Genomic DNA, 56016 nt, shown 5'->3' with positions numbered 1-56016 from the left:
CCGCTTCGAGGTCTCGGCGCAGACCATCCGCAAGGATCTCAACGACCTCTGCGAGCGGAGATCGCTGACCCGCATCCACGGCGGCGCCATCATCGCCTCCGGCGTCGAAAACCTCGCCTATGAGGCGAGGCGCTTCGTCGCCGCCGACGAGAAGAAGGCGATCGGAGCTGCGGCCGCCTCGCTGATCCCCAACGGCTGCTCGCTGTTCATCAACATCGGCACCACGACCGAGGAGGTCGCGAGCGCGCTGACCTCGCATGAGGATCTCCTTGTCATCACCAACAACCTCAACGTCGCGATGCTGCTCTACCGCCATCCCCGTATCGAAGTCGTCGTCGCCGGTGGCACGGTACGGCGCGCCGATGGCGCCGTGGTCGGTTCCACCGCGACGCAGCTGATCGGCCAGTTCAAGGTCGACTACGCCATCATCGGCGCGTCTGCGATCGACGAGGAGGGCGCGCTGCTCGATTTCGATTATCGCGAGGTGCAGGTCGCGCAAGCCATCATCGCCAACGCCCGCACCGTCATGCTGGTCGCGGATTCCACCAAGCTCCGCCGCAGCGCGCCGGTCCGCATCGCCCACATCACCCAGATCCAGACCTTCGTCACCGACCAGGAGCTGCCTGAGCGCCTCGCCACGATCTGCCACAGCAAAGGCATCGAGGTGATGGCCGCGATGCCGAAGGGGGCAGACATCGATGATGCACCGGCCGAGGCGCAGGATGCGGCGCCGGAAGCCGCGCCGGTGGTCCGGCTGCGATAGCGGTCCGAAACGTTTTCCATCCATCTGTGGAACACCGCAGGCATCGGCGGATCATTCGCAAACCCGGCCGGCCAGCGCCATGCGAAGTCGGCCGTGTTCCTGCAACACGACGCCGGCGAGGTTCTTCGGCTGACCGCCAGCTCCGGTTGCCCATTTCTGCATCGCATTGCCCTGCAGAAAGTTCTGCTTTCACTTCCTTCCTCCTCTCTTTCGTCTTGCTTTCGTTTTACGGTGTGATCTAATCATAAACGAAAGTAACCGCCCGACGGAACGGGCGGTCGCCGGGGGATGCGTCTGTTGGATCGGATTTTCGACCTCGCCATCATTGGAGGCGGTGTTAATGGCTGCGGCATCGCGCGCGACGCGGTGGGCCGCGGCAACACGGTTTTCCTGTGCGAAATGAACGATTTGGCGAGCGGGACGTCGTCCTGGTCGACCAAGCTGGTCCATGGCGGCCTGCGCTATCTCGAATATTACGAGTTCCGCCTGGTTCGCGAGGCGCTGATCGAGCGCGAAATCCTCTGGGGGATCGGGCCCCACATCATCCGCCCCTTGCGTTTCGTATTGCCGCATCACGCCGGCCTGCGCCCGGCCTGGCTGCTGCGTCTCGGCCTGTTCCTCTATGACCACATCGGCGGCCGTCATTTGCTGCCCGCGACCCGCTCGGTCGATCTCCGGCGTGACGAGGTCGGCAAGCCGCTGATCCCGAACCGCTACTCCCGCGCCTTCGAATATTCCGACTGCTTCGTCGACGACGCCCGCCTCGTCGTGCTCAACGCGCGCGATGCCGCCGACAAGGGTGCCGAGATCCGCACCCGGACCCGCGCAACGGATATCAAGCAGTCCGACGGTCTCTGGACCGTGAGCATGGTCAACACGCTGACCGGTGAGCGCTCGCAGATCCAGGCAAAGGCTCTGGTCAATGCCGGCGGCCCGTGGGTCGAGGACGTGCTCGGCCGCGGCGCCGGCGTCAATGCGAAAGCCAAGGTGCGCCTGGTGCAGGGCTCGCACATCGTGGTCAGGAAGCTCTACGACCACGACCGCGCTTACATGTTCCAGAATGCCGACGGCCGCATCATCTTCGTGATCCCGTACCAGGACGATTTCACCCTGATCGGCACCACCGACCGCGATTATGACGGCGATCCCGCCAAGGTGAAGGCGACGCCGGAGGAGATCCAGTATCTCTGCACCGCGGCGAGCGAATATCTGGCGAAGCCCGTGACTCCGGACGACGTGGTCTGGACCTATTCCGGTGTGCGGCCGCTCTACGACGACGGCGCCAGCGAAGCCAAGGCCGCGACGCGGGACTACGTGTTCGAGCTCGATACGCCCGGCGGCGTGCCGCTGCTGTCGATCTATGGCGGCAAGATCACCACCTATCGCCGCCTCGCCGAGGAGGCGCTGGAGCGGCTCGCGCCCTATCTTCGCAGCGCAAAAGCGCGAGAGGGCTGGACCGGGAAATCGCCGCTGCCCGGCGGCGACATGAATGTCTCCGACGTCGACGGCCTGATCGCCGAGCTGCAGCGCGGCTATCCGTTCCTCAGCCACGAGCACGCCCGGCGGCTCGCGCGTGCCTATGGCACCAAGGCCATCAAGCTGCTCGGCGACGCCAAATCATCGGCCGATCTCGGCCAGGCCTTTGGTGCGACCTTGACCGAGCGCGAGGTCCGCTACCTCATGGCCAATGAATGGGCCATGACCGCCGAAGACGTCGTCTGGCGCCGTTCCAAGCTCGGCCTGCGACTATCTGCCGACGAGATTGCTGCGCTTGACGACTGGATTGCAACCCACGCTGTGCCGCAAAGTCCCCTGCTGGAAGCGGGAGGACACTCATGACCGTGACACTCGATCACGTGACCCGGGCCGTCGACGGTGTCGAGCACATCCGCGACGTCTCGCTGACGCTCGAGAGCGGTACCCTGAACGTGCTGCTCGGGCCGACGCTGTCCGGCAAGACCTCGATCATGCGGCTGCTCGCCGGGCTCGACAAGCCGACATCGGGCAAGGTGCTGGTCAACGGCAAGGACGTCACCGGCGTCGACGTGCGCAAGCGTTCGGTCGCGATGGTCTATCAGCAGTTCATCAATTATCCCTCGTTGACGGTGTACGAGAACATCGCCTCGCCGCTGCGCGTGCAGGGCAAGCCGCGTGACGAGATCGAGACGCGCGTGGCGGAGGCCGCAAGGCTGCTCCGGCTCGAGCCGTTCCTCAAGAGGACGCCGCTTCAGCTCTCCGGCGGCCAGCAGCAGCGCACCGCGATGGCGCGCGCGCTGGTGAAGGGCGCCGATCTCGTGCTGCTCGACGAGCCGCTCGCCAATCTCGACTACAAGCTTCGCGAGGAGCTGCGTGCCGAGCTGCCGCGCATCTTCGAGGCCTCGGGCGCGATCTTCGTCTATGCCACCACCGAGCCCACCGAGGCATTGCTGCTCGGAGGCAACACGGTGTGCATGTGGGAAGGCCGGGCGCTCCAGATCGGCGAGACGCCGAGCGTCTACCGCCGGCCGCAGACGCTGCGCGTCGCGCAGGTGTTCTCGGACCCGCCGCTCAACCTCGTCGGCATCGAGAAGAAGAACGGCTCGGTGCAATATGCGGGAGGTATCGCTGCGCCGGCCTCGGGTCTCTATTCGTCGCTGGCCGATGGTGCCTATCGCGTCGGCTTCCGGGCGCATCAGCTTGCGCTGGCCAATGGCGAGGCCGACCGGCACGCCTTCCATGCCACGGTCACGGTGACCGAGATCACCGGTTCGGAGAGTTTCGTGCATCTGACCCGCGACGGATCGAACTGGGTGGCGGTGCTGCACGGCGTGCACGAATTCGAGCCCGGCCAGACGCTCGATGCCGTGCTCGATCCCAATGATGTCTTTGTGTTTGATGCCGCTGACCGATTGGTCGCGGCACCAAGCTCGTGAGGGAGATGCGCCATGGCCCGCATTGACCTCGTCGATCTCGCCCACTCCTACGGAGGCAACGACGCGCCGCAGGAGAGCTTTGCGCTGAAGCCGGTGACCATGACCTGGCGCCAGGGCGGCGCCTATGCGCTGCTGGGGCCATCCGGCTGCGGCAAGACCACGCTCTTGAACGTCATCTCCGGCATCATCACGCCGTCGCGGGGAAAAATCCTGTTCGACGGCGAGGACATCACACCGCTGTCAACCCAGAAGCGCAACATCGCCCAGGTGTTCCAATTCCCGGTGATTTACGACACCATGACGGTGGGGCAGAACCTGGCGTTTCCGCTGAAGAACCGCGGCGTGCCGAAGGCGGAGATCGACAAGCGCGTCGCCGAGATCGGCCGCCTGCTCGACCTCGAACCCTATTTGAATCGCAAGGCGACGCGGCTTACGGCCGATGCCAAGCAGAAGATTTCGCTCGGCCGTGGTCTCGTCCGCTCCGACGTCGCCGCCGTGCTGTTCGACGAGCCGCTGACCGTGATCGATCCCGAGTTGAAATGGCAGCTGCGCTCCAAGCTGAAGGCCCTGCATCGCGAGCTCGACCTCACGATGATCTACGTCACCCACGACCAGACCGAGGCGCTGACCTTCGCCGATACCGTCGTCGTCATGCATGATGGCCGCGTGGTGCAGAGCGGCACACCGGCCGAGCTGTTCGACAAGCCGGCGCACACATTTGTGGGCTATTTCATCGGCTCGCCAGGCATGAACATCATTCCGGCCGAGGTGAGAGGCCGAGAGGCCAAGGTCGACGGCCACGTCATCGCGCTCGGCCGCAGCTATGACCAACTGCCGGCGGGGGCGAAGATCGAGATCGGCGTGCGGCCGGAATTCGTTGACGTGGTCGCGCCGACGCCCGGTCTGCTCACCGCAAAAATCGAGCGGATCGACGATCTCGGCCGCATTCGCTTCGCGCGCACGCGCCTTGGAGACGCCAAGCTCGCGGCCCGCGCGCCGGCGGGCTTCACCAGCTCCGACGGCACCGCCGGGCTGAGATTCGACCCGTCGCATATCCACGTCTATGCCGACAGCCTTCTGGTGGAGGGGGCCGCCTGATGGACAAGACCGTCAACCAAAAAGCCTGGTTCCTGGTGCTGCCAGTGTTCCTGGTCGTCGCCTTCTCGGCGGTGCTGCCGCTGATGACGGTGGTGAACTATTCGATGCAGGACACGTTCGGCAACAACCAGTTCTTCTGGAACGGCGTCGGATGGTTCAAGGAGCTGCTCGATCCCTCGACCGACCTCGGTGGCCGCTTCCTCGCCTCGCTCGGCCGCAATCTGTTCTTCTCTATGGTGATCCTCGCCATCGAGGTGCCGCTCGGCATCGTCGTCGCGCTGTCGATGCCGCGTCAGGGCTGGACCGTCGCCGCTTGCCTCGTGATCCTCGCACTGCCGCTGCTGATTCCGTGGAACGTGGTCGGCACGATCTGGCAGATCTTCGGCCGCCCCGATATCGGTCTGATGGGCTACGTGCTGAACGCCGCGGGTATCGACTACAATTACGTCTCCAATGACATCGACGCCTGGGTCACCGTCATCGTGATGGACGTCTGGCACTGGACCAGCCTCGTTGCGCTGCTCTGCTATGCCGGCCTGAAGTCGATTCCCGAGGCCTATTACCAGGCCGCGCAGATCGATGGTGCGTCGCGCTGGGCCGTGTTCAAGGCGATCCAGCTGCCCAAGATGAACCGCGTGCTGCTGATCGCGGTGCTGCTGCGCTTCATGGACAGCTTCATGATCTACACCGAGCCGTTCGTCGTCACCGGCGGCGGTCCCGGAAACTCCACGACTTTCGTGTCGATCGAGCTGGTCAAGATCGCGCTCGGTCAGTTCGACCTCGGCAAGGCCGCGGCGCTGTCGCTGGTCTACAATCTCATCATTCTGATCGTCTGCTGGATCTTCTACACCGTCATGACCAATGCCGGCGCCGAGCGGAAGCACCAGGAAGGAGCCGCGTGATGCATTCGATTCCCGGCCGTCGCCTCATCATGGGGCTGTTCCTGATCTTCCTGCTTCTGCCGATCTACTGGCTCGTCAACATGAGCTTCAAGACCAATGCCGAGATCGTCTCGACGATGACGCTTTGGCCGCATGCGCCGACGCTGCAGCATTACAAGCGCATCTTCACCGACGAGAGCTGGTATTCCGGCTACATCAACTCGCTGGAATACGTCGTCCTCAACACCATCATCTCGATCTCGGTAGCGCTACCGGCGGCCTACGCCTTCTCGCGCTACCGCTTCCTCGGCGACAAGCACCTGTTCTTCTGGCTGCTGTCGAACCGCATGGCGCCGGCGGCGGTCTATGCGCTGCCGTTCTTCAACCTCTATTCGGCGATCGGTCTGTTCGATACGCCCTGGGCGGTGGCGCTCGCGCACTGCATCTTCAACGTTCCCTTGGCGGTGTGGATCCTCGAAGGCTTCGTCTCCGGCGTGCCGCGCGAGATCGACGAGACGGCCTTCCTCGACGGCTATTCCTTCCCGCGCTTCTTCATCAAGATTCTGGTGCCGCTGATCGCGAGCGGCATCGGCGTCGCCGCCTTCTTCTGCTTCATGTTCTCGTGGGTCGAGCTCCTGCTCGCGCGCACGCTGACTTCGGTATCGGCCAAGCCGATCGCCGCGATCATGACGCGCACGGTGTCGGCGGCCGGCATGGACTGGGGCCTGTTGGCTGCCGCCGGCGTGCTCACCATCATTCCGGGCGCGCTCGTGATCTGGTTCGTCCGCAATTACATCGCGAGCGGTTTCGCGCTCGGTCGCGTCTGAAAGGGAGGCTCTCATGGAATCGATCGCATGGATGGCCTGGACGCTGCCGACGGCGATCTTCTTCGCCGCGCTCGCCTGCACGCTCGCGGCCATGACTTACCTCGCCGCGGTCTATCCCGAAGCCGAGCGCGTCGGTGTGCTGCGCATCCCCACCACGCGCGGCGACCGCCTGTTCATTTCGCTGATCACAGCGGCCGTGATTCATCTGCTCTGGATCGGACTCGTCGGCACCGATGCGATCGCGACGCTGCCGATGGGAGAGGAAGGTTTTGAGATTTCGAGCCTGTGGCTCGCATCAGGAATTTCGCTGGCCACGGCCGTGCTCATTTTCCGCACGGTCTGAAGCTCGCGAAGGAACGGCCAGATCCGGGGGCAATCCGGGTCTGTATAAAAGTTTGTCGCTGCAACGGAGGAACAACATGCGACAGTTTAGGAGAAGGGAACGTCCATTGACCAAGAATAACTTGCTGACCATGTCCAGCGCCGCCGCGCTCATTGCGGTGTCGCTCGCCGTCTCGGCGCCGGTCCGCGCCGCCGACGACGCCGCGATCCAGAAGTGGATTGCGGAATTCCAGCCCTCGACGCTGTCGAAGGAAGACCAGAAGAAGGAACTTGAGTGGTTCGCCAAGGCTGCCGAACCGTTCAAGGGCATGGAGATCAACGTCGTCTCCGAGACGATCACGACCCACGAATACGAGGCGCAGACGCTGGCGAAAGCGTTCTCCGAACTCACCGGGATCAAGCTCAAGCACGACCTCATCCAGGAAGGTGACGTCGTCGAGAAGCTGCAGACCCAGATGCAGTCGGGCAAGAACGTCTATGACGGCTGGATCAACGATAGCGACCTGATCGGCACGCACTTCCGCTACGGCCAGACCGTCGCGCTGTCGGACTACATGACCGGCGAGGGCAAGGACGTTACCGACCCCATGCTGGACGTCAACGACTTCATCGGCAAGTCGTTCGGCACCGCGCCGGACGGCAAGCTGTATCAGTTGCCGGACCAGCAGTTCGCGAACCTGTATTGGTTCCGCTACGACTGGTTCACCAACCCCGACTACAAGGCCAAGTTCAAGGCCAAGTATGGCTACGAGCTGGGCGTGCCCGTGAACTGGTCGGCCTATGAGGACATCGCCGAGTTCTTCACCAACGACATCAAGGAGATCAACGGCGTCAAGGTCTACGGCCATATGGACTATGGCAAGAAGGACCCCTCGCTCGGATGGCGCTTCACCGACGCCTGGCTGTCGATGGCCGGCAACGGCGACAAGGGCATTCCGAACGGTCTGCCGGTCGACGAGTGGGGCATCCGCATGGAAGGTTGCCGTCCGGTCGGCTCCTCGGTCGAGCGTGGTGGCGACACCAACGGTCCGGCCGCGGTCTACTCGATCACCAAGTACCTCGAGTGGATGAAGAAGTATGCTCCGCCGCAGGCCCAGGGCATGACCTTCTCCGAGTCGGGTCCGGTGCCGGCGCAGGGCAATATCGCCCAGCAGATGTTCTGGTACACCGCCTTCACTGCCGACATGGTGAAGCCGGGCATCGCCGTGATGAACGCGGACGGTACGCCGAAGTGGCGTATGGCTCCGTCGCCGCACGGCGCGTACTGGAAGGAAGGCATGAAGCTCGGTTACCAGGACGCCGGCTCGCTCACGCTGTTGAAGTCGACCCCGGCGGACCGCCGCAAGGCGGCTTGGCTCTATCTCCAGTTCATCGTTTCCAAGACGGTGTCGCTGAAGAAGAGCCATGTCGGTCTCACCTTCATCCGTGAATCCGACATCTGGGACAAGTCGTTCACCGAGCGTGCGCCGAAGCTCGGCGGCCTGATCGAGTTCTACCGCTCGCCCGCGCGCGTGCAGTGGACCCCGACCGGCAACAACGTGCCCGACTATCCGAAGCTCGCGCAGCTGTGGTGGCAGAACATCGGCGATGCGTCGTCCGGTGCGAAGACGCCGCAGGCCGCGATGGACTCGCTCGCCGCCGCTCAGGACTCGGTCATGGAGCGTCTGGAGAAGTCCAACGTGCAGGGCGCCTGTGGCCCGAAGCTGCACAAGAAGGAGTCGGCCGAGTACTGGTACGCCAAGGCCCAGAAGGACGGCACCATCGCCCCGCAGCGCAAGCTCGCCAACGAAAAGCCGAAGGGCGAGACGGTCGACTACGACACCCTGATCAAGTCGTGGCCGGCCCAGCCCCCGAAGCGGGCGGAAGCAAAGTAGACGGCGCTTAACGCCATAAATTGCGAAAGGCCGGGAGCGATCCCGGCCTTTTTTGCATGCATGTCGCGGCGACTTTTGGCGCGCCCGTCCGCATACTGTCATCGCCCGCGAAAGCGGCAGTCCAGTATTCCGAGACGATTGCGATTGAACCGATAGGCCGCGGCGTACTGGATGCTCCGCGAGCATGACAGTTGCGCGTGTGGTTCACTCCGCCGGCTGGGCCGCCAGCGTCGGGTAATCCGTGTAACCCTTGGCCCCGCCGCCGTAGAACGTGTTCTTGTCCCAGTCGTTCAGCGGCGCACCCGCCTTCAGCCGTTCGACCAGATCGGGATTGGAGATGAACGGCTTGCCGAAGGCGATGAGGTCGGCCGCATTGGCGTCGAGCACCTTGGTGGCGAGATCGAAATCATAGCCGTTGTTGGCGATGTAGGCGCCGGCGAAGCGCTTGCGCAAGCTCGCGTAGTCGAACGGCGCGATGTCGCGCGGCCCGCCCGTGGCGCCCTCGACGACGTGGAGATAGACCAGCTTGAGCGCGGCCAGGCCATCGACGATGTGGTCGTAAAGCGCCTGCGGGTTGGAATCCGAGATGTCGTTCGCCGGCGTCACCGGCGAGATGCGGATGCCGGTGCGGTCGGCGCCGGCCTCGGCCGCGACGGCCTTGGAGACCTCCAGCATCAGCTTCGCGCGGTTCTCGATGGATCCGCCATAGGCGTCGGTGCGCTTGTTGGCGCCGTCCTTGGCGAACTGCTCAAGCAGATAGCCGTTGGCGCCATGGATCTCGACGCCGTCGAAGCCGGCCTCCAGCGCGTTCTTCGTGGCGCGCCTGAAATCGTCGATGATCCCGGGAATTTCGGAGAGCTCGAGCGCCCGGGGCTCGGAGACGTCGGCGAAGCCGCCGTTCACGAAAGTCTTGCCCTTGGCGCGGATCGCGCTGGGCGCCACGGGAGCTGCCCCATTGGCCTGCAGGTCGACATGCGAGATACGGCCGACATGCCAGAGCTGGATGTAGATCTTGCCGCCGCGCTCATGGACGCGGTCGGTGACCTTGCGCCAGCCGGCGACCTGGTCCTTGGAATAGATGCCGGGGGTGTCTTGGTAGCCCTGGCCCTGTTGGGAAACCTGGCTTGCTTCGGTGATCAGGAGGCCTGCGGAGGCGCGCTGGCCGTAATAGTCGGCCGCAAGCGCGCCGGGCACGAACGTGCCGGGCACGGCGCGGTTGCGCGTCAGCGGAGCCATTACGAGGCGATTGGCCAGCGTGATCGGGCCGAGCTTGTAGGTCTCAAACAATTTGGTCGGACGGCTCATGGGAAATGCTTCCAGGCGGTGAGAGGTCACGAACACTTGTGCATCGCGGCATCCAGCGCAAGAGATGAGCCATACGGAAAGTGCAGGCGAGCTGCGCGGCAGGGACCACGTAGCATAATTGATGTGCAATTCCGGTCGCGGCAGCTGATTCCGGCTGCCGCGACCGTGCGATTTTCCAAAATCAGTTTGCGCCCAGGAAATCGCGCTTGCCGATCTCGACGCCGTTGTGGCGCAAAATGCCGTGGGCGGTCGCGGCATGGAAATAGAAGTTCGGCAGCGAGAACGCGCTCAGGAATTGCTGGCCCTTCATCGTGGTGGTTTTGTCGGGGCCCGACGGGAAGGTGACGTCCTTGGTCTCGGCACCCTCGAACTGCTCGGGTTTGAACGACTTCACATAGTCGATGGTCTTCGCCAGCCGCTGCTTCAATTCCGCAAAGCTGGTCTCGGTGTCGGGCGTCGACAGCACGTCGCTGTGGGTCAATCGCGCGCAGCCCTTGGTGGCGAAATCGCTGACGAGTTGGACCTGGCGCGACAGCGGCAGCATGTCCGGAAACAGGCGGGAGTTGAGCAGGACGCTGGGGTCGATCTTCTTGGCCGCGCAATGCGCCTCGGCTTTGGTGAGCAGGCCGGTCAGGCTGTTCAGCATTTGCAAATAGGCAGGGACGACGGCGTCGTAGAAGGACATGTGATGCTCGCTCTCGTGTGGGAAATCTCAGGAGAAAACCTGAGCCACTCACATGGGAGCCTCATGGAAAAATACAATCGCGACAGCGGCTTGTGCGGTGCGAAAATTCTACGATGCTGTCATCGCGGCCACACCCTCGCTGTCGCAGCCACGCTCTCCGCTGTCATCGTCCGGCTTGACCGGGGCAGCACTCCGCGACGACTGTGATCGAACCGAAACGCCGCGGCGTCTGGATTCCCCACCTTCGCGAGCAATGACGACGGTTTCACGGTTCACCGCACCGACGCCGCCGGCTGCGCCTGTGCGGTGCCGCCACGCATCCGCGCCAAAAGCTCGGCGGTCGGCCAGGAATCCGCAGGCAGGCCATACTTGATCTGCATCGCCTTCACCGCCGCCCGGCTCTGCTGGCCCAGCACGCCGTCGACCTTGCCGACGTTGAAGCCGGCGCGCACCAGGAGCTGCTGCAATTCCTTAAGCTCGTGGAACGGCAGTTGCGCAACCGGTTGGGCCGGCTTGCGCATGGGGGCGGCGCCCGCGATGCGCGAGGCGAGATAGCCCGCCGTGGTCGAATAGATCAGCGAGTTATTCCACTCGGTGTAAGCGGCGAAATTCGCATAGGCCATGAAGGCCGGCCCAAAGCGCCCCATCGGCAGCAGCACGGAGGCCGCGAGATTGTCGCTCGGCAAGGGACGGCCGTCGGGATAGGTCACGCCTAACTGCGCCCATGTCGAGCGCGGCTCTCGCACCGTGAGATCGGTCCTCTCCCACGGCAGATTTTGCGGCACCTTGATCTCTTCCAGCCACGGCTCGCCGCGCCGCCACTTCAGGCCGTTGGCGATGTAGTTCGCGGTCGAGCCGATCACGTCGGCCGGCGAGCGTAACAGGTCGCGCCGTCCGTCGCCGTCGTAGTCGACGGCGTAGTTGACGTAATGCACGGGCAGGAACTGGGTCTGGCCGAGCTCGCCGGCCCAGGAGCCGATCATCTCGTCGGGATGCAGATCGCCGCGGTCGATGATCTTCAGCGCAGCGATGGTCTCGCCCACGAACATCTCCGAGCGGCGGCAGTCATAGGCGAGCGACACCAGCGATTTCAGCGTCGGCAGATTGCCCATGTTGGCGCCGAAGTCGCTCTCCAGACCCCAGAACGCGGCGATCACCGCCGGCGGCACGCCATATTCCTTTTCCGCGCGCGCGAAAGCGGCCGCGTGTTGCTTGATGTGCTGCTGCCCATTCTGCATGCGATAGGGCGCCGCCATGCGGCCGGCGAATTCGGTGAAGAGCTGGCCGAACACGCGCTGGCCGCGGTCGCGGTTGACGATGCCCTGGTCGTAGACGAGATAGGGCGAAGCTTCCGCAATCGTCCGCTGCGACACGCCGGCGGCCACAGCCTGCTGCTTCACGTCGGCCAGGAAGCGATCGAAGCTCGCGCCATTGTGGCATGAGGCGGCGCGGGGGGAGGGCGCGGTTGCCTTCGGCGTCACGGGCCTTGCGGGTGGCGGCTGGAGCTGGGCGGAGGCAGGTAAGCAGAACGCAGCGAAAGCAACGGCCGCGATCGCGAGTCGGGTCTGGAGCATGGAGTTTCCGGCGGGGAGGGACGCTTGGATTCTGGAGAAAGCTTAATGGAAGTGCGGTACGCAAACCAGTGCCGCGGCTCCGCGACGCACCCGGAAACCTTGCACTCCGGCCGGTGTCATCCCTACCTCATGCGTGCCGGCCTCGGACGCCTCTAGCGGCCCGCGGCCGCCCCAGGAGACGGCCATGAACTATCTTCGTACCGCAATGCTGCTCGCAGGCCTCACCGCCCTGTTCATGGGCGTCGGCTATCTGATCGGTGGCGCCTCCGGTGCCATGATCGCACTCGTCATTGCCGCGGCAACCAATCTCTTCACCTACTGGAACTCCGATCGCATGGTGCTCTCGATGTACGGCGCCCATGAGGTCGATCGTTCGACCGCGCCGGAGCTGGTCGGGCTGGTCGCAGAACTTGCGGGCCGGGCAGGCCTGCCGATGCCGCGGGTGTTCCTGATGGACGAGGCACAGCCGAACGCGTTCGCGACCGGACGAAACCCGCAAAATGCCGCGGTGGCCGTCACCACCGGCCTGATGCGCCAGCTCAGCCGCGAGGAGCTCGCCGGCGTCATCGCGCACGAGCTCGCCCACATCAAGAACCACGACACGCTGCTGATGACGATCACTGCGACCATCGCCGGCGCGATCTCGATGCTGGCGCAGTTCGGCATGTTCTTTGGCGGCAATCGCGAGAACAACAATGGTCTCGGCATCGTCGGCTCGATCCTGATGATGATCCTCGCTCCGCTCGGCGCGATGCTGGTGCAGATGGCGATCAGCCGCACCCGCGAATATGCGGCGGACAATCTCGGTGCGCGCATTGCAGGGCAGCCGATGTGGCTGGCTTCCGCGCTGGTCAAGATCGAGGGGGCCGCGCATCAGGTGACGAATATCGAGGCCGAGCGAAACCCAGCGACCGCGCACATGTTCATCATCAATCCGCTGTCGGGCCATGGCGTCGACAATCTGTTCGCCACCCATCCCTCGACGCAGAACCGCATCGCGGCGCTTCAGCAGCTCGCGGCGGAGCTCGGTGGGCGGGCGGCGCCGTCACTCGGCGCCAACGAGAACTATCCGCCGCGCAGCCCCTGGGGACGCTCGTCCTCGCGTGGTCCTTCACGCGGCCCCTGGGGCTGATACGGAGCCCGGCAATTTGCGGCTGGTTTTGTGACCTGGCGCACACAGGATGGTCGGAGCCGGTGCTAACACCCGGGCGAAACACTTCCTTCGAAAGGGGATGCGTGACCGGCCCGCTGCCGGTCACCGTCGAAGATGACCAGAGCTGCCGTACCATTGCTGATCGTCCTGTGCGTGCTTGTCGGCCTGTCCACCCACATGGTCGTCAACTGCGGCGACGAGGACGATTCCGACATCTGCTCGGCCGTGATCGGCTTCTCGCCGCTGCGCGGTTCGTTGATCGCCTTTGCCTATGAGGGGCGTGGACGGATCGCGCTGCGCCATGGCGACTTCAGGCGGGCGGCCGCCGATTTCGACGAGGCCATTCACCTCAATCCCAACCGCGCCTCGCTCTATCGCGACCGCGCGCTCGCGCGCCGGCTGAACGGCGACCTCGAGCTCGCCATTGCCGACTATGACGAGGCGATCGCGCATGATCCCAAGCTCGCGGCGCCCTATCACCAGCGAGGTCTCGCGCTCGCCGCCACCGGCGACCTCGATCGCGCCATCCTGAGCTACAACACGGCGATCCGCCTCGACCCCTCGGATGCGCAGGCCCGGCTCGACCGTGGCATGGCGTTCCTCGCCCGTGGCCAGGCCGACGACGCGCGCGCCGATTTCGAGGCGGCGCTGGCGCTGCCAACGGGCAAGGACGGCCACGCGCGCGAAGCCGCGCGCGCCAAGCTCGCCGAACTGGCGAGCGCCGAGCCGGCCCGGTAACGATCGGCAAAGCCACGTTCGCCGCCTTCTCCCGCACGGGGCGGAAGAGCACCTCGCGCTACTTGGCCTTCTTCGCTTTCGCCGTCTTCGCCTTGGCTTTCTTTTCAGGCTTGGCCTTGGCCTGCTTCTCGACCTTCACCGCAATCGGGGCGCTGGCGGCGAGCCGCATTGATCGTGCGTAGCTGTCGGCGACGTTGTCGGCGGACATCTGCAGGCGCTTGGCGGCGGCGGTGGCCTGCTCCATTGTGGCCTTGGCCATCATCTTGAAGCGCTCGCCGGTCTCTTTGCCCTTGGCCTTGGCCGCCAGGCCGTTGAAGCGATCCCGCCGCTCCTTGGCGCGGGTCATCAGGCCCGTATGCAGCTGTCTGGCCAGTTGCCGGATCACGACATCCAGGTCGGCGTCCGCCATGTTCTTCTATCCCCTTGAAAACAGTATCGATGCGCGCGGGACTATGCAGATCGGGCCGCCGCTTGGCAATTCCCGGCCGGGCGTCATCCGCAGCTTCCGGTCATCAAAACAAAAAAGCCGCGCATTTCGCGCGGCTCTTTGGTTGATCTCGCCGAGGCAGCTCTACGCTTGCCTCACTTCAAAGAGGCGACGGGGCCGCTTGCCGCCGCCGGCTCCGGGTCGAAGCCGAACACGCCGACCAGATATTTGTAGTAGTCCGGCATCTTCTCCTTGAGCGTCTCGCGCGATTTCGGATCGTGGAATTCGCTTTTCCCGGCCAGGAAGATGCTGGCGGTCACGGCAAAGAATTCCATGGGATTCTTCAGCGCGTAGGATTCCTTGGGTAGCAGATCCTTGGACTTGGCGAGGGCGAAGTAGGCGATCACGCCCTTGTTCGCGTAGCCATCAGGCAACAGGCGCGCATGATAGGCGTGCAGCAATTCATGCAGCAGCACGGCTTCCTTTTCGTAGCGCATCATGTCCGGCCGCAGCATGATCACGCCGAGGCCGGAATCGACCGCGAGGTCGACGGCATTCGGATTGCTCCAGCGCTGCTTGCTGGGGTCCCAGACCGTCAGCGTCCGGGGGGCGTTGCGCTGGATGTCGGGCGTGACCCGGCCGTAACAGGCGGTCGCGGCGCCTTCGTCGAGACAGGCGAGCTCGCTGGCAACGATCGGGACGGTATGGAAGAAGCGCAGCACGCGCGGCGAGAGGCCGACACCTTCGACGACGTCGATCTGGCTCTTCAGATTCGCGGTGAGCTTGTCGACGTCCTTCCGGTCGGAGTTCTCCGTCAGGTCGAACATGTAGCCGCGGTAGCTCTGGAAGCCGGGCGGCAATGGCTGGGCCGCGCCGGCGGTCTCGGGAGAGCCGGCTCGGGATGGACTGGCGAAAAGCGCGCCGACGATGGTTGCGGTCAGCAGCAACGCAATGCGCATGATGAACCCCCTGATCTCACTTCGCCCGGCAGGATAGGCCACCGTTGTTTGCGAAAAGTGAGTGGGGCGAGACTATGGCACCGATGTTGAGGCGTGCTTAATCGGTGGTTGCAGATCGCGGCAGGGAATTAGGGCGGGATTAACCACAGTGCCGGTGTCGGCCCGCCCCGGCTGCGCCCTCGCACAAAGCCGCAGGTGGCGCAGCTTCGTTTGCGAAGGTCTGCTCAGTAATCATAGCCGGGACGGCCGGGATAGTATTGCCGATTGCAGGTCCTGCGACCGCGGTCATAGGCAGCAGCATCGCCCCGGGAGAGCGCGCTGACATATTTAAGACAGCGCACGTAATTGTCATTGCCGAGCCAATCGAGGCTGCCGGCAGCCGCAGAGGTCAGTTGGGCGGAGCCACCGAGCGTCACGATAGCGACGAGGGCGGAGCAGATCGAAAACGTGGCGGTCTTCATGTTCGTAATCCCTCTCGGCTGCCCGATGCGGGCGGCATGGTTGCAAGCATGCACCAGCCTGCGCTGAACAACTGTGCTGGCGGTCACTCAGGGCCGCCGCATCACCGGCGCGCTCTGAGATGACTTCCCCCTCACAGCTCCCTTGCATTCGAGAACGCGAACGAACTCACCCGCCGTGTCGTCTCGTCCAAAATCAGCGTGCGCGTGATCGGCGGTTCGGCGCGCTGGGCGCAGTTCTCGCGCTCGCAGAGGCGGCAGTTGACGCCGATCGGGGTGCCCTCGGTCTTCTCGACGTCCATGCCGGCGGCGTAAACGAGGCGTGAGGCATGGCGGATTTCGCAGCCGAGGCCGATGGCGAAGCGCGGTTGCGGCAGCGGGTGCGGTGCGACCGGGCGGCGCACCATCTGCGCGATCGAGAAATAGCGCGTGCCGTCGGAGAGCTCGATCACCTGTTTCAGCAGGCGATCGGGCGTGTCGAAGGTCGAGTGCACGTTCCACAGCGGGCAGGTGCCGCCGAACTTCGAGAACGGGAAGGTGCCCGAGGAAAAGCGCTTCGAGACGTTGCCGGCATTGTCGACACGGAGCAGGAAGAACGGAATGCCGCGCGCGTTGGGTCGCTGCAGGGTGGTGAGGCGGTGGCAGACCTGCTCGAAGCCGGAATTGAACCGCTGCGCCAGCACGTGGATGTCATAGTTCAGCGCTTCGGCCGCGGCGAGGAAAGCGGGGTAGGGCATCATCACGGCGGCTGCAAAGTAGTTGCCGAGGGTGATGCGGAACAACCGTCGCGGGGTATCGTCGAGCGGTCCGGCGCGGCCGATGATGGCCTCCAGCTGCTGGGCGCATTCGCCCAGACCGAGCTGGAAGGCCAGCTGGAACGCGCGGCCGGGTGGATCGACCAGCTCGGAGATCAGGAGCTGGCGGCGATGGCGATCGAAACGCCGCAGCGTCTCGCGCATCACGTCGACAGGCATGATGCGGGTCTGGACCGAATGCTTTTCGCGCAGGCGCGCGGCCAGCGCCGCGTAGAGCCCTTCGGCCGGCACGTTCAGTTCGTCGCGCAAGGCTTCCGCGGCCTGCTCCAGCTCCGGAAAATAGTTGCGGTTGGCCTCGATCAGCTCGCGCACGCGCTCGACCGGATTGGCCTCGTAGCGCGTGCCGACGTCGCGGTCGGCCATCTGGGCCGCCGCCATCGTCTCGCCCTGGCGCGCCTCGGTATAGGCGGCGTAGAGCCGCTGCAGGGCATGGGTGACGCCGGGGCATAGCTCGGCGAGGTCACGCAGCTCCTGTTTCGGCACGTCGATCTGGCGGAACAGCGGATCGGAGAAGATCTCGTTGAGCTCGGCGAAGAATCGGTCCTCGTCGGCGGTGGCGAGGTCGCGCAGGTCGAGGTCGTAGGTCTCGGCCAGCCGCAGCAGGATCTGGGCGGTCACCGGGCGCTGGTTGCGCTCGATCAGGTTGATATAGCTCGGCGAGATCCCGAGCCCTTCGGCGATCTGGGTCTGTGACAGCCCCAACTGCTGCCGGATCCTCCGGAAGCGCGGGCCGACAAACAGTTTCTTCCCTGACACGGCGGGCATTTTCAGCTCTCCAGACCCATTAAGGACAGTCTTTCTGCCCTATATTTTTTACAAAAATTACAAAATAACATCTAATACATGTTCTGATGTTACATGACATCACCAATAAGAAACAAGCCATCTGTACGAAGTTTCCGTTTTGGCGTTTAGCTCCTGACACGCATCTCGCAATGCACTGTCAAGAATGTCGATGGCTAGCCATCGCCATCGTCAGCAAAAGGATCAGGCAGATGAACTACCAGCCCCGCGGCCTCAGCACCCTCCAGGGCCCGTCCTCCTATCTGGATGAGGTCAAGGCGGCCCAGGCGCTCCTCGACACCCAGCCGACCTGGAACGGGGTGACGGCCGAGCATGTCGCGCGCATGCGCCTGCAGAACCGTTTCAAGACCGGCCTCGACGTCGCCCGCTACACCGCGGCGCTGATGCGGGCCGACATGGCGGCCTATGACAAGGATCCGACCAAGTACACCCAATCGCTGGGCTGCTGGCACGGCTTCATCGCCCAGCAGAAGCTGATCTCGGTCAAGAAGCACTTCGGCGGCAAGACCGATCGCACCTACCTGTATCTCTCGGGCTGGATGATCGCGGCGCTGCGCTCCGAGTTCGGACCGCTGCCCGACCAGTCCATGCACGAGAAGACTTCGGTGCCGGCGCTGATCGAGGAGCTCTACACCTTCCTGCGTCAGGCGGATTCCCGTGAGCTCAACGACATCTTCCGCCTGCTCGACAAGGCCCGCAAGGAAGGCGACAAGACCCGCGAGCAGGAGCTGATCGCCAAGATCGACAACTTCCAGACCCATGTCGTCCCCGTCATCGCCGACATCGACGCCGGCTTCGGCAACGCGGAAGCGACCTATCTGCTCGCCAAGAAGATGATCGAGGCGGGTGCCTGCGCGCTGCAGATCGAGAACCAGGTTTCGGACGAGAAGCAGTGCGGTCACCAGGACGGCAAGGTCACCGTGCCGCATGAAGTCTTCATCGCGAAGATCCGCGCCTGCCGCCACGCCTTCCTCGAGCTCGGCGTTGAAGACGGCGTCATCGTGACCCGCACCGACTCGCTCGGCGCCGGCCTGACCCAGCAGATCGCGGTCAGCCACAAGCCCGGTGACATCGGCGACCAGTACAACAGCTTCCTCGATTGCGAGGAAATCACCGCGGAGAACGCCCGCAACGGCGACGTCATCATCAACCGCAACGGCAAGATGATGCGTCCGAAGCGGCTGCCCTCGAACCTCTACCAGTTCCGTCCCGGCACCGGCGAAGACCGCTGCGTGCTCGACAGCATCACCTCGCTGCAGAACGGCGCAGACCTGCTCTGGATCGAGACCGAGAAGCCGCATATCGAGCAGATCGCCAAGATGGTCGATCGCATCCGCAAGGTCGTCCCGAACGCCAAGCTCGCCTACAACAATTCGCCGTCGTTCAACTGGACCCTCAACTTCCGTTGGCAGGTCTACGACGCGATGAAGGAAGCCGGCCAGGACGTCAGCAAGTACAACCGTGCGGAGCTGATGAAGGCGGAGTACGACGACACGCCGCTGGCGAAGGAAGCCGACGAGCGCATCCGCACCTTCCAGGCGGATTCGGCCAAGCGCGCCGGCATCTTCCACCACCTGATCACGTTGCCGACCTATCACACGGCGGCGCTCTCGACCGACAACCTGGCTCGCGAATATTTCGGCGAGCAGGGCATGCTGGGCTACGTCAAGAACGTCCAGCGCGCCGAAATCCGTCAGGGCATCGCCTGCGTGAAGCATCAGAACATGGCCGGCTCCGACATCGGTGACGACCACAAGGAATACTTCGCCGGCGAGGCTGCCCTCAAGGCGGGCGGCGCCCACAACACGATGAACCAGTTCGGCTAACGCAGCACGCTATTGGACAGGAGACTGACAATGACCAAAGGCAGCAATTTCTGGGTGATCGGCGGCGAGTTCGGTTCGATGAACTTCCACAAGCTCGTGGAAGGCTCGGCCCAGGTGCAGGGTCCGTTCAAGACCCGCAAGGAGGCCGAGGATGCCTGGCGCACGGTCTCGGAAGAGAACCGCCACAAGGCCGGCGTCCGCTTCTCCATCGTGGAAGAGCCGTCGCGCGTCTCGGCCTGAGGGGCCTGACTGGCGACCTGAACCAAGAAGACGTCCAAGGACGGATGGTCCCATCCAGGCTCTGCCTGGGTGGGATCGTCTGTTTTTGGCACAGGTCAATCGCCTGTGGGTGCCGTAAGCCTCTGGAATTGCGGACCCTTTGCGGAGGGTGTGGTTGCTGATAGGTTAATGGGGAAAGTCGAGGACGAGGCCGACAATGTCTGAGCCCGAAACCAGCGGGATCCACCCCGGCCAGCCGCGCCCGGTGCGGCTGCGCGACGCGCTGCTGCGTGCGCGGATCGAGGCCGCCGACCGGACCGGCGTCGTCGTCGATCTCAGGGACGCGGAAGTGGCGCGGCTCGAGATCCTCAACGACGCGCTCGATCCCCTGTTCGCGCAGGTGCCCGACAGGATCGACCTGTTCGATCGTGGCATCAGCCAGGGCGATACGCCGAGGCTCTGGATCGACGTCGTCGCCCACATCGTGATGGGCCGCGACAAGCGGATGTACCGCTTCGTCCAGGACACCCGGTTCGGCCGCATCGTGCTCGCCGAATCGCATGACACTGCCGTCATCGTCGAAGCCGTCACCGAGTATGTCGCGCGCCGCATGGTCGAGCGCGAGCATGCGATGGTGGTTCCGCCCGAACCGAAGCCCGAGCTCGCGCCGCCGCCGCGCCGCTCGCGCCTGTGGCCCTTCGTGTTCGGCTTCGTGCTCGGTGCCGCCGCCTTGTTCGGCCTTGCCGTGGTCGCGGCCCTCCGCAGCTGGTGATCGTTTGCTCTGTCATTACGGAGCAGGCGAAGCCTGAGCCCCGGATTCATCGGGCGGCAGCGGTTCGCGATGAATGGATTCCGGGCGCGCCCCTGTCGGAGCGCAGCGGAATGATGACGACCTAAATCAGCCTCACATGCTTGATCTGCCCGATCTGAAATCCCTTCCCGAGGCTCCGCACCGTCTGCTCGCAGCGCCAGCCGGCATTGTCCTTCTCGATTCTGAGCAGGTTATACGCCGCGGCCGGGTAATGGCCGTGCGCGAGCGCGGAGGCCGAGGGCACGCCGAGCACGGGAATCTTGCCGTTGGGGCCTTCGACCCAAATGGTCGAATGAACGTGGTCGTGCCCGTGCAGGACCAGCTCGACGCCGTGGCGCTTCAACAGCGCCAGCAATTGCGGCGCGTCCGTCATCCGCTTCTGGCGTGCGTCGGACCTCAGCGGATGATGCACCAGCAGCACGCGGAAGACGTCCTCGGCCGCGAGCCGTTCGAGCACTGTTGCGAGGGCAGCGAGCTGTTTTGGTCCGAGCGTACCCGTCGCCATCAGCGGCAGGGTCGGCACCGCCGTGGACAGGCTGATCAGCGCGAGCGGCCCGCGCCGGCGCACGGACGGGAAGCCGATGCCGCCGTCGTCGCCGGTGACATAGGGCGCAAACGTCTCACTGAAGCGATGCGAGGTGGCGCGGACATAGGCGTCGTGATTGCCGGGAATCGTGGTGACGCGGTCGGGCGGGCCGACGCCCTCGAGCCAGGCGCGGGCAGGGGCGAACTCGGCTTCGAGCGCGAGGTTGACGAGATCGCCGGTGACCGCGATGTGGTCGGGCGCCTGCGCCTTCATGTCGGTGACGAGCGCGTCGAGCACCTCGCGGCGCTGGTACTTGTGGCGGTTGCGCGTCCAGTTGACGTAGCCGAGCACGCGCTTGCCTGCGAGCTCGATCAGCCGCGGCTTCGGCAAGGGCGCTAGATGCGGATCGGACAGATGGGCGAGCGTGAATTGGGCCATGACGCGCGATTGCCTCGCTATTGCTTTGCTGTAATGGCAAGCTCGCGAGGCCAGTGCAAGCGGGGCCGTAACAGCAGCCTCAAGGAAGCCTGATGGGAGATCGTCTGAACCGCGTTCGACGAAAATTCGAGCCGCTGCTGCGGCGGTTCTTCCACGCCTATTTCCTCGTCGTCCGCGGCATGACGCTCGGCGTCCGCGCCGTGGTGCTGGATGCCGAGAACCGGGTGTTCCTGGTCAGGCACAGCTATGTCAGCGGCTGGCACCTGCCCGGCGGCGGCGTCGATTTCGGCGAGACCATGGAGCAGGCGATGCGGCGCGAGCTCAAGGAGGAGGGCGATATCGACCTCACCGGCGCGGCCGAGCTGCACGGTATCTTCCTGAACAGCCATGTCTCCCGCCGCGACCATGTCGCCATCTACGTGGTCAGGCAGTTCAGGCAGGATCGCCTGCCCGCGCCCAACCGCGAGATCAGCGAATGCGGGTTCTTCGCGGTCACGGCGTTGCCCGAGGGCACCACGCGAGGGACGCGGCTGCGGATCGCCGAAGTGCTTGACGGCGAGCCCCTGATTGCGACGTGGCGCTGAGGGCGGCCTGTGCTAGTAAGCAGCCCGAAAGAGCATCACCGGATGAAGATTGCCAAGTTCGCTTTCGGCCTGATTTGCCTTGCGATCCTCGCCAGCAACATCGTCACGATGTCGCGCTGGAGCGAGGCGCGCGGGGTCTATGACGACATTTGCTATCTCAGGCAGGCGCATCTGTTCCAGCGCCTCGGCGTCGGTGGGCTCAATACCAATGCCGGGTTGGACTACGACCATTATTTCGAAGGCAAGTTGAAGGAGATCGCGTTCGCCGAATGGCAGGATCCGATCCGTTGGCCGTGCCACAATCCGATGCCGAGCGGCAAGATCGTGATGCAATATCCGCCGGGCACCGGCTTCCTGCTGGCGCTGTTTCCCGAGGGTCACCAGGTGGTGCCGCTCTACGTGGCCGCGAGCCTGATCGTCTGCGGCCTTGCGCTAACGGGCATTGCCATGGCGCGCACGCTGCCGTCGGTCGTCGGTGCGGGCCTGTTCGGCGCGCTCGCAATCTATCTCATGATCAATCCGGCGAAGGCGAGCTATTCGGTCGCGCCGACCATGGCGCTGTGCGCCGTCGCGGGCTTCCTGACGGCGTTGTGGCTGACCAGAGACAAGAGCAGCGTGCTGTTGATCGCGCTGATCGGCGTTCTCCTGGGGGCGTCCGTCAATTTCAGATTGCCGAATGCGCTGCTCGCGGCCGGCTATTTCATCTATCTCGGCATTGCCTTCCTGAAGGTGCGGACGCTGTCGGCCTTCGCGCAGGGGCTCGGACTCGGCCTCGGCGTTCTCGTCGGCATGGCCCCGACCCTGATCGCCCAGGCCGTCAACGCCGGCAGCCCGCTGGCCACGACCTATGGCAGTGCCGACGTGGTCGCGCCGGCCTTTGACGTCGCCGTGTTCGGCCATTATCTGCGCGACATGCAGTTCGTGCTGATCGTGCTGGCGATCGGCTCCACGGCCTGGCTCTTGCGGGTGGGCGAGGGCAGCGTGCGGCAAGTGGCCCTCGTCGTCGCCGGCAATCTCACCGTCAATCTCGTCTTCTTCCTCAGCCATCCGATCTTTACGCCCTACTACATCGTGCCGATTGCGATGCTCTCGCTGTGGAGCGTCTCGTTCGCATGGCTGATGCGGCCGGCACAGGCGAAGCAGGCCGCGGCGCTCGGGCGCGAGCCGGCAAGCCTCGGAGTGCCGTCACGATGACCGCAACGCAGCTTCGCATCGCGGTTCTGGTGCCCTGCTACAACGAGGAGGCGGCGGTCGCCACCGTCGTTGCCGATTTCCGCAAGGCGCTGCCGTCGGCCGCGATCTACGTCTATGACAACAATTCCCGCGACCGCACCGCGACCGTCGCGCGCGAAGCGGGCGCGATCGTCCGCAGCGAGCGCCGGCAGGGCAAGGGCCACGTCGTGCGCCGCATGTTCGCCGACGTCGAGGCTGACATCTACGTGCTGGTCGACGGCGATGCCACCTACGATGCGCCGAGCGCGCCTCGCATGATCGACCGCCTGCTCGATGATCATCTCGACATGGTGGTCGGCCTTCGCGTCGATCAGGCCCAGGCCGCCTACCGGCTCGGCCACCGCACCGGCAACCGCATGCTGACCGGCTTTCTGGCGTCGACTTTCGGTCACGCTTTCAAGGACATCCTGTCCGGCTACCGCGTGTTCTCGCGCCGCTTCGTCAAATCCTTCCCCGTCCTCTCCGACGGCTTCGAGATCGAGACCGAGCTCGCGGTCTACGCGCTGGAACTGTCGCTGCCGGTCGCCGAGATCGAGACTCCGTACTACGCGCGTCCCGAAGGTTCGTTCTCCAAGCTCAACACCTGGCGCGACGGATTTCGTATCCTCGGCACCATGGTGAAGCTCTACCGTTCGGAGCGGCCGTTGCGCTTCTTCGCGGTGATCGGCGGTCTGTTGGCGCTGGCGGCGGTGATCCTCGCGATCCCGATCGTGATCACCTTCATCGAGACCGGCCTCGTGCCGCGCCTGCCGACCGCCGTGCTGTCGATGGGCTTGATGATCATGGCCCTGCTCTCGGTGTCCTCGGGGCTCGTGCTCGACACGGTGACGCGCGGGCGGCGGGAGATGAAGATGCTGGCCTATCTGTCCCAACCGACATTGAAAAGCAGCTGAGGGCCGTCGCTGCCCGATGGACCGCGCTGCGTTCAGGTGCTATCCCGCGAATTGCCATGACCGATCTCTCATTGACCATCCTCCCTGAAGCCACCGGCGACGCCCAGTCGATCGAGCGGCTGCACGAACGCACCTTCGGTCCCGGCCGCTTCGTGCTCAGCGCCTACCGGATCCGCGAGCACGTCGACCATCTGCTCGAATTGTCCTTCACGGCCCGCATCGGCACGCTGCTGGTCGGCTCGGTCAGGCAACTGCCGGTGCGGGTCGGGGAGACGCCGGCGCTGCTGCTCGGCCCGCTCACGGTCGAGCCGCCGTTCCGTGGCCGCGGTGTCGGCCGTCTGCTGATGGAGCGCGCGCTCAAGGACGCGAAGGCGAAAGGTCACCGCCTCGTGCTACTGGTCGGCGACGAGCCGTATTACAGCCGGGTCGGATTCAAGCCGGTCCCGAAAGGCCGTGTCACCATGCCCGGCCCGGTCGACGCCGCCCGTATCCTGGTGTTCGAACTCGTCGACGGCGCCTTCGAAGGCGTGTCGGGCCCGGTTGGCCCCGACTGGAGCAAGGCGCGAGCAGGGTAGGCCGGCCCGCGGCAGCGCGTAGCCTGTTGCTGCTGAGGCGCTGCGCCCGGATGTCGCTGCGCTCCATCCGGGCTACGGCGCTCGCAATCACCTAGAACTTGAAGTTCGCGAACGCGCGTACGCCGATGCCGGGCATCAACACCTCATCCTTGGTGTAGGACACGGAGTTGCGGATGTTCTCGTTGAGGAGATTGTTGCCGACGATGCCGGCCATCATCTCGCGCGCACCGAACCAGTTGCGGTCGAGCTTGGTCTTGTAGCTCACCTCGGCCTTAAACAGATTATAGCCCGCCGTCGGCGTCTCCGCGATCACGGCGACGTTGTTCTGTGCGAAGGCGTGCAGCAGGTTGACGCGCATCAGCCAGTTGTCGTCGCGCCAGAACACGCCGCCGCCGATCCGCATCGGCGGAATCCGGGGTACGTTGGTGCCGTCGCTGAAGGTGGCGCGGACCATGTCGAACTGGTTCTCGATGCCCCAGATGCCGCCCTGGAACGCGGCGACGTCGAGCTGCGACTGGAATTCGCCGCCGCGGAAATTGGCATTGCGCTGCGAATACACGGCCTGGTTCAGCTCCGCGCCCGGATTGCCGCAGGATGCGAAGTCGTCGTCGCAGGACACGCCGGTGAGGCGCCGGTAGATGAAATTGTCGAAATGCGTGTAGTAGACGGTCGCCTCGAAGCGGAACGGCCCCGTCGCCCTGCGCACGCCGAGCTCGACCGATTTGGCGGTCTCGATGGTGAGGTTTGGATTGCCGATGTCGAAGGTCGCCGTCGCATCGTGGCCGCCGCGGGAAAACAGCTCGGCCGCCTTCGGCGCGCGCTCGACATATTGCGCGGTGATGCTGCCGACCATGCCGCCGGGCAGGTCCTGCAAGAGGCCGATGCTGCCGCTCTTCGGCGTGAACGACGGATTGCGCGCGACACCCGCCTGCGGCGTGCCGTCGGGCAAATAATCGGTCGGGAAGTTTGGCGTCGTGCCGTGCAGCTCGACATGCTCGATGCGGCCGGCGATCTGCGCCCGCGTCGCCTCGGTGAACTTGAACTCGTTAAAGGCGTAGGCCGCGACGCGGTTGCTGTTGTTCGGATCCCATAGGCCGTTGAACAGCGTGCCGGGATTGTCCGGGCTCGGCGCGCTCAATTCCTGATGGCCGACCTGGAAGCCCAGCGCCGTCGTGACTTCGGCGAAGCGCGCGTTGAACGGCATCAGCTGCACCTCGGTGCGGATTTCCTGCTCCTTGTTGGTGAAGGTCTGCCTGATGCCGTCGCTGTTGAGGTCGGCAGGATCGGCTAGCCCGATCTCGTTGTGCCGGTATTCGGTTGCGCCGGCCCAGAGCCGGATTGCGTCGATCGCGGCGGCGTCGGGATGGTACTCGCCCTTGACGTTGATCTTGGTCTGGTGGCCGTCGATCCGTGTCTGGTGGTCGGCGCCGTCGATGCCGGGGATGTGGTAGAGCGAGTCGTTCTGGGTGATCGACGCGCCGATATAGCCGCCCTGGAAAAAATAGGAGCCGCCGATCGAGGCGCCATCCGAGCGCGTTGCCGAGTTCGGCTGGCGGCCGTTCACGGCGCGCGTCTGGTCGTTCAGATAAGGATAGCTCGGAATGGAATAGTCCGAGGTCGTGCGGCCATAGGCGTCGGCGTGGAAGGCGAAATTGCCGGCGCCGGTGTCGAGCAGCACGCCGCTCTCGATGCCGCGATCGACCGAAGAGAACGCGGTGCGGGTCTCGGCGGTGACGCACGGCGACGTCGCGGCCGCCGCGAGCGGGGCCTTGGCCGGCAGGCCATAAGCCTGGAACGACGGCGCGCATGAGGGCAGCGCGTCCGGAATCCGGTTGTTGGTGGCGCTGACGACGCCGCCGATCGAGGTCGAGCCGTAGCGCAGCGCGGCCGGCCCGCGCACCACTTCGATCTGGTTGGTCGCGAGCGGATCGATCGGGACGAAATGATCCTCGCCGAGGTCGGAAGCGCCGCCCGCATTTGTGCCGTTCTCGACAATGCCGACGCGGTTGACGTCGAGACCCCGGATGATCGGCCGGCTCGATGCGCCGGGCGCGAAGCCCGAGCCGGTGATGCCGGGCTTGGAGAATAGGAGGTCGCCGAGCTGCCCGCCGCCCTGACGGCGGATCTCATCGTTCGGCACCACCGTGACCGTCGCGAACTGGTTGGTCACGACGGACAGCACGCCCTGCTGGGGCGCTGCGGGCGCGGAGGCTGCGGGCTCCGCCTCCGCCGTTTGTGAGCGGCTGCGCACCCGCGCGGTCCGCGTGCCGCGGCCGGGATTGCGGGACGGGACCACCGCTCTGCGCACGATGGGGCTCGGCGCGGTCACGGTGACGGCAGGGATCTCGCTCGACGATGGGTCTTGCGCAGGCGCCTGGGCGAAAGCGGGCGTGGCGGCGGCACCGAGCAGGAGTAGACTTGCTCCGCCAAGACGCTGCGCGCGTCGCGATTGAAATGACATGGTCCTGATTCCAGTCAGGCGCCGTCCTGAACATGTTTGCTGATCGGAGGCGGCCTGCCGTCGCGGCGGCGACGGAATTCGACTTCAACGTCTCCCGGGCACTCTGGGCCTGGGCGTGATCAAGCGATGTTGAGAGTCAGGACGCGGGAGGGGCGCGCGGCTGGAACGCCGTGCCGGCCGATTTCAGATGGAGGAATTCGGCATCGGTGGTGCGGTAGAGCAGCTCGATCGCTTGCGGCAGCAGCAGCACGGGCGGCGTTGCCGATATGACGGTGCCAGCCATCGCGACGACGGCGCAGATCGCGCAAGTGTCCTCGCCGGGATGCTCGCGGTCGGGAACGGCTGGCGATTGTTTCTGGACCGCGGCACGGTCGATCGCAGTGACGCCCTTGGTGCTGTCCTTGGTGGTGTCCTTGGCGCCGTCGGCCCGCTGGAGCGAAGTCTGGGCAACCGGCGCGGCCTGGGCGAACCAGTGGCTGTGCCCGAACGTCAGCGCGAACTGCACCAGCATCGCGAAGATCGCGAGCCGGGCGCCGTGCCTGATATTCGACCGGAACCACTTCATCTGGAAACGCCACCCCTCGCGAGATACCGCGATGTAACAATATAACATCGCCCGATCGGTCTGCGGATGTCAATCGCACTCGGACCGGGCCAACGCCGGTGGCGGGCCTATGTGTCGTTCGAGCAACGGAGCGAGATCAGCGACCCTCGCGCACCCAGGTCGCGGCGAAGGCGCCGAGCAGCAGCAAGAGCCCGATCAGGCCGGCGAAGATCGGCAGCACGCCGACGCCCTTGACGACGCTGGCATCGCGCATCCGCACGCCCATCCAGCCGTCGCCGGCAAACACGCCGGCCGAACGCACCGGCAGGATGCGCGGCAGCTCGACGCTGGTGCCGTCCACCACGCGCACGGCGTTGCCGCCGGTTGCCTGCGTCAGCGGCTTCAACGTATCGACGGTGGAGGTGACCTCCGAAAACTCCTTCGGATTGGTGGGGCCGACATTGATCAGCGCCTTCAGCGTGCCGTCGGTGGCAGCCCACAGGCCGAGCTCGCTTGCGGGAAGGCTGGCGCGCCATTCGCCGGGGTCGCCGGCGCTCAGCGTCAGATCCTGCGACACGCCGGACGGCGAGGTCACGCTCACCGGCTGGACGTTGTCGGCCATGGTCTGGCGCACCACGACGAGGTTCTTGCCCTGCACCTGGAGTCGCAACGCTTCCTCGTCGAGGTCCGGCTGCTTCATCAGCCAGTGCGACATCCGCCTGAGCAGATCCAGATGCGGGCCGCCGCCCTCATAGCCGCGCGCCCACAGCCAGATGTGGTCGGAGAGCAGCAGCGCGACGCGGCCCTCGCCGAAGCGCGACAGGAACAGGAGCGGCTTGCCGTCGGCTCCCGTCATTACCGGCGGGTTGACGGAATTGCGGGTGTCGACGGTGCGGAAGAAGCGGCTCCAGCGCGGCGGCTCGGAGGCCGAGCCTTCCAGCCCGCGCGTGACGGGGTGACGTTTGCCGACATCGGACAGATGCGCATAGAACGGCTTCTCGGTGACGCCGACCGGTTCGGCCGGCAGCACCGAATCCAGCGGCGTGCGCCAGATGCTGGTGTTGGAGGCGTAGTCGGGGCCGGCCGAAACCAGCACCGCGCCGCCGCCGCGCACATAGCGCGCGATGTTGTCGAAGTAGGCGATCGGCAGCACGCCCTGGCGGGCGTAGCGATCGAAGATGATCAGCTGGAATTCGTTGATCTTCTGCTGGAACAGCTCGCGGGTCGGAAACGCGATCAGCGACAATTCGTTGATCGGCGTGCCGTCCTGCTTCTCCGGCGGACGCAGAATGGTGAAATGCACGAGGTCGACGCTGGCGTCGGACTTGAGCAGATTGCGCCAGGTCCGCTCGCCTGAATGCGGCTCGCCCGAAACCAGCAGCACGCGCAGTTTGTCGCGGACGCCGTCGATGGCGACGACCGCGCGGTTGTTCACCGGCGTCAGCTCTCGCTCGAGCGGCGAGGCCTCGATCTCGACGATGTTGGGGCCGGCATGCTTGATGTCGACGTCGACGCTCGCGGCCTGGCCGCTTGACAGCGTGCGTTCATTGATGACCTCGCCGTCCCGGCGGACCGTGACCTTGGCGCGCTCGCCGGTGACGCCCTGGTCGTCGAGCCGGTAGCTGATGGTCTGGGTCTGGCCGACGATGCCGAAGCGCGGCGCCGCCGTGATCGCGATGCGGCGGTCGCGTTCGTCCTTTTGCCCGGTGATCAGTGCATGCACCGGCGCCTGGAAGCCGAGCGCGGCGGCGTTGGCCGGAATGTCGTGGACGCGGCCATCGGTGATCAGGAACGCGCCGGCGACGCGGTCGACCGGCACGTCCGACAACGCAGAGGCGAGGGCACCGAACAGCTTGGTGCCGTCGGTCTCGCCGTCGGCCTGTCCGGCATCGACGACGCGGACTTCCAGCCCCTTGATCTTCTTCAGGCCGTCGACCAGCGCCTCCTGCGCCTTCGCGGCCTCCTCGTTGCGCTTGCCGAAATTCTGGCTCGGGCTCTTGTCGACGACGACGGCTGTCACCGAGGTGAGGGGATCGCGGTCCTCGCGGGTGAAGGAGGGATTGGCGAGCGCCAGCAGGAACAGCGCCAGCGCGGCCACGCGCACGGCGGCACCGCGCGCGCGGGCAACCAGCAGCACGATCGCGATGACGACGATCGCGGCGAGCGCGATCCACAGCACGATCGCAGGGACAAGCGGCGTGAATGCGATGCCGTAGTTCATGTCATAAGCCTATCCGCATCGTCATGCCCGGGCTCGTCCCGGGCATCCACGTTCTCTACGTCGCGCGACAGCGCGTGGATGGCCGGGACGAGTCCGGCCATGACGGCTTCATTGTCGCGGGCGTCGAGTTTCAAAACCCGCATCATTGCCCCAGCCGTTCGATCAGCGCCGGAGCATGCACCTGGTCGGCCTTGTAGTTACCGGTCAGCGTGTACATCACGATGTTGGCGCCGGCGCGGTAGGCGAATTCGCGCTGCCGGGTGTCGCCGCCGGTCACCGGCAGCATGCTCTGGCCGTCGGGCCGCACCGCCCAGGCGCCGGCAAGGTCGTTCGAGGTGATGATGATCGGCGAGACGCCGTCGCCGCCGCGGGCCGGTCGCTGCGCGCTGTCCTCGTCGTCTTCGCGCGGCAATGTCTCGACCCAGGTCTGGCCGGTAACGAAGCGGCCGGGGAAGTCGCGCAGCAAATAGAAGGTCTTCGTCAGCACGTGCTCGCGCGGCACCGGCTCCAGCTCGGGCACGTCGAGCGACGACAGGATCTCGCGCAGCGTCTGCATCCCCGGGGTCTGCGCGGCACCATTGGCGCCGGGCGGCGCTTCGATCGCGTCGCGGGTGTCGAACAGCACGGTGCCGCCCTGCTTCATGTAGGCGTCGATCTTGTTGATGGCGTCCTGCGGCGGCTTGGGCGCGCCCGGCACGATCGGCCAGTAGATCAGCGGGAAGAAGGCGAGCTCGTCGCGCGCGGGATCGATGCCGACGGGATCGCCGGCTTCGAGCGCGGTGCGCTGCGCCAGGAACAGCGTCAGTCCTGATAGCCCGGCCTTGACGATGGAATCGACGTCGGCATTTCCGGTCACGACATAGGCGAGGCGGGTCTGCGACGTCGCCTTCATCGCGAAATCGTCCGAAGCGCTGTCGGCGCGTGACGGCGCGGGCGAGAGCGAGGCGAACAGCAGGCCGAGCACGATCATCGCGGGCGCCGCGCGGCGCCGCAGCAGCGCGGCGATCCCGCCGCCGAGCACCGCGACGATGATGGCGTCGACCAGGAACAGCGCGAGCGCCGTCGACAGCAGCCAGCCGCGCAGGTCCCGCGGCTCGGCATTGGTGTAGGTGGCGTGCCGCGCGCGAAGGCTCGCGGTGTTGAGCGCGGCGATGCGGTCGGCGCTGGCAAGCGTGTTCACGGCGAGCGGTCCTTCGGCCGGGCCATAGAAGCCCGGCGGATGATCTGATGTGGCGCGGTCGCGGTAATCCGCGGGCAGCGGCTTCGCGGTGGCCGGCGGCGGGCCGAAGGCGCCGAAGCCGTCGAGGATGTGCAGCGGCGCCACCGTCTCGGCGGTCGCCTCGCCGGCGACTCCCGCGCCGGGCTTGGAGGTGTAGCCGGACATGTCGACCACCCGCCTGAGCATTTCGACGAATGTGCCCGACAGCGGCAGGTCAGACCAGCGCATGTCGGCGCTGACGTGGAACAGGCTGACCAGCCCCTTGCCGCGATGCTCGCCGGTCACCAGCGGCGTGCCGTCTTCCAGCGAGGCCCAGCTCTTGGTGGCGAGCACCGCATCGGGCTCGGCCAGCACCTGGCGGCTCACGGTGACGTCCTTGGGGACGACGACGCCGGCAAACGGGCCGTCGGCCGCGAAGGTCGCAAGATGCTGCGGCTTCTCCCAGGTCAGGCTGCCGCCAAGCGTGCGGCCGCCCTTGCGCAGCTTGACCGGCACCAGATCGTCCTCGGCCTGTGCCAGGCGCGGTCCTGCGAACCGCACCAGCACGCCGCCCTGGTCGACCCAGGCATTGAGGCGCTCGCGCAGCTCCGGCGCGATGGTGCCGACATCGGCGAGGATGATCATCGGCAGCTTCTGGTCCAGGAATTGTGTGATGCCCTGCTGCGGCGAGCCCTTGTCGGCGAGCCTGACGTCGGCGAAGGGCGCCAGCGCGCGGGTGAGGTAGAAGGTCGGCGCCAGCAGCGGCTGCGCGGTCTCGCTGGATGCGCCCGACACGATGCCGATGGCGCGGCGGCGCCAACGCTTGTCGAGCAGCTGCACCGCGCCGGCGGAGCGCTCGCCCGAGATCTCAAGCCGCGTGATGTCGTTGCGCAGCTCGACCGGCAGATCGAACGCAGCGTCGGTCTCCTTGTCCTGCGGACCGAAAGAGAAACGCGCCTCTCCGATCGGCGAAGCCTTCTGGTCCAGCGCGCGCACGGTGCCGATCGCGATGCCGCTGTCGGTGCGCAGCACCTTCACCGTCATCTTCGCCGCCGCGTTCTCGGCCGCGACCAGCGCCAGCGGCGCGGAGGTGCCGCCTTCGAAGATGGTCAGGCTGCGATCGCCGATGGTCTTGCCGAGGCCGGTGACGAAGTCCTCGCCGCGGCCGGTGTCGACCCCATCGGACAGCCAGGCGATCTCGCAATCGCCGGTGGCTTTCAGGAAACGGTCGACCGCGGCCAGCGTCTCCACACGATCGATCGAATAGGGCTTTGGGGCAAGCTGCCGCAGCGCGACGCGCGCGGCGCCCGCCGGCATCAGGGTGATGTCGCGGTTCGGCTCGGACAGCGGCACCAGCGCGATGGCGCGGCGGTCGGTGTCGGCATTGGCGATCAGCTCGTCGGCGGCCCTGATCCTGACGTCCCAGTGCGAGGCGGCGCTCCAGCCGTCGTCGAACATGATCATCAGCGGTGCCTTGCTGTCGGCTGCGCCCGTTTGCGGATTCCAGATCGGGCCGGCGGCCGCGAAGATGACGAGAGCTGCAGCCAGCAGACGCAATGCGGTCAGCCACCACGGCGTCCGCGAGGGCGTCTCCTCGCGCGGGGCGATGTCGAACAGCAGGCGCGTCGGCGGAAACTCGATGCGGCGCGGCCGCGGCGGCATCACGCGCAACAGCCACCACAGCACCGGCAGGCTGACGAGGCCGAGCAGGAGCAGCGGTTCGGTGAAGGCGAGCGGCAGTCCCATCATGCGGCCGGCCCCGCCTTGATCGTCGTGGTGCGGGCGCCCGACTTGCTCACCTGCATGCCGGCATGCAGGAACAGCAGCAGCTCGGCGGCGGAGCGGTCGGTAGCGTGCGTGGTGAACAGCCAGTCCAGCTTGTTGGTCTCTGCGCGGATCTGGTCGCGGTGCAGCGCCAGTCGCGCGGTGTAATCCTGCGCCCAGCTCTCGGCGCGGCCGGCGGTGATGACGCCGAAGCCTTCGGGCTCGACGAACTCGACGCGGCCGGAATAGGGAAACGACTCTTCGGCGGGATCGACGATCTGCACCAGCGTGCCATGCGCGCCGGAGCCGGAGAGGCCGGCCAGCGTGGTCCTGATCTCCGCGATCGGCGACCAGAAATCCGACAGCACGATCGTCTCGGCCAGCGCCGCCGGCACAAAGGACGGCGGCAGGCTGAGGCGGTCGGCATCGTCATGCAGCATCGCCTGCGCCATCTTGTCGATCACGCTGCGGCTCGCGGTCGGCGCCATCAGGCCGGGAATGCCGACGCGCTCGCCGCCCGACACCAGCAGCTCGGCCAGCGCGAAGGCGACGATCAGCGTGCGCTCGAGCTTGGACTCGCGTGCCGTCTTGGAGGCGAATGCCATCGACGGCGAGCGGTCCGGCCAGATCCACACCGTGTGCGAGGCTTCCCATTCGAGCTCGCGGACATAGAGAAGGTCGTCGCGCGCCGAGCGGCGCCAGTCGACGTTCTGCGCCGGCTCGCCGGAGACAAAGCGGCGGTATTGCCAGAAATTTTCGCCGGAGCCGGCACGGCGGCGGCCGTGCAGGCCATGAATGACGTTGGCGGCGATGCGGCGGGCTTCGAGCACCAGGCGCGGCAAGGAGGCTGCGAGCGTGCGGCTTTCGCCATCGGCACGTCGGATCGCGATGATCTCCTTCGCCGCGTGCCCGTTCTCCGCTGCCATCAACCGATCCGAGTCTTGAGCTGCTTGATCACGTCCGCAATCGTGCGGCCTTCGGCGCGCGCCTGGAACGTCAGCGCCATGCGGTGCTTCAGCACGGGCTCGGCGAGGTCGAGCACGTCGTCGACCGAGGGCGCCAGCCGTCCGTCGATCAGCGCACGCGCGCGCACCGCCAGCATCAGCGATTGGCTGGCGCGCGGGCCGGGGCCCCAGGCGATGAACTTGCCGGCTTCGCCGGCGTCCGGACCCGGGCGGGCCGAACGGACCAGCGACAGGATCGCCTCCACCACGGAATCGCCGACCGGCAGGCGCCGGATCAGCCGCTGCGCGGCGATCAGCGCCTCCGCCGTCATCGAGCCTCTCGCCAGCGTTTCCTCGGCGCCGGTGGTCTCGAACAGGATGCGTCGCTCGGCGTCGCGATCGGGATAGTCGACGTCGATCTCCATCAGGAAGCGGTCGAGCTGGGCTTCGGGCAGCGGATAGGTGCCCTCCTGCTCCAGCGGGTTCTGCGTCGCGAGCACGTGGAACGGCTTCGGCAGATCGTGGCGTGCGCCGGCCACCGTGATGTGCTGCTCCTGCATCGCCTGCAGAAGCGCCGATTGCGTGCGCGGTGAGGCGCGGTTGATTTCGTCGGCCATCAGAAGCTGCGCGAACACCGGACCCGAGATGAAGCGGAAGGCGCGCTTGCCCGCGGTGCTCTCGTCCAGCACCTCGGCGCCGAGAATGTCCGACGGCATCAGGTCGGGCGTGAACTGGATGCGCTTGGCATCGAGGCCGAGCGTCACGCCGAGCGTTTCGACCAGCTTGGTCTTGGCAAGGCCGGGCACGCCGATCAGCAGCGCATGGCCGCCGGAGAGGATCGTGACCAGCGTGTTCTCGATCACGCGATCCTGGCCGAAGATGACGGACCCGATCGCATCCTTTGCCGCGCGAATCTGGCTCGACACCTGCTCGGCCGAACGAACGATCCCGTCCTCGAGTTTCTCGACACTCTCCGCCATCTGTCTAGCTCCTTCAGCCCGCCATGCGGCTTGCCTGGGCCGTCATGTCATCGCATCGCACTTGGTCATCACGTCACATCATGGCGCCTATGCTAGACTTGCAGGAAGGCCATGTATTCGTTGAATTAACCTATCCCCACCTTATCGGCTTCGGGTTATGTACGGCATCACGAAGTGGCGACCTTGCACACCGGGCTAATCCGGGGTGGAACCGTGCACCCGAGTACAACGTAGACCTGCACCAATCGTGCCAACGGACAAAGTCAGGGCAAACCATGGCGAACCAAGGGCAGAGTGCCGATCGCGGTCTTGAGGGGCTGACTGCTGCCGCCAAAAGTGCTGCCAATGTCGAAGGCGCCAAGAAAGGGCTGCCTCCGGTGCATCTGTGGAATCCGCCGTTTTGCGGCGATCTCGACATCCGAATCGCCTCGGATGGTACTTGGTTCTATTTGGGCACGCCAATCGGGCGTCCCGCTCTGGTCCGGCTGTTCTCGACCGTCCTCAAGCGCGAGGGCGACAAGTATTTCCTGGTCACGCCGGTGGAGAAGGTCGGCATCCGCGTCGACGATGCGCCTTTCATGGCGGTCGAGATGCAGAAGGACGGCGAGGGACGGCATCGCGTGCTGCGCTTCCGCACCAATGTCGATGACTGGGTCACCTGCGATGCCGAGCACCGGCTGCGTTTCGAACAGGCCAAGGACGGCGGGCTGACGCCGTATCTGCATGTCCGCGCCGATCTCTGGGCCAAGGTCACACGCGCGCTTTATTACGATCTGGTTGACATGGGCGAGGAGCGGATGGTCGATGGCCAGTCGATGTTCGGCGTCGAATCATCAGGCGAATTCTTCGCCATGGCCGATGCGGAGCAGGTGAGGGCCGCGCGTTGAACAAGCCTATCCTGAAAAGCGATCCTGTCGCCGTCGGCGCGGCGGATTTCTTCGCCCGCTCGAAGGCGAAGCTCGGTTTCGACGTTCCGCTCGGCCTCTACGATCCGAACATCATTCCCGCCTCGGGCGATCCCGGCACCGACAAGATGCTCGAGATCGTCGCGCGCGAGCAGCCGGTGCGACCCGCAGCGGTCCTGATCGCGGTGGTCGATCATCCCGAGCCGACCATCCTGCTGACGCAGCGCTCGGCTCATCTCAACGACCATGCCGGCCAGATCGCTTTCCCCGGCGGCAAGATCGACGCCACCGATTCCTCGCCGCTGGACGCGGCGCTGCGCGAGGCCGAGGAGGAGGTCGGGCTGTCCAGAGATTTCGTCGAGCCGCTCGGCTATCTCGATCTCTACGGCACCGCCTTCGGTTTCCGCATCCTGCCGACGGTCGCCAGGGTCAGGCCCGGCTTCGAGCTCACGATCAACCGGTCCGAGGTTGATGACGCCTTCGAGGTGCCGCTATCCTTCCTGATGAATCCGGTGAACCATCAGGTGCACAGCAAGGAATTCCGCGGCATGGAGCGGTCCTATTACGCGATGCCGTTCGCGGAGCGCTACATCTGGGGCGCGACGGCGGGCATGCTGCGTGTGTTGTATGAGCGGATCTATTCATCATGATCCGGCCGGTTCTGACCGAGATCGGAATCTTCCTCATTCCCTTTGCCGTCTATGCGCTGTTCCTGGCCGCGACGCGCTCGGGCCTGTTCGCGCGATCCTCGTGGCCGGTCACCGTCGTCGCGCGGCTCGTCCTGGCCGCGCTGGTGCTGGTGATTGCGGGGCTGATCGGCTTTGCGCATTTCTCCGGCGCCCCGCCGGATTCGACCTACGTTCCCGCCCATATCGAGAACGGCCGGCTGGTGCCGGGCGTGGAAAAATAGAGGCCGCACGATGAGCGCGGAGCCGATATTTGCGCCGATCCTTGCCGATGCGGCCTGGCTGACCGCAGGCGGGACCGCGCACGTCCTGCAATTGCTCAACGCTGACGGCGAAGAGGCGCGGGTGGTCGGCGGCGCCGTGCGCAACGCGCTGCTCGGTCTTCAGCCCGGCGACATCGACATCGCGACCACGGCGCGTCCCGAGGAAGTGATCCGGCGCGCCAAGGCTGCCGGCATCAAGAGCGTGCCGACCGGCATCGACCACGGCACCATCACGCTGGTCATCGACGGCCACCCCTATGAAGTCACGACGCTGCGCGAGGACACCGAGACCTTCGGCCGCAAGGCCAAGGTCGCGTTCGGCCGCGACTGGGTGAAGGACGCCGAGCGGCGCGACTTCACCATGAACGGCCTGTCGGTCGATGCGCGCGGCGTCGTCTACGACCATGTCGGCGGCATCGCGGATGCCAAGGCACGCCGCGTGCGCTTCATCGGCGATCCCGACCAGCGCATTGCCGAAGATTATTTGCGCATCCTGCGCTTCTTCCGCATCCACGCCGCCTTTGGCGCCGGCGATCCGGACCGCGACGGCTATCTCGCCTGCATCCGGGGGCGTGCGGGTCTGGCGAACCTCTCGGCCGAGCGGGTGCGCATGGAGATGCTGAAGCTGCTGGTCGCCGGCGGCGCATCTGCGGCCGCGCTGGCCATGGCCGATGGCGGATTGTTGCAGGCGCTGACCGGCGGCGTCGTCTATACCGGGCCGCTGTCGGCGATGATCGCGATCGAGCGCGAACTCGGCCTCAGCGCGAGCAGCAACCGGCGCCTCGCCGCGCTGACGGTCGCCGTGACGGAGGATGCCAAGCGCGTCGCCGGGCGCCTGCGGCTGTCCAACGCCGAGACCAAGGCACTGGACTCGATGGGCCATCGCTGGTGGCGCTTCGCCACCAAGGACGAGGCCAATGCGCGGCGTCTGCTCTATCGGCTGGGTCCCGAGCGCTATCACGATCGTGTGTTGCTGGGCTGGGCGCGGGCCGGCGGCGACGTCACGTCAACGCGCTGGCGCGCGCTCGCCGAACTTCCGCAGCGCTGGTCTGCGCCGAAATTTCCGCTGAAGGCCGCCGACTTCATCGCGCGCGGTCTGGCGGAGGGACCGGCGCTTGGACATGTGCTGACGCTCGCCGAGGACGCTTGGCTTGCGGCGGATTTTCCACTAGATGATGCCGCGCTCGCGACCATCGCCGATCAAGCTGCGGCCCGCATCAGCCGCGATGAGAGAATGTGACCATCGTCTCAGGCTTCGCCGACATCTCGATTTTCCAGCTCCTGCTGGTCGCATTGATGGCGTTGTTTGCTTCGATCATCGGTGGTCTCGCCGGCTACGGCACCGGCGCCCTGATGCCGCTGGTGCTGGTGCCGCTGGTGGGCGCCGAGCCGGTGGTGCCGATCATCGCGATCGCCGCCATCTTCACCAATTCCAGCCGCGCCGTTGCCTATCTGCGCTACGTCGACCGCCGCCGCGCGTTGATCGTGCTGGCCTGCGCTGCGCTGACGACCGCACTCGGCGCCTATGGCTATACCCGCCTCACCAACGCCGGCGCGGCCCTGGTGATCGGCTCGATGCTGATCCTGAGCGTGCCGCTGCGCCGCGTGCTCCGTCGCCGACAGGTGCGGATCGGCGACAGCGGCCTTGCCGCCGGTTCGGTGGGCTACGGCGTGCTGGTCGGCGGCACCTCCGGCTCCGGTGTCATTCTGCTGTCGCTCTTGATGGCCACCGGCCTTGAAGGCGCCGCCGTGATTGCAACCGACGCGATGATCTCGCTTGGCACCGGCCTGATCAAGATCTCGGTGTTCGGCCTCGCTGGCGCCGTCACCGCGCAGGTGCTCGCCTTCGCGCTGCTGATCGGCGCGATCGCCATCCCCGGCGCGTTCCTGGCAAAAGCCTTCGTCGAGCGGATGCCGGTGCATATCCACACCGCGATCCTGGACGTCGCGGTGATCACGGGCGGGCTGGTGATGATCTCGGCGGCGGCGAGGCAGCTGATCGCCTAGACGACCCGGCTCAGCGCACCGTCGCATCGGGCGTTGCGTTCAACGGCGCTCCCCCGACTGATATCGGACCGGACGGGACCGTTGCGCGCGGTGGCCTCTTTTGCTTCGGGGCGACGCGCGCTGTTGCAGCGGGCGCAACGGGAGGCACTGAAGCCGATGGCATCGTGACACTGGGCGCGGTCAGCGGAGCCGGTGCGACCGATGCCTGCGGTGCCGAGCCCCTCACTGCGTCGATTTTCGAAGTGAGGTTGGCGAGCTGACTTACGATCGCCTTCAGCTGCTCTTGCTGGTCGGCAATGGCCCTGTCGATCGCCGCCAGGTCGTCGGCCGTCTTTTGTTGCGCAGCGAGCAGGTCGGTCATGATCGCCTTGTCATTGGATCTGCCGTCGGCATCCCTATCCTCGCGGCCGGCGGACTGACTGAACAATCCCGGGTTCAGCCAGACGTAACCTGCCGCCGCACCTGCGAGCGCCAGGACAAGGGCCACGAAAAGCGCAACCGGCCATCGGCGACGAGGCGCGGGCACAAAGGGCGGTGGGTCCACAACTGGCCAGGTCGGAGGCGATTCGATGCTCATCCAAACGTCCTAGTCAGCCTTTTCGTCCAACGCAATTGGCGCGGCAGCGATCGGATCGGCAAGACGCCGCTTTGGATTCGGCATTCCGGCACCCGATAATCGCCTGCGCTACCGCTGCCTGCCTTGAGGCATCTCAAGGACCTGTTTGAGCAGCGTGGGATGGCCAAGCACGGCGTGCAGTTCGGACCTGTCGAGCCAAGCAGCAGCATCTTCCTGGCTTTCGCATTGCTCGATTTTGGCGGTTGCGGTCGCAAGAGGCACGTCGACGCGACCAAATCTGCGCGGGCTGGCAGGCGACAGCGAGCCCAGATGTTCGACCAGCAACTCAGGGTCCCGGCCGAGCTGGTTTAGAGCCCCGGTCATTTCAGTGCGCTCTGATGCGGCGAGTTCGTTCGCGCGCAGCACCACGGCAGGCGGGCTGTTGGTTTCCGGCGTGGCAAAGACTCCGGGCGCGCTCAGCCGCGAAGACGTCATGATCCCCAGCGGGATCGAAAGCAGCAGTCCCAGCACCACGGGCGACATCCAGAGCAGCAGGGGCAAGGAGACTGCATAGGCGCATATCGACAGTGCGAGGCCGAACAGTGTCGGTCCGGCGAGCTTTCGATAGACTTCGCCGCGGGCAGGCCGTCCATCGCCTCGGCGTTGCACTTGCCAGCCTGCGTCCCGGCCGGCGAGAATTTCCACGACGGCCTTGGTCTGGAGGATCATCATGCAGGGCGCAAGCAAGGCCGCCACGAAGGTCTCGCAAACGACACCCGCCAGAGCACGAAGGCTTCCTGCAAATCCGGCTCGCTCGTCGCGATTGCTGATCATAACCAGGTAGGCCAGCAGCTTCGGCAGGATCAGAAGTCCCATTGTCGCGGCAAAGACCCAGGCCGCAAGCACCGGGTCCTGTTGCGGCCAGGTCGGAAACAGACTGAAGCCCTTCGGAAAGTATTCGGGCCGGATGAAGTGCGCCTGCAGCGAGATGAGCAGACCGAGCAACAGGAACACAAGCCAGAGCGGCGCCGTCACGTAGGAGCCGATGCCGGTGAGCAGATGCAGCCTCGAGACCCAGTGCAGCCCGCGTGCCGGCAGGACCGCGAGATGCTGCAGGTTTCCCTGGCACCAGCGACGGTCTCTCCCCGCAAAATCCAGCAATGACGGCGGGACCTCTTCGAAGCTGCCGTGAACCGCCGGGACCATATAGATGCCCCAGCCGGCGCGGCGCATCAACGCGGCCTCGACAAAATCATGACTGAGGATGTGTCCTCCGAAAGGTTTGCGGCCGCGCAGTTCCGGCAGTCCGGCCTCCGCAGCGAAGGCCTGTATCCGGATGATGGCGTTGTGGCCCCAATAATTGCTGTCGCCGCCGTGCCACCAGGCATTGCCCGCCGTGATGAGCGGACCGTACATGCGGCCCGAAAATTGCTGCAGCCTGCTGAACAGCGTGCGCGCGTTGACGATGACGGGCTGCGTCTGGATCAGCGCGCAGGTGGGGTTGCATTCCATCGCGTGGACGATGCGAACGATCGTGTCAGCCTCCATGAGGCTGTCCGCGTCGAGGACGATCATGTGATCATAGGCCGCGCCAAACCGGGTAACCCAGTCGGCGATGTTTCCGGACTTCCGCGCGGTGTTGTCCGAGCGATGCCGGTAGTACAGCCGATCTCCACCGCAGGCGCGGCGCAGCTCGATGAAGGCCATCTCTTCGCTGATCCAGACGTCCGGGTCGGTCGTATCGCTCAGCAAGAACCAGTCGAACTGTGGGCCATACCCGGTCGCTTCGACGGATTCATACATTGCGCGCAGCCGGGCCATCACATGATGGGGGTCCTCGTTATAGGTCGGCAGCAGCATCGCGGTGCGCGTGGTGATGGGAGGCAGCGGGCCTGTCGTCTCGATCGGCAGGCTGACCTGCCCGCGCGTCAACAGCACGAAAAATCCGGCAAGCGCGGACATGAACGAGAACGCGACCCAGGCGAGCAGCACGAAGAACAGACCCAGCAGCATCGCCTCGAGAATGGTGACACCGCCAATCTTCACCACGTCGTACATGCCGTAACCGCCTGCAAGCGTCAGCAAGGCGGTACCGGCAAAGATGAAGAGACGGCGAAGCGTCATACTGGCCCTCGCCGGCGCTTGCGTTTGCCGGACGCCGGCTGCGTGGTCCAGCCGGCACGGCAGCATCGTCAGCGGGCTTTCCTGCGGCAGAAACGGGCGGGCGGGGGCGCTTGGCAGCGGCGCCTGCGACTGCTTCAGGGCGTCCATCGATAGATCCATATCTCGGAGACCGGCGCATCGTTCTGCGCGAGGAAGGCGCGCAATTCGATCGACGCCTGCCCCTTGACCGCGCATTGGAAGCTCAGACGCCATCCGCCAGTCGCGGGATTTGGTTGCGTGACGATGTTGCTGATCTCGGCTTTCTCAGCGGTCACCATGCCTTTGATGCTCTTGGGATCGATGCTTTTGAGGCGGTCGCCCATCAGCTCGAGGACGAACAGCTTGCTGTCATCGCCACGGCTGCCGATGCCCGTTCGCGTGAAGCGCGCGAGTGCGTCGGCTTTCGGCGCGTCCGGTCCCCAGTGCAGTCGATAGGTAAAGATATGCTCGCTCTTTGCCGTCAGGGGCTGTTTCGGCTGCCAGAGCGCGGCGATATTGTCGTGGACCTCTTCCTTGGTCGGTATCTCGATCAGTTTCACCGCCCCTTCGCCCCAATCGCCGATCGGCTCGAACCAGAGGCTTGGACGCGTCTCGAAACTGGATTCCAGATCCTGATAAGCGAGATAATTCCGCTCCCGCTGCATCAGGCCGAAGCCGCCGGGATTGACATCGGCAAAACTGCTGACCTGCAAATCGTGCGGATTGTTGAGAGGTCGCCAGAGCTGCTCGCCTCTGCCGTTGAAGATCGAAAGTCCATCCGAGTCGTGAACCGCGGGGCGGAAATCATCGAAGTCCTTCCGATCGTTCGGACCGAAGAAGAACATGCTGGTCATCGGCGCGAGCCCGGCGTGCTCGACGTCGACCCGCGGATAGAGGGCCATCTCGACGTCGAATACCGTGGTTTGGCCCGGCCGTATGGTGAAGCGGTAGCTGGCTGCCGCGCTCTTGCTGTCGAGCAGCGCATGGACGACCATCGAGGAGGCGTTCAGCGCCGGCTTCTCCAGCCAGAACGCCTTGAACACCGGAAACTCTTCGCCTTTGCTCTCGCCTGTATCGATCGCAAGCCCCCGCGCGGACAGGCCATAGGTCTGTCCTTTCGCAACGGCCCGGAAGTAGCTTGCGCCAAGGAATACGCAAAGCTCGTCGTAATAATCGGGTTTGTTGATCGGGGTATGGATACGGAAGCCCCCGAACCCGAGGTCCGCATCCGGCCATTGCCCCAGCCCTTCGCCGAACGAAAAGTCAGCGCGCCGATACGACACCGGCGTGACGTTCCTGTTCGCCACCTCGAAGATGTCGACCCTGTTCTTGTAGAAGAAGCCGCGGTGGAAGAACTGCACCTGGAACGGCAACTTTTCGTCACGCCACAGCGCCTTTTCGGGGGCGAACCGAATGGATCGGTATTGGTCGTAATCGAGATTCTTCAGTGCATCCGGAAGCTTCTCGTCCGGAGCCACAAATGGCTTGGTCGCCAGCGCGCGCGCCAGCTCCCGCACGGTGGATGGGCCGAAGGGCGCGGCGGCGCTGGTTTGGGCGTCTGCAGCCCGTGGCAGGATGGCTGCAGCGGAAACAGCAGCTGATGCGCGAAGAAGGTCTCGGCGGTTCACGCGCGTCTCCTAATTTTGGAACGGATGGAAACGGCCGATGTTCCCGGGAGTTCCATTGGACATCCAAAGGAGCTTGGCATCGCGCGTTATGGGCGCCGCAACGTCCGGATATCCGCCTGCGTCAGCGCGGGCACTCGGCGCCGCTATCAATCCAGGCCTGCACCAGTTCGCCTGCCGCCTGCTGGCTGCCGGGAGCCGGCTTGCGGCCTTCGCCGGGATTCCAACCCCATGCGACGAGATCATCCTTGGCGATGTGTTCCTGCAGCGCGGCGAGGTCACGACCGCCATTGAGCTGGACGTCCTTCAACTGGCGGCAAATCTCGCCCAACGACTTGCCTTCCCACGCCATGGACAGTGGCGCGAAGCCCCATCGCGGATGACCGGGAATGCTTCGATAGCTAGCCGCTTCGTGCAGCGAGAAGTTCTTCCCGCCATGGCATCCGGAGCAGCTGACCTCGAAATGCCCGGTCTCGGCACGCCATATCGGCGGTACATGCTCGTGGCTGTCGTCACCCTGCAACGGATGGTTGCCGGCCGGGTGACAATTCATGCAACGCGGATGGGTGAGCACCTTGCCGATTTCTTCGAACAGCGCGCGCGAGCGATCGGCTTGATTTGAAATCGACGAAAACTCGGCTGCATTCCGCAGTGTTGTGGAAGCAGGCGAGGGGTCTGCACCGCTCGGACGAGAGCCAGCCATCGCTACGACGAAAGCGATCATCGCAAGGCTTCCGGCCCGAACGGCGGATTGAGGCGCGCGGATCATGACATCCTAATCGACGCCTCCAGGTTTGGTTCCCGCGCCGCCAGGACGAGGTCCTGGCCGCGCTTATTCCTCGTCTTCGTCGTCTTCCTCATCCTCCTCGTCCTCGTCCAACTCTTCCAGTTGTTCGAGCACGGCGAGCGGTAGGGTCTCGCGAAACAAGTCGCCTTCCGAGCCCATCCAGAGACAGAGTACGTCGTCGCCCTTCACTTCGGCGACGGTGAGCGGCTGCCCGCCGGATTTCAGCATGACGATATCGCCGGCTTTCAGTTCCATGGATGGTCCTTTCAGGTTGATGACTTGGGAAGCTAGCAAGCCGGCATGACATGCCGATCACGGGAGGCAGACCCGCGAATGTGTCCGGCTGGCGTCAACTTCCGAAACGCCACTGGCAGAGGTTCGAGTTGGGGGATCGCTCGATGGCACCAGGGTCTGTTGCAGTCCCGGGCGCGGCGATACTCACATCATGCACCCGAATTGCCCGACGGGTCAAATCATTTCGTAAAATCAGCAATCCGTTTTCGAGGTGCCGTAAGCCTTTGTTATTGCAGCAGTCGTCTACTGTGCATGGGGTTGTTTTTCGATATTTTGCTTTTGGTGCCCAAGTCAGGGCCGGTCCGGCACCAGTTCGGTCAGCGAGCGGATGATGCGGTCGGGCCTGATAAGCGAGCCCTCGGGCAGGCCGTCGCCGTGCACGTCGATCCAGATCGAGTAGATGCCGAGGCGCTGCGGCGTCACCACTTCCCATTCCAGATTGTCGCCGATCATCCAGGTGTCTGAGGCGGAGACGCCGAGCGCCTCCATCGCATGCAGATAGGCGCGCTCCTCGGGCTTGCCGAAGCCGTGCTCGCCCTCGATCTGGATATGGTCGAAGCGGTGCGCCAGCTCGAAGCGCTCGACCTTGGCGCGCTGCATGTCGGCGGCGCCGTTGGTCACCAGCGCAAGCTTGATGCCGAGCGCCTTGAACGTGTCGATCGCTTCGTGCGCGCCCGGGAAGACGAACATCTCCTCCTCGCGATAGGCGGTGAAGCGGTCGGCGAGGCGGATGGCGAGGTCGTCGGGCAGGGCACGATGGCCGGCCGCCGCAAGCGCGGCAAAGCCGCCCTTGACCGTGAGATGCCGCGCTTCGGCGAGCTTCATCCGCCATGCAGCTTCGGCGTTCGCCCAGAAGTTTCGCGCGAAAGCGAGGACAGTGGTTGCGACCAGCTCGGGCGGCAGCGGCGCCAGCTCGTCGGCAAATTCCTTCGCGATCGTGTTCCAGGCGATCTCGGGCCGGCCATAGGCCGACAGGATGGTGTCGTCCATGTCGATCAGCATGGCGCGGGGAAGCGGCTTCGAAACAGTCATGGCCACTTCACCTCCGGGGGCATCGACGACAGGATCGAATCGACATTGCCGCCGGTCTTGAGCCCGAAGATGGTGCCGCGATCATAGAGCAGGTTGAATTCGACATAGCGGCCGCGCCGGATCAACTGCTCCTCGCGGTCGGCAGCGGTCCATACGTCCGCGAAATTGCGCCTGACGATCTCGGGATAGATCTTGAGGAACGCGCGACCGACGTCCTTGGTGAAAGCGAGATCGGCGTCCCAGTCGCCGCTGTCGTGCCAGTCGTAGAAGATGCCGCCGATGCCGCGCGCTTCCTTGCGGTGCGGCAGGTAGAAATATTCGTCGCACCATTTCTTGTACTTGTCGTAGTCGGCAACGCCGTTCGGCTGCGCACAGGCCTGCTTCATCGCGGCGTGGAAGGCGATGGTGTCGGCATCGTCCTGCGTGCGCCTTCTCTCCAGCACCGGCGTGAGATCGGCGCCACCGCCGAACCACGCTTTGGTGGTGACGACGAAGCGGGTGTTCATGTGCACGGCGGGCACGTTCGGATTGCGCATATGCGCGATCAGTGAGATGCCCGAAGCCCAGAATTTTGGATCCTCCGCGGCGCCGGGAATCTGGGCACGAAATTCGGGCGCGAACTCGCCATGCACGGTCGAGCAGTGCACACCGACCTTCTCGAACAGGCGGCCATGCATCATCGACATCACGCCGCCGCCGCCGGGCGCGCCGGTATGGTCGGAGCGCTGCCAGGGCGTGCGCTTGAAGCGGCCGGCCTCGCCCGGGTAAAGGCTTTGCGGGGCGTCGTCCTCGAGCCGCTCGAAGCTCGCGCAGATGTCGTCGCGCAAGGATTCGAACCAGCTGCGGGCGCGGGTCTTGCGGTCTTCGATCGTCGCCATCTCCATCTGCATCCCGGTCGCGTCCTATCTGATGCCGAGCGATTTGTGCGTCTGCACGCTGAGCCGCCATTGCGGATGGCGCAGGCAGTAGTCGATCGCGCGCGCGGTGTTCTCGATGACCTCGGCCCCGTCCATCGGCTGCAGCGAGAAGCGCTCGAAGGCGAGGTCCTCGAACGTCTCGGGCGCGGCGAGGGCCTGCGGATAGACCAGCTTCAGTTCGTGGCCCTGGCGCAGCACCAGCTCGCTGCCGCCCTTGGGGCTGACGCAGACCCAGTCGAGCCCCTCGGGCGCTTCGATCGTGCCATTGGTCTCGACGCCGATCTCGAAGCCGTGGGCATGGAGCGCGTCGATCAGCGCTGCGTCGACCTGAAGCAGGGGCTCGCCGCCGGTGAGCACCACGTAGCGGTTGGCGGCGGTGGCACGCCATTGCGCGGCGATGGTGTCGGCGAGCTCCGCGGCCGATCCGTAGCGGCCGCCGAGGGTGCCGTCGGTCCCGACGAAATCGGTGTCGCAGAACTTGCAGGTGGCCTCAATGCGGTCCGCCTCGCGGCCGCTCCAGAGGTTGCAGCCGGCAAAACGGCAGAACACGGACGCGCGCCCGGCATGGGCGCCTTCGCCTTGCAGGGTCAGGAAGATTTCCTTGACCGCATAACTCACGCGTCTCTCCTCAATCTTCAGGGCTGCGGGGTCCGGATCTGCCGCAGCGCCTCGCCGGCGGCCATGGCCGCGGTCATGGCGACATTGAGCGACCGCAGCCCCGCCTTGATCGGGATCACCAGCCGCGCATCGGCGGCCTCGACCACCGCGTCGGTGACACCGGCGCTCTCGCGCCCGAATAGCAGGATGTCCGACGTCTGGTAACGGAAATCGCGGTAGTCGGTGGCAGCTTTCGTGGTGAACAGCAGCAGGCGGTAGCCATGTGCCGCGCGCCAATCCTCGAATTTCGACCAGGAGTCATGGCGGGTCAGGCTGACGTGGTCGAGGTAGTCCATTCCCGCCCGGCGGAACAGACGGTCGGAGACGGGGAAGCCCGCCGGTTCGATGATATGGGCGGCGATGCCCAGGCAGGCGCAAAGCCTGAGAATCGTGCCGGTGTTCTGGGCGATGTCGGGTTGGAAAAGCGCGATCTGCATGGGCTGTGCGAGGGCTGTAGCGGGGGCGATGCGTGCCGGAAATGTCTCAATAAAACACCGCCGGCCGCGGAATTCGTGCATGGCACGCTCCCGCGCCGATAGCGGGCTTGCGCTCGCCCGGCAAGGGTGCCAATAGAACGATTCTGGACTGCTGTTTCATCCGTTTAGAGGTGAATGAGCGAAGTTCTGCCGCCGCGGGGGGCCGCGGGCGCCGGCAGACTGTTCCGGGGACCTTGGGGGCTCCTGGAGCGGTTCCACCGGTGGCATAAGAAGAAAGGGTTGGAATCGTGACGACAGCGTCTTCGGCGGACCATCCGACACGCCGTGATTTCTTATTTGTTGCAACCGGGGCAGCTGCAGCAGTAGGGGGCGCAGCTGCGCTCTGGCCCTTCATCTCCCAAATGAATCCTGATGCGTCGACCATCGCCGCCGGTGCGCCGATCGAGGTCGATCTCAGCCCGGTCGCCGAGGGGCAGGACATCAAGGTGTTCTGGCGCGGCAAGCCGATCTACATCAGCCACCGCACCAAGAAGCAGATCGACGAGGCACGCGCCGTCAACGTGGCCAGCCTGCCCGATCCGCAGACCGACGAGGCGCGGGTCAAGTCCGGCCACGAGCAATGGCTGGTCGTGATCGGCATCTGCACCCATCTCGGCTGCATCCCGATCGCCCATGAAGGCAATTACGACGGGTTCTTCTGCCCCTGCCATGGTTCGCAGTACGATTCGTCCGGCCGCATCCGCCAGGGGCCCGCGCCCGCGAACCTGCCGGTGCCGCCGTACACGTTCGTTTCCGACACCAAAATCCAGATCGGCTGAGCCTCGGACCCGCGTCCGAAGCTTCGCGCCGTCTCGTCGTTTTATTTCCTCAGGATCGCATCATGAGCGGACCATCCGACTACCAGCCGAGCAATCCGGCCCTGCAATGGCTCGAACGGCGCCTGCCGATCCTCGGCCTCATGCACTCCTCGTTCGTCGTCTATCCGACCCCGCGCAACCTGAACTATTGGTGGACCTTCGGCGCCATCCTCTCCTTCATGCTGGGGATGCAGATCCTGACCGGCGTGATCCTGGCGATGCACTACACGCCGCATGCCGATCTCGCCTTCAAGTCGGTCGAACTGCTCGTCCGCGACGTCAATTACGGCTGGCTGCTGCGCAACATGCACGCCTGCGGCGCGTCCATGTTCTTCTTCGCGGTCTACATCCACATGCTGCGCGGCCTGTACTACGGTTCCTACAAGGAGCCGCGCGAAGTGTTGTGGATCCTCGGCGTTATCATCTACCTGCTGATGATGGCGACCGGCTTCATGGGCTACGTGTTGCCGTGGGGCCAGATGAGCTTCTGGGGCGCCACCGTCATCACCAATCTGTTCTCCGCCATTCCCTATGTCGGCGAGAGCATCGTGACGCTGCTGTGGGGCGGTTATTCGGTCGGCAACCCGACGCTGAACCGCTTCTTCTCGCTGCACTACCTGCTGCCGTTCCTGATCGCGGGTGTCGTCGTCCTCCACGTCTGGGCGCTCCACGTCGCCGGCCAGAACAATCCTGACGGTGTCGAGCCGAAGACGGAAAAGGACACGGTGCCGTTCACGCCGCATGCGACCATCAAGGACGGCTTCGGCGTCGCCTGCTTCCTGCTGCTCTACGCCTGGTTCATCTTCTACATGCCGAACTATCTCGGCGACGCCGACAACTACATTCCGGCGAACCCGGGCGTGACCCCGCCGCACATCGTGCCGGAATGGTATTACCTGCCGTTCTACGCGATCCTGCGCTCGATCCCGAACAAGCTTGCGGGCGTCATCGGGATGTTCTCGGCGATCATCATCCTGTGCTTCCTGCCCTGGCTCGATGCCGCCAAGACCCGGTCGTCGAAGTACCGCCCGCTGGCCAAGCAGTTCTTCTGGATCTTCGTCGCGGTCTGCATCCTGCTCGGCTATCTCGGTGCACAGCCGCCGGAAGGCATCTACGTGATCGCCGGCCGTATCCTCACGTTCTGCTACTTCGCCTACTTCCTGATCGTGCTGCCGCTGCTCTCACGCATCGAGACGCCAAGGCCGGTACCGAACTCGATCTCGGAGGCAATCCTGGCCAAGAGCGGCAAGGCCGTTGCCTCCGTTGCGGTCATGCTCGTCGCCGCCGGCGCACTGTTCCTCGGCAGCATGCAGGATGCCCGCGCCTCCGAAGGCAGCGACAAGCCGCCGGGCAACAAATGGTCGTTCGCGGGCCCGTTCGGCAAGTACGATCGCGGCGCGCTGCAGCGCGGCCTGAAGGTCTACAAGGAGGTCTGCGCCAGCTGCCACGGCCTGTCCTACGTCGCCTTCCGCAACCTCTCCGAAGCCGGCGGACCCGGCTATTCGGTGGCGCAGGCGGCGGCGTTCGCCTCCGAGTACAAGGTCAAGGACGGCCCGAACGACGCGGGTGACATGTTCGAGCGTCCCGGCCGTCCGGCGGACTATTTCCCCTCGCCGTTCCCGAACGAGCAGGCTGCTCGTGCCGCGAACGGTGGCGCGGCGCCGCCCGATCTGTCGCTGATCACCAAGGCGCGCTCCTATGGCCGCGGCTTCCCGATGTTCATCGTCGACTTCTTCACCCAGTTCCAGGAGCAGGGCCCGGACTACGTCTCGGCGTTGCTGCAGGGCTTCGAGGACAAGGTCCCGGAAGGCGTCACCATCCCGGAGGGCTCGTACTACAACAAGTACTTCCCGGGCCACGCCATCAAGATGCCGAAGCCGCTCAACGACGGCCAGGTGACCTATGACGACGGCTCGCCGACCACGGTCGCGCAGTACGCCAAGGACGTCACCACGTTCCTGATGTGGACGGCCGAGCCGCACATGGAAGCGCGCAAGCGCCTCGGCTTCCAGGTCTTCGTGTTCCTGATCCTGTTCGCGGGCCTGATGTACTTCACCAAGAAGAAGGTCTGGGCGAGCTCCCATTGAGCGGCGCTTGCCGAGACTAGAAATGGAAAAGCCCCCGCAAGGGGGCTTTTTTGTCGCCGTCATTCCGGGGCGATGCGCAGCACCGAGCGCGGAATCAATTCATCGACCGACTCTGCCGCCCGATGGATTCCGGGTTCGCGCTATCGCGCGCCCCGGAATGACGACAGTGTGGATTGCGCCGCGTGCCCGCACCCGCCAAAATGCCACCAACCGCTCCCCAGAAACTCATCGGAGGACACCATGGGAACCGCCATCACCTTCAAGCGTCCGGACGGCAAGGACGCCTCGGGCTATCTCGCCAATGCCGCGCGTGGCAATGCGCCGGGCGTGGTCGTGATCCAGGAATGGTGGGGCCTGTCGGACCAGATCAAGGGCTTGTGCGACCGCTTCGCGCTGGCTGGTTTCGACGCGCTGGCGCCCGATCTCTACAAGGGCAAGGTGGTGCCGTATCACGACACCGACAGCGCCAACAAGGAGATGAACTCGCTCGACTTCATGGACGCCACCACGCAGACCGTGCGCGGTGCCGCGCAATATCTGTCGCGCAACGGCGCCAAGGTCGGGCTGACCGGCTTCTGCCTCGGCGGTGCCGTCACCATCATCGGCTCGGTGCATGTGCCGGAGCTTGCGGCCGGCGTCGTGTTCTACGGCATCCCGCCCGAGCAGGCGGCCAAGCCCGCCGACGTCAAGATCCCGCTTCAGGCGCATTTCGCCAACAAGGACGATTGGTGCACGCCGGAGCTGGTCAACGGCTTCGAAAAGGCCATGAAGGCCGCTGGCAAGTCGCTGGAGCTGTTCCGCTATGATGCCGAGCACGCCTTCGTCAACGAGCAGCGGCAGGCCGTGCATGACCGCGAAGCCGCCGAACTCGCCTGGGGGCGGGCGACGGAGTTTTTCAGGAAGCATCTGGGTTGAGGCGGGAGCAATCGACCAAGGGCAGCGAGCGAATGTCGACATCGTCTCTCATGCGCCGCGTGCTCGGCTCGATCGTTCGACCGGTGATCGTCCTTGGCGTCTGGCTGCTGACGGCAACTCAGGCGCCGGCACAGCAAGCCTTCGTCACGCTGAACGGTAATCTCAAAACCGAGGCCTGGTGGGTCATCGCGGAATTCCAACCTTTCACGACGGAGGTTCGCGGCATCCCCGCGAACCAGATCCGCAAGAGCTGGTGCAAGGCGACTGAATTCCGCAAGGACCTGATCCCCAAAGAGCTGATCCTCGAAAACGGCGCCGACACGATGAAGGGCGCCGACATGTCCTTTGCCATCGAGGGACGCTTCGACGGCGGCGCGACGAAGCAGATCGCGGTGGTCGGCGTGTTTCAGGAGTGTGCGGGTCGCAAGGGCAGGTTCATGCTGCTCCTCGATCAGCCGGACGGCGAGAAGCCGAAGATCCGCTTTGTCGACGCCGTGCGCACGAACCGCCAGTTCGCAGCTCTCTCGAAGGACAAGGGCGGCAAGCTCGTCCTTTGGGGATGCATGGAATGCGACGGCTATTCCGTCCTCAAATGGGATCGGAAGAAGAACCGGTTCGGCTGGGAGCCGCAGGCCGAGGAGCCCTGACCCAGGCAGAAGCGGCAGCCGAACGCTGCGTGCCGCGGCCGGCCGCGGGGAGGTTTCTCGCCTTGACGCCGCCCCCGCGCCATGGTGAGTATCCGCTCATGAGCACCGCAGCCCGCCCAGCCCGTCTTTGGTGGCGCACCTCCTAACGAGGTGGCCGGTGCGATTTTCCTTTCCCAAATCGTCTGAGGTCGCCTGCACAGCGCGGCGGCCTTTTCGTTTGTCCTGTGTGGCGTTCCCTCGGCAAGTTTCGTAAGAGGACGACATGAACAGGACCGTCTTTGCCCTCCCGGCCAGAAGCGACTACGCGACCCGCGCGGGTCTGGCGATCACACGCGTGGCGGAGCAGTTTACTGGCGGCGCCAACCGGCTCGACGACCTCATCAATCTGCTCGACCGCCGCCGCGGCGTGGTGCTGTCCTCGGGCACGACCGTGCCCGGCCGCTACGAGAGCTTTGACCTCGGCTTCTCCGATCCGCCGCTCAAGCTCGAGACCACGGGCGTCAATTTCAAGCTCGAAGCGCTCAACGTGCGCGGAGAGGTGCTGATCGCTTTCCTCGGCGACGTGCTGCGCGAGCCCTGTGTCGTGATCTCCGAGAAGACGACGACGCGCCTGGCCGGCCACATCCTCCGTGGCGATGCGCCGGTCGAGGAGGATCAGCGCACGCGGCGCGCCAGCGTGATGTCGCTGGTGCGCGACATCATCGCAGCCTTCTCCGCCAATGACGACGGGCTGCTCGGCCTGTTCGGCGCCTTTGCCTACGACCTCGTGTTCCAGATCGAAGACCTCGTGCAGAAGCGGGCGCGAGAGAGCGATCAGCGCGACATCGTGCTCTATGTGCCCGATCGCCTGCTTGCCTATGACCGCGCTACCGGCCGCGGCGTGGTGCTGAGTTACGACTTCGCGTGGAAGGGTAAATCCACCGAGGGCCTGCCGCGCGAGACGGCCGAGAGTCCTTATCTGAAGACACCACGGCAGGGTTTTGCCGATCACGCGCCCGGCGAATATCAGGCCACGGTCGAGACCGCGCGCGCCGCGTTCGCCCGCGGCGATTTGTTCGAGGCGGTACCAGGACAGCTGTTTGCCGAGCCCTGCGAGCGTTCGCCGGCCGAAGTCTTCCAGCGCCTCTGCGTCATCAACCCGTCGCCCTACGGCGCGCTGATGAATCTGGGCGAGGGCGAGTTTCTCGTCTCCGCTTCGCCGGAAATGTTCGTGCGCTCGGACGGGCGCCGCGTCGAGACCTGCCCGATCTCGGGCACCATCGCGCGGGGCAGTGATGCGATCGGCGATGCCGAGCAGATCCGCCAGCTCTTGAACTCGGAGAAGGACGAGTTCGAGCTCAACATGTGCACCGACGTCGACCGCAACGACAAGGCGCGCGTCTGTGTCCCCGGCACGATCAAGGTGCTGGCGCGCCGGCAGATCGAGACCTACTCGAAGCTGTTCCACACCGTCGACCATGTCGAGGGCATGCTGCGTCCCGGCTTCGACGCGCTCGATGCCTTCCTCACCCATGCCTGGGCCGTCACCGTGACAGGCGCGCCAAAACTGTGGGCGATGCAGTTCGTCGAGGATCACGAACGCTCGCCGCGGCGCTGGTATGCCGGCGCGATCGGCGCGGTGAATTTCGACGGCAGCATCAACACTGGCCTGACCATCCGCACCATCCGCATGAAGGACGGTCTGGCCGAAGTTCGCGTCGGCGCCACCTGCCTGTTCGATTCCGATCCGGCCGCCGAAGACCGCGAGTGCCAGGTCAAGGCCGCCGCGCTGTTCCAGGCGCTGCGCGGCGATCCGCCGAAGCCGCTGTCGACCTTTGCGCCGGATGCGACCGGTTCGGGCAAGCAGGTGCTGCTGATCGATCACGACGACAGTTTCGTGCACATGCTCGCGGATTATTTCCGCCAGGTCGGCGCCGACGTCACTGTGGTCCGCCATATCCACGCACTCGACATGCTCAAGCGGAAGACGTGGGATTTGCTGGTGCTGTCGCCCGGTCCCGGCAGGCCTGAGGATTTCGGGATCAAGAAGACCATCGATGCGGCGCTGGCGAAGAAGCTGCCGGTGTTCGGCGTCTGCCTCGGCGTGCAGGCGATCGGCGAATATTTCGGCGGCGAGCTCGGCCAGCTCACCCATCCGGCCCATGGCCGGCCCTCGCGGGTGCAGGTGCGCGGCGGGCGCTTGATGCGCAACCTGCCGAACGAGATCGTCATCGGCCGCTATCACTCGCTCTATGTCGAGCGCGACAGCATGCCGGAGGTTCTGTCCGTCACCGCCAGCACCGAGGACGGCGTCGCCATGGCGCTGGAGCACAAGACGCTGCCTGTCGCCGGCGTGCAATTCCACCCGGAGTCGCTGATGTCGCTCGGCAACGAGGTGGGCTTGAAGATTGTCGAGAATGCGTTCCGGCTGGATGCGCGGGTTGATTGAGAGGCACCAATGACCTTTGACCACGATATTAAGGCGAGCGTCCGTACAATTCCCGACTATCCCAAACCGGGGATCATGTTCCGCGACATCACGACCCTGCTTGCGGATGCGCGCGCCTTCCGCCGCGCGGTCGACGAACTCGTCAATCCCTGGGCCGGCAACAAGATCGACAAGGTCGCCGGCATGGAGGCGAGGGGCTTCATCATCGGCGGCGCGGTGGCGCACCAGCTCTCGGCCGGTTTCGTGCCGATCCGCAAGAAAGGCAAGCTGCCGCACACCACCGTGCGCATCGCCTACTCGCTCGAATACGGCATCGACGAGATGGAGATGCATGTCGACGCGATCGCGCCGGGCGAGCGCGTGATCCTGGTCGACGATCTCGTCGCTACCGGCGGCACCGCGGAAGGCGCGGTCAAGCTGCTGCGCCAGATCGGGGCCAACGTGGTCGCCGCCTGTTTCATCATCGACCTGCCCGAGCTCGGTGGCGCCGCCAAGCTGCGCGCCATGGACGTGCCGGTGCGCACACTGATGACATTCGAGGGGCACTGAGAGGTCGCAGTTCTCCTCAGATCGCTTCGGCCTTCAGTTCATCGCGCCAATGCAGCAGGCGCTCCTTCAGGAGCGCGTTCCTGACATAGGCGGTTTCTTCATCCTCAAGACGCTCGCATTCGCCAAAGGTCAGGCCGGCCTCGCCATGCGCATTCCAGGCAGCCTGGAGGCTGCGGCAGGTGTGGTTGCCCTGGCGTAGCGAGAACCAGATGCGGTTCTGGATCGTCTCCAGGTTCGGGGCCTGTCCGACCCAGGCTTCGCCAGTGGCCGCACAGCGGACGACATAGATGCCCGCGATGGTCTTTCGCTCCTTGTAGGCGGCGATCGCTGCTTTCCGGTCGATGCTCACGGGTGTCGGGCCTTGTTGAGGACGCTGTTGCAGCCTCAGTAGAGGCATAAGCGCCGGGCGTCAATATTACCCGGATAAAATATTTTGAAGATGGCGCTTCTTCATCTCTCGTCATTCCGGGGCGCGCGTTAGCGCAAACCCGGAATCCATTGCGCGGCAGCCCCTTCGGCCGATGGAGTCCGGGCTCGCGAGTTCGTCAGGCCCGGAATGACGAGACGGTCAGGATCGCTGCAGGATCAGGCTGAGCTCGAGCTCGCGGAAGGCGAAGTAATTCCGCCGGGTCCACTGGTGCAGTTCGGTCGAGGCGTCTTTCTCCTGGCGCAGATAGCCGGTGAAGGAGAAGGTCAGCCGGTCGACATAGGTCTTGAGGAAGCCGGGCAACGCGGGCAGACGGAACAGGCGGCCGCCGGCCATCGCAGCCGGCAGCTCGCCGCGAATGACGTATTCGTTGTCGACCGTGATCAGATTCATCCGCGGGATCCGCTCGCGCAGCATCTCGTAAGCGCGGGCCGAGGCGCGGTCGGTGTCGGCAACGAACAGGATCTGTGGAGCGACATGGCGGCGGGCAGCCTCCTTCAGCAGGCCGATCTCATCGACCATCTTGAAGAACTCGTCGAAGGCGTGGAAGCCGAGATCGATCACCTTGGCGACGCCGTCATCGACGATGACGCGGTCCATCAACTGCATCTTGCCGTAGGTGTCGATCACGTCGGCGGTCTCCGTGATCTTCGGCAGGTAGTCGAGCAGAGACGGTTCCTTCAGATTGACGTCGAAGGCCGCGACGTTGCCGTTCTTGAGCAGAAGAAATTCGGCAAGCAGCCGCGCCAGCAGGGTCTTGCCGACCTGCGGGCGGGGCGAGCAGATGATGTAGACGGGCGTTGCGGGCATTGCGGCTATTATCTGAGCGAACTCACCGCCCCAATCCAGCCGTATCAGCCCGGACCGCGCAACTATTTTTCGCTGTTGCGGGTCGTGGCTTTCGACCCGACGATATCGGTCAGGCGGATCCGGTCGAACTCGCTCCAGACGTTCGCCAGCCAGTGC

54 protein-coding genes (2 of these 54 running past the window's edge) are annotated in these 56016 nt (G+C 65.2%); 28 read left to right on the top strand and 26 right to left on the bottom strand.

Annotated elements, in window-relative coordinates; all coding sequences use genetic code 11:
* From JQ580_RS23265 to JQ580_RS23230, 8 genes are all read left to right on the top strand, one after another.
* A protein-coding gene (locus JQ580_RS23265) for a DeoR/GlpR family DNA-binding transcription regulator (protein ID WP_212282529.1) crosses the window boundary here: on the top strand, window positions 1–763 show its 3' portion. The gene continues 83 nt to the left of window position 1, outside the view; only the last 763 of its 846 coding nucleotides appear in the window; its start codon lies beyond the left edge, outside the window; the stop codon is at window positions 761–763.
* 288 nt (window positions 764–1051) lie between these two features.
* The gene (gene glpD, locus JQ580_RS23260) at window positions 1052–2602 is read left to right on the top strand and encodes a glycerol-3-phosphate dehydrogenase (protein ID WP_212282528.1); all 1551 of its coding nucleotides are present in this window, start codon (window positions 1052–1054) and stop codon (window positions 2600–2602) included.
* Window positions 2599–3675 carry an ABC transporter ATP-binding protein gene (locus JQ580_RS23255; protein ID WP_212282527.1) on the top strand — a complete coding sequence of 359 codons (1077 nt, stop codon included), beginning with the start codon at window positions 2599–2601 and terminating at the stop codon, window positions 3673–3675. Before glpD ends, JQ580_RS23255 begins: the two co-directional genes overlap by 4 nt.
* 12 nt (window positions 3676–3687) lie before the next feature.
* Window positions 3688–4773 carry an ABC transporter ATP-binding protein gene (locus JQ580_RS23250; RefSeq protein WP_212282526.1) on the top strand — a complete coding sequence of 362 codons (1086 nt, stop codon included), beginning with the start codon at window positions 3688–3690 and terminating at the stop codon, window positions 4771–4773.
* Complete coding sequence (locus tag JQ580_RS23245) at window positions 4773–5675, top strand: carbohydrate ABC transporter permease (RefSeq protein WP_212282525.1); 903 nt, start codon at window positions 4773–4775, stop codon at window positions 5673–5675. The genes JQ580_RS23250 and JQ580_RS23245 overlap by 1 nt, the downstream gene beginning before the upstream one ends.
* Window positions 5675–6481 carry a carbohydrate ABC transporter permease gene (locus tag JQ580_RS23240; protein ID WP_008137747.1) on the top strand — a complete coding sequence of 269 codons (807 nt, stop codon included), beginning with the start codon at window positions 5675–5677 and terminating at the stop codon, window positions 6479–6481. Before JQ580_RS23245 ends, JQ580_RS23240 begins: the two co-directional genes overlap by 1 nt.
* A gap of 13 nt (window positions 6482–6494) precedes the next feature.
* The gene (locus JQ580_RS23235) at window positions 6495–6824 is read left to right on the top strand and encodes a DUF2160 domain-containing protein (protein ID WP_212282524.1); all 330 of its coding nucleotides are present in this window, start codon (window positions 6495–6497) and stop codon (window positions 6822–6824) included.
* A gap of 130 nt (window positions 6825–6954) precedes the next feature.
* Window positions 6955–8697, top strand: a complete 1743-nt coding sequence (locus JQ580_RS23230) for an ABC transporter substrate-binding protein (protein ID WP_212282624.1) — start codon at window positions 6955–6957, stop codon at window positions 8695–8697.
* 204 nt (window positions 8698–8901) lie between these two features.
* Here the strand turns inward: JQ580_RS23230 and JQ580_RS23225 are convergent, their stop codons facing one another.
* The 3 genes from JQ580_RS23225 to JQ580_RS23215 all read right to left on the bottom strand — a co-directional run bounded on the left by JQ580_RS23225 (window position 8902) and on the right by JQ580_RS23215 (window position 12261).
* Window positions 8902–10002: an alkene reductase gene (locus JQ580_RS23225; protein ID WP_212282523.1), complete on the bottom strand. Its 1101-nt coding sequence runs from the start codon at window positions 10000–10002 to the stop codon at window positions 8902–8904.
* A gap of 181 nt (window positions 10003–10183) precedes the next feature.
* Entirely contained in the window at window positions 10184–10687 is a 504-nt protein-coding gene (locus JQ580_RS23220; RefSeq protein WP_212282522.1) for a DUF1993 domain-containing protein, read from the bottom strand.
* Window positions 10688–10959: 272 nt separating this feature from the next.
* Window positions 10960–12261 carry a lytic murein transglycosylase gene (locus JQ580_RS23215; RefSeq protein WP_212282521.1) on the bottom strand — a complete coding sequence of 434 codons (1302 nt, stop codon included), beginning with the start codon at window positions 12259–12261 and terminating at the stop codon, window positions 10960–10962.
* 184 nt (window positions 12262–12445) lie between these two features.
* Here JQ580_RS23215 and htpX point away from each other — a divergent pair, with 184 nt between their 5' ends.
* On the top strand, window positions 12446–13393 hold the full coding sequence (gene htpX, locus JQ580_RS23210) for a zinc metalloprotease HtpX (RefSeq protein ID WP_212282520.1): 948 nt from the start codon (window positions 12446–12448) through the stop codon (window positions 13391–13393).
* A gap of 135 nt (window positions 13394–13528) precedes the next feature.
* Window positions 13529–14152, top strand: a complete 624-nt coding sequence (locus tag JQ580_RS23205) for a tetratricopeptide repeat protein (protein ID WP_212282519.1) — start codon at window positions 13529–13531, stop codon at window positions 14150–14152.
* Between the two features lie 58 nt (window positions 14153–14210).
* Here JQ580_RS23205 and JQ580_RS23200 read toward each other — a convergent pair whose 3' ends face one another.
* From JQ580_RS23200 to JQ580_RS23185, 4 genes are all read right to left on the bottom strand, one after another.
* Window positions 14211–14561 (bottom strand): hypothetical protein, encoded by a 351-nt coding sequence (locus JQ580_RS23200; RefSeq protein ID WP_212282518.1) that lies wholly within the window; start codon window positions 14559–14561, stop codon window positions 14211–14213.
* A gap of 173 nt (window positions 14562–14734) precedes the next feature.
* Window positions 14735–15538 (bottom strand): hypothetical protein, encoded by an 804-nt coding sequence (locus JQ580_RS23195; RefSeq protein WP_212282517.1) that lies wholly within the window; start codon window positions 15536–15538, stop codon window positions 14735–14737.
* Between the two features lie 224 nt (window positions 15539–15762).
* Window positions 15763–15999: a hypothetical protein gene (locus tag JQ580_RS23190; RefSeq protein ID WP_212282516.1), complete on the bottom strand. Its 237-nt coding sequence runs from the start codon at window positions 15997–15999 to the stop codon at window positions 15763–15765.
* A 131-nt stretch (window positions 16000–16130) separates the two neighbouring features.
* The gene (locus JQ580_RS23185) at window positions 16131–17576 is read right to left on the bottom strand and encodes a helix-turn-helix domain-containing protein (protein WP_212282515.1); all 1446 of its coding nucleotides are present in this window, start codon (window positions 17574–17576) and stop codon (window positions 16131–16133) included.
* Window positions 17577–17806: 230 nt separating this feature from the next.
* On the opposite strand from JQ580_RS23185, the gene JQ580_RS23180 reads away from it, so the two are divergent.
* The 3 genes from JQ580_RS23180 to JQ580_RS23170 all read left to right on the top strand — a co-directional run bounded on the left by JQ580_RS23180 (window position 17807) and on the right by JQ580_RS23170 (window position 20432).
* Window positions 17807–19441 (top strand): isocitrate lyase, encoded by a 1635-nt coding sequence (locus tag JQ580_RS23180; protein ID WP_212282514.1) that lies wholly within the window; start codon window positions 17807–17809, stop codon window positions 19439–19441.
* 30 nt (window positions 19442–19471) lie between these two features.
* A complete protein-coding gene (locus tag JQ580_RS23175; RefSeq protein ID WP_018323282.1) occupies window positions 19472–19681 on the top strand; it encodes a DUF4170 domain-containing protein in 210 nt (69 codons plus the stop codon).
* Window positions 19682–19877: 196 nt separating this feature from the next.
* Window positions 19878–20432, top strand: coding sequence for a hypothetical protein (locus tag JQ580_RS23170; protein ID WP_212282513.1), 555 nt, complete (start codon window positions 19878–19880; stop codon window positions 20430–20432).
* Window positions 20433–20553: 121 nt separating this feature from the next.
* On the opposite strand, the gene JQ580_RS23165 is transcribed toward JQ580_RS23170, so the two are convergent.
* Window positions 20554–21435, bottom strand: coding sequence for a metallophosphoesterase family protein (locus JQ580_RS23165; protein WP_212282512.1), 882 nt, complete (start codon window positions 21433–21435; stop codon window positions 20554–20556).
* Between the two features lie 92 nt (window positions 21436–21527).
* Here JQ580_RS23165 and JQ580_RS23160 point away from each other — a divergent pair, with 92 nt between their 5' ends.
* Genes JQ580_RS23160 through JQ580_RS23145 form a run of 4 tightly spaced genes read left to right on the top strand, consistent with a single transcriptional unit; the run spans window position 21528 to window position 24720 of the window.
* On the top strand, window positions 21528–22019 hold the full coding sequence (locus tag JQ580_RS23160; RefSeq protein WP_212282511.1) for an NUDIX domain-containing protein: 492 nt from the start codon (window positions 21528–21530) through the stop codon (window positions 22017–22019).
* 42 nt (window positions 22020–22061) lie between these two features.
* The gene (locus JQ580_RS23155) at window positions 22062–23213 is read left to right on the top strand and encodes a hypothetical protein (protein WP_212282510.1); all 1152 of its coding nucleotides are present in this window, start codon (window positions 22062–22064) and stop codon (window positions 23211–23213) included.
* The gene (locus tag JQ580_RS23150) at window positions 23210–24145 is read left to right on the top strand and encodes a glycosyltransferase family 2 protein (RefSeq protein ID WP_212282509.1); all 936 of its coding nucleotides are present in this window, start codon (window positions 23210–23212) and stop codon (window positions 24143–24145) included. The genes JQ580_RS23155 and JQ580_RS23150 overlap by 4 nt, the downstream gene beginning before the upstream one ends.
* Window positions 24146–24201: 56 nt before the next feature.
* Window positions 24202–24720, top strand: coding sequence for a GNAT family N-acetyltransferase (locus tag JQ580_RS23145; RefSeq protein WP_212282508.1), 519 nt, complete (start codon window positions 24202–24204; stop codon window positions 24718–24720).
* Window positions 24721–24811: 91 nt separating this feature from the next.
* Here the strand turns inward: JQ580_RS23145 and JQ580_RS23140 are convergent, their stop codons facing one another.
* From JQ580_RS23140 to JQ580_RS23115, 6 genes are all read right to left on the bottom strand, one after another.
* On the bottom strand, window positions 24812–27181 hold the full coding sequence (locus tag JQ580_RS23140; protein ID WP_212282507.1) for a TonB-dependent receptor: 2370 nt from the start codon (window positions 27179–27181) through the stop codon (window positions 24812–24814).
* Between the two features lie 136 nt (window positions 27182–27317).
* Window positions 27318–27746: a DUF2946 domain-containing protein gene (locus JQ580_RS23135; protein WP_212282506.1), complete on the bottom strand. Its 429-nt coding sequence runs from the start codon at window positions 27744–27746 to the stop codon at window positions 27318–27320.
* Window positions 27747–27882: 136 nt separating this feature from the next.
* Complete coding sequence (locus tag JQ580_RS23130) at window positions 27883–29946, bottom strand: hypothetical protein (protein WP_212282505.1); 2064 nt, start codon at window positions 29944–29946, stop codon at window positions 27883–27885.
* A 142-nt stretch (window positions 29947–30088) separates the two neighbouring features.
* Complete coding sequence (locus JQ580_RS23125) at window positions 30089–32893, bottom strand: DUF4159 domain-containing protein (protein ID WP_212282504.1); 2805 nt, start codon at window positions 32891–32893, stop codon at window positions 30089–30091.
* On the bottom strand, window positions 32890–33834 hold the full coding sequence (locus JQ580_RS23120) for a DUF58 domain-containing protein (RefSeq protein WP_212282503.1): 945 nt from the start codon (window positions 33832–33834) through the stop codon (window positions 32890–32892). The genes JQ580_RS23125 and JQ580_RS23120 overlap by 4 nt, the downstream gene beginning before the upstream one ends.
* Entirely contained in the window at window positions 33834–34832 is a 999-nt protein-coding gene (locus tag JQ580_RS23115; protein ID WP_212282502.1) for an AAA family ATPase, read from the bottom strand. The genes JQ580_RS23120 and JQ580_RS23115 overlap by 1 nt, the downstream gene beginning before the upstream one ends.
* A 275-nt stretch (window positions 34833–35107) precedes the next feature.
* Here JQ580_RS23115 and JQ580_RS23110 point away from each other — a divergent pair, with 275 nt between their 5' ends.
* From JQ580_RS23110 to JQ580_RS23090, 5 genes are read left to right on the top strand one after another with little or no spacing between them, the layout of a single operon-like run.
* Window positions 35108–35719 carry a DUF1285 domain-containing protein gene (locus JQ580_RS23110; protein ID WP_212282501.1) on the top strand — a complete coding sequence of 204 codons (612 nt, stop codon included), beginning with the start codon at window positions 35108–35110 and terminating at the stop codon, window positions 35717–35719.
* On the top strand, window positions 35716–36387 hold the full coding sequence (locus tag JQ580_RS23105; protein ID WP_212282500.1) for a CoA pyrophosphatase: 672 nt from the start codon (window positions 35716–35718) through the stop codon (window positions 36385–36387). Before JQ580_RS23110 ends, JQ580_RS23105 begins: the two co-directional genes overlap by 4 nt.
* Window positions 36384–36647 (top strand): DUF6111 family protein, encoded by a 264-nt coding sequence (locus tag JQ580_RS23100; protein WP_212282499.1) that lies wholly within the window; start codon window positions 36384–36386, stop codon window positions 36645–36647. The genes JQ580_RS23105 and JQ580_RS23100 overlap by 4 nt, the downstream gene beginning before the upstream one ends.
* Before the next feature lie 10 nt (window positions 36648–36657).
* Window positions 36658–37926 (top strand): CCA tRNA nucleotidyltransferase, encoded by a 1269-nt coding sequence (locus tag JQ580_RS23095; RefSeq protein ID WP_212282498.1) that lies wholly within the window; start codon window positions 36658–36660, stop codon window positions 37924–37926.
* The gene (locus tag JQ580_RS23090; RefSeq protein ID WP_212282497.1) at window positions 37923–38693 is read left to right on the top strand and encodes a sulfite exporter TauE/SafE family protein; all 771 of its coding nucleotides are present in this window, start codon (window positions 37923–37925) and stop codon (window positions 38691–38693) included. Before JQ580_RS23095 ends, JQ580_RS23090 begins: the two co-directional genes overlap by 4 nt.
* 10 nt (window positions 38694–38703) lie before the next feature.
* Here the strand turns inward: JQ580_RS23090 and JQ580_RS23085 are convergent, their stop codons facing one another.
* From JQ580_RS23085 to JQ580_RS23045, 9 genes are all read right to left on the bottom strand, one after another.
* Complete coding sequence (locus JQ580_RS23085; RefSeq protein WP_212282496.1) at window positions 38704–39270, bottom strand: hypothetical protein; 567 nt, start codon at window positions 39268–39270, stop codon at window positions 38704–38706.
* 108 nt (window positions 39271–39378) lie between these two features.
* On the bottom strand, window positions 39379–41520 hold the full coding sequence (gene mdoH, locus JQ580_RS23080; RefSeq protein WP_212282623.1) for a glucans biosynthesis glucosyltransferase MdoH: 2142 nt from the start codon (window positions 41518–41520) through the stop codon (window positions 39379–39381).
* Window positions 41508–43019: a glucan biosynthesis protein G gene (locus tag JQ580_RS23075; protein ID WP_212282495.1), complete on the bottom strand. Its 1512-nt coding sequence runs from the start codon at window positions 43017–43019 to the stop codon at window positions 41508–41510. Before JQ580_RS23075 ends, mdoH begins: the two co-directional genes overlap by 13 nt.
* Window positions 43020–43140: 121 nt before the next feature.
* A complete protein-coding gene (locus JQ580_RS23070) occupies window positions 43141–43740 on the bottom strand; it encodes an Isoquinoline 1-oxidoreductase subunit (protein ID WP_249134362.1) in 600 nt (199 codons plus the stop codon).
* Window positions 43741–43848: 108 nt separating this feature from the next.
* Window positions 43849–44058 (bottom strand): YodC family protein, encoded by a 210-nt coding sequence (locus JQ580_RS23065; RefSeq protein WP_212282493.1) that lies wholly within the window; start codon window positions 44056–44058, stop codon window positions 43849–43851.
* Window positions 44059–44388: 330 nt separating this feature from the next.
* Window positions 44389–45129: an HAD family hydrolase gene (locus JQ580_RS23060; protein WP_212282492.1), complete on the bottom strand. Its 741-nt coding sequence runs from the start codon at window positions 45127–45129 to the stop codon at window positions 44389–44391.
* Window positions 45126–46013 carry an oxygen-dependent coproporphyrinogen oxidase gene (gene hemF / locus JQ580_RS23055; RefSeq protein ID WP_212282622.1) on the bottom strand — a complete coding sequence of 296 codons (888 nt, stop codon included), beginning with the start codon at window positions 46011–46013 and terminating at the stop codon, window positions 45126–45128. Before hemF ends, JQ580_RS23060 begins: the two co-directional genes overlap by 4 nt.
* A gap of 18 nt (window positions 46014–46031) precedes the next feature.
* Entirely contained in the window at window positions 46032–46664 is a 633-nt protein-coding gene (gene queE / locus JQ580_RS23050) for a 7-carboxy-7-deazaguanine synthase (protein WP_212282491.1), read from the bottom strand.
* A gap of 17 nt (window positions 46665–46681) precedes the next feature.
* Window positions 46682–47140: a tRNA (cytidine(34)-2'-O)-methyltransferase gene (locus JQ580_RS23045; RefSeq protein WP_212282621.1), complete on the bottom strand. Its 459-nt coding sequence runs from the start codon at window positions 47138–47140 to the stop codon at window positions 46682–46684.
* A gap of 287 nt (window positions 47141–47427) precedes the next feature.
* On the opposite strand from JQ580_RS23045, the gene petA reads away from it, so the two are divergent.
* The 6 genes from petA to JQ580_RS23015 all read left to right on the top strand — a co-directional run bounded on the left by petA (window position 47428) and on the right by JQ580_RS23015 (window position 54623).
* On the top strand, window positions 47428–47958 hold the full coding sequence (petA, locus tag JQ580_RS23040; protein WP_212282490.1) for a ubiquinol-cytochrome c reductase iron-sulfur subunit: 531 nt from the start codon (window positions 47428–47430) through the stop codon (window positions 47956–47958).
* A gap of 62 nt (window positions 47959–48020) precedes the next feature.
* Window positions 48021–50084, top strand: a complete 2064-nt coding sequence (gene fbcH, locus JQ580_RS23035) for a cytochrome b/c1 (protein ID WP_212282489.1) — start codon at window positions 48021–48023, stop codon at window positions 50082–50084.
* 240 nt (window positions 50085–50324) lie between these two features.
* Window positions 50325–50999, top strand: a complete 675-nt coding sequence (locus JQ580_RS23030) for a dienelactone hydrolase family protein (RefSeq protein WP_106951171.1) — start codon at window positions 50325–50327, stop codon at window positions 50997–50999.
* A gap of 32 nt (window positions 51000–51031) precedes the next feature.
* On the top strand, window positions 51032–51646 hold the full coding sequence (locus JQ580_RS23025; RefSeq protein WP_249134361.1) for a hypothetical protein: 615 nt from the start codon (window positions 51032–51034) through the stop codon (window positions 51644–51646).
* Window positions 51647–51908: 262 nt separating this feature from the next.
* Entirely contained in the window at window positions 51909–54074 is a 2166-nt protein-coding gene (locus JQ580_RS23020) for an anthranilate synthase component I (protein WP_212282488.1), read from the top strand.
* Between the two features lie 9 nt (window positions 54075–54083).
* Window positions 54084–54623 carry an adenine phosphoribosyltransferase gene (locus JQ580_RS23015; protein WP_212282487.1) on the top strand — a complete coding sequence of 180 codons (540 nt, stop codon included), beginning with the start codon at window positions 54084–54086 and terminating at the stop codon, window positions 54621–54623.
* A 16-nt stretch (window positions 54624–54639) separates the two neighbouring features.
* On the opposite strand, the gene JQ580_RS23010 is transcribed toward JQ580_RS23015, so the two are convergent.
* From JQ580_RS23010 to JQ580_RS23000, 3 genes are all read right to left on the bottom strand, one after another.
* On the bottom strand, window positions 54640–54972 hold the full coding sequence (locus JQ580_RS23010) for a GIY-YIG nuclease family protein (RefSeq protein WP_212282486.1): 333 nt from the start codon (window positions 54970–54972) through the stop codon (window positions 54640–54642).
* Window positions 54973–55191: 219 nt separating this feature from the next.
* A complete protein-coding gene (locus JQ580_RS23005; RefSeq protein WP_212282485.1) occupies window positions 55192–55860 on the bottom strand; it encodes a P-loop NTPase family protein in 669 nt (222 codons plus the stop codon).
* Between the two features lie 62 nt (window positions 55861–55922).
* Window positions 55923–56016, bottom strand: partial view of a P-loop NTPase family protein gene (locus tag JQ580_RS23000; protein ID WP_106951166.1) — the 3' portion only. Its footprint extends 659 nt past the window's final position; 94 of the gene's 753 nt are visible here — the last part of the coding sequence; its start codon lies beyond the right edge, outside the window; the stop codon is at window positions 55923–55925.

The organism is Bradyrhizobium sp. SZCCT0148 (genome assembly GCF_018129985.1).
GTDB classification, from domain to species: Bacteria; Pseudomonadota; Alphaproteobacteria; order Rhizobiales; family Xanthobacteraceae; genus Bradyrhizobium; species Bradyrhizobium japonicum_H.
Note: the sequence above shows the minus strand (reverse complement) of the source record. Positions and strands in the feature narration are given on the sequence as shown.

Excerpts from the sequence above, each read along its gene's own strand:
- glpD (WP_212282528.1), top strand. The coding sequence starts at position 1,052 with ATGCGTCTGTTGGATCGGATTTTCGACCTCGCCATCATTGGAGGCGGT.
- JQ580_RS23255 (WP_212282527.1), top strand. The coding sequence starts at position 2,599 with ATGACCGTGACACTCGATCACGTGACCCGGGCCGTCGACGGTGTCGAG.
- JQ580_RS23250 (WP_212282526.1), top strand. The coding sequence starts at position 3,688 with ATGGCCCGCATTGACCTCGTCGATCTCGCCCACTCCTACGGAGGCAAC.
- JQ580_RS23245 (WP_212282525.1), top strand. The coding sequence starts at position 4,773 with ATGGACAAGACCGTCAACCAAAAAGCCTGGTTCCTGGTGCTGCCAGTG.
- JQ580_RS23240 (WP_008137747.1), top strand. The coding sequence starts at position 5,675 with ATGCATTCGATTCCCGGCCGTCGCCTCATCATGGGGCTGTTCCTGATC.
- JQ580_RS23235 (WP_212282524.1), top strand. The coding sequence starts at position 6,495 with ATGGAATCGATCGCATGGATGGCCTGGACGCTGCCGACGGCGATCTTC.
- JQ580_RS23230 (WP_212282624.1), top strand. The coding sequence starts at position 6,955 with ATGTCCAGCGCCGCCGCGCTCATTGCGGTGTCGCTCGCCGTCTCGGCG.
- JQ580_RS23225 (WP_212282523.1), bottom strand. The coding sequence starts at position 10,002 with ATGAGCCGTCCGACCAAATTGTTTGAGACCTACAAGCTCGGCCCGATC.
- JQ580_RS23220 (WP_212282522.1), bottom strand. The coding sequence starts at position 10,687 with ATGTCCTTCTACGACGCCGTCGTCCCTGCCTATTTGCAAATGCTGAAC.
- JQ580_RS23215 (WP_212282521.1), bottom strand. The coding sequence starts at position 12,261 with ATGCTCCAGACCCGACTCGCGATCGCGGCCGTTGCTTTCGCTGCGTTC.
- htpX (WP_212282520.1), top strand. The coding sequence starts at position 12,446 with ATGAACTATCTTCGTACCGCAATGCTGCTCGCAGGCCTCACCGCCCTG.
- JQ580_RS23205 (WP_212282519.1), top strand. The coding sequence starts at position 13,529 with ATGACCAGAGCTGCCGTACCATTGCTGATCGTCCTGTGCGTGCTTGTC.
- JQ580_RS23200 (WP_212282518.1), bottom strand. The coding sequence starts at position 14,561 with ATGGCGGACGCCGACCTGGATGTCGTGATCCGGCAACTGGCCAGACAG.
- JQ580_RS23195 (WP_212282517.1), bottom strand. The coding sequence starts at position 15,538 with ATGCGCATTGCGTTGCTGCTGACCGCAACCATCGTCGGCGCGCTTTTC.
- JQ580_RS23190 (WP_212282516.1), bottom strand. The coding sequence starts at position 15,999 with ATGAAGACCGCCACGTTTTCGATCTGCTCCGCCCTCGTCGCTATCGTG.
- JQ580_RS23185 (WP_212282515.1), bottom strand. The coding sequence starts at position 17,576 with ATGCCCGCCGTGTCAGGGAAGAAACTGTTTGTCGGCCCGCGCTTCCGG.
- JQ580_RS23180 (WP_212282514.1), top strand. The coding sequence starts at position 17,807 with ATGAACTACCAGCCCCGCGGCCTCAGCACCCTCCAGGGCCCGTCCTCC.
- JQ580_RS23175 (WP_018323282.1), top strand. The coding sequence starts at position 19,472 with ATGACCAAAGGCAGCAATTTCTGGGTGATCGGCGGCGAGTTCGGTTCG.
- JQ580_RS23170 (WP_212282513.1), top strand. The coding sequence starts at position 19,878 with ATGTCTGAGCCCGAAACCAGCGGGATCCACCCCGGCCAGCCGCGCCCG.
- JQ580_RS23165 (WP_212282512.1), bottom strand. The coding sequence starts at position 21,435 with ATGGCCCAATTCACGCTCGCCCATCTGTCCGATCCGCATCTAGCGCCC.
- JQ580_RS23160 (WP_212282511.1), top strand. The coding sequence starts at position 21,528 with ATGGGAGATCGTCTGAACCGCGTTCGACGAAAATTCGAGCCGCTGCTG.
- JQ580_RS23155 (WP_212282510.1), top strand. The coding sequence starts at position 22,062 with ATGAAGATTGCCAAGTTCGCTTTCGGCCTGATTTGCCTTGCGATCCTC.
- JQ580_RS23150 (WP_212282509.1), top strand. The coding sequence starts at position 23,210 with ATGACCGCAACGCAGCTTCGCATCGCGGTTCTGGTGCCCTGCTACAAC.
- JQ580_RS23145 (WP_212282508.1), top strand. The coding sequence starts at position 24,202 with ATGACCGATCTCTCATTGACCATCCTCCCTGAAGCCACCGGCGACGCC.
- JQ580_RS23140 (WP_212282507.1), bottom strand. The coding sequence starts at position 27,181 with ATGTCATTTCAATCGCGACGCGCGCAGCGTCTTGGCGGAGCAAGTCTA.
- JQ580_RS23135 (WP_212282506.1), bottom strand. The coding sequence starts at position 27,746 with ATGAAGTGGTTCCGGTCGAATATCAGGCACGGCGCCCGGCTCGCGATC.
- JQ580_RS23130 (WP_212282505.1), bottom strand. The coding sequence starts at position 29,946 with ATGAACTACGGCATCGCATTCACGCCGCTTGTCCCTGCGATCGTGCTG.
- JQ580_RS23125 (WP_212282504.1), bottom strand. The coding sequence starts at position 32,893 with ATGATGGGACTGCCGCTCGCCTTCACCGAACCGCTGCTCCTGCTCGGC.
- JQ580_RS23120 (WP_212282503.1), bottom strand. The coding sequence starts at position 33,834 with ATGGCAGCGGAGAACGGGCACGCGGCGAAGGAGATCATCGCGATCCGA.
- JQ580_RS23115 (WP_212282502.1), bottom strand. The coding sequence starts at position 34,832 with ATGGCGGAGAGTGTCGAGAAACTCGAGGACGGGATCGTTCGTTCGGCC.
- JQ580_RS23110 (WP_212282501.1), top strand. The coding sequence starts at position 35,108 with ATGGCGAACCAAGGGCAGAGTGCCGATCGCGGTCTTGAGGGGCTGACT.
- JQ580_RS23100 (WP_212282499.1), top strand. The coding sequence starts at position 36,384 with ATGATCCGGCCGGTTCTGACCGAGATCGGAATCTTCCTCATTCCCTTT.
- JQ580_RS23095 (WP_212282498.1), top strand. The coding sequence starts at position 36,658 with ATGAGCGCGGAGCCGATATTTGCGCCGATCCTTGCCGATGCGGCCTGG.
- JQ580_RS23085 (WP_212282496.1), bottom strand. The coding sequence starts at position 39,270 with ATGAGCATCGAATCGCCTCCGACCTGGCCAGTTGTGGACCCACCGCCC.
- mdoH (WP_212282623.1), bottom strand. The coding sequence starts at position 41,520 with ATGGACGCCCTGAAGCAGTCGCAGGCGCCGCTGCCAAGCGCCCCCGCC.
- JQ580_RS23070 (WP_249134362.1), bottom strand. The coding sequence starts at position 43,740 with ATGATCGCTTTCGTCGTAGCGATGGCTGGCTCTCGTCCGAGCGGTGCA.
- JQ580_RS23065 (WP_212282493.1), bottom strand. The coding sequence starts at position 44,058 with ATGGAACTGAAAGCCGGCGATATCGTCATGCTGAAATCCGGCGGGCAG.
- JQ580_RS23060 (WP_212282492.1), bottom strand. The coding sequence starts at position 45,129 with ATGACTGTTTCGAAGCCGCTTCCCCGCGCCATGCTGATCGACATGGAC.
- hemF (WP_212282622.1), bottom strand. The coding sequence starts at position 46,013 with ATGGAGATGGCGACGATCGAAGACCGCAAGACCCGCGCCCGCAGCTGG.
- JQ580_RS23045 (WP_212282621.1), bottom strand. The coding sequence starts at position 47,140 with ATGCAGATCGCGCTTTTCCAACCCGACATCGCCCAGAACACCGGCACG.
- fbcH (WP_212282489.1), top strand. The coding sequence starts at position 48,021 with ATGAGCGGACCATCCGACTACCAGCCGAGCAATCCGGCCCTGCAATGG.
- JQ580_RS23030 (WP_106951171.1), top strand. The coding sequence starts at position 50,325 with ATGGGAACCGCCATCACCTTCAAGCGTCCGGACGGCAAGGACGCCTCG.
- JQ580_RS23025 (WP_249134361.1), top strand. The coding sequence starts at position 51,032 with ATGTCGACATCGTCTCTCATGCGCCGCGTGCTCGGCTCGATCGTTCGA.
- JQ580_RS23020 (WP_212282488.1), top strand. The coding sequence starts at position 51,909 with ATGAACAGGACCGTCTTTGCCCTCCCGGCCAGAAGCGACTACGCGACC.
- JQ580_RS23015 (WP_212282487.1), top strand. The coding sequence starts at position 54,084 with ATGACCTTTGACCACGATATTAAGGCGAGCGTCCGTACAATTCCCGAC.
- JQ580_RS23005 (WP_212282485.1), bottom strand. The coding sequence starts at position 55,860 with ATGCCCGCAACGCCCGTCTACATCATCTGCTCGCCCCGCCCGCAGGTC.